We start from the raw sequence: 52,733 nt of genomic DNA, 5'->3' as shown, positions 1-52,733 counted from the left end.
TGATGCGGGTCGTGGCGTGGGTGACGGACACCGTGCAGGGATCGCAGCGCAACAGGGCTCGGCGTGTCTCTATGCGGCCGTCGTACAGCCACTCCCATGCTTGGGCTGATGCGTCCGGGTCGAATGCCGGGGAGATCGTACGGAGCGCGACCGCAACCCATCTGTCAGCCTGCGGTGCCGAGTAGGCGTCGAACGACCCCCGGAGCTCCAGCCCGCCCTCGCCGTTGAGGTCTTCGGTCCAGCACTCGCACCAGTAGCCGCGGCGGGCCTCGTCCTTCAGCACAGGCGGTCTCCCGGTCGGGTGCCGGTGAACAGTTCCGCGGTGACGGTGTAGCCGGCCTTGCTTCCGTGGACGATGACCCGGTGGGCGAGCGCGGTGACCATGTCCAGGCCCCGGCCGTGTTCGGCCTCGTCGTCCTGGTGCTTGACCTTTGGGGCCGTGCCGGTTCCTCCGCCGCCCGTCACCGACAGGGCGATCACCTGCCTGGAGACCGCCAGGGCCAGGTGGAAGCTGCCCGTCTCCAGGCCGCTGGCCGTGTGGAGGATCGCGTTCGCGCTCAGCTCGCTCACGATCAGCTCGGCGTCGTCGGCCAGAGGCGATCCGCGCAGGATGTCGCGGGTCCAGCGGCGGGCCCGGCTGACCTCTTCCGGAAATCCTGGGCAAGTGAGTCCCCAGACCCGGGCGGTGCTCGTATACTCGTGCATACAAGTTCCTTCGTGCTGGTAGGCCGCCATGTGCAGCGGGTTCGGGCTAGACGAGTTTCACGCCGTCGTGGGCGCGGATGGCCGGCGGGGATGCCGCGTCCAATGCGTCCAGGACGCGGATCGCGTACGCCTCGTCGGCAAGCTCGATGACTTCTTCACGGGTGGCCCACCGCAGTGCGCGAGTCTCGTCGCCGGTGGTCGGCGTGCCGTCGGCAGCCTCGCAGCGGAAGACCAGCGAGACGATCAGACCCGTCATGTTCTTGTAGACCCCGGTCAGTGTCGCGGGAAGCGCGATCTTGATGCCGGTCTCTTCGAGAACCTCGCGCTGGAGGGCCTCCGGAATGGTTTCCTCGCGTTCAAGGACTCCACCCGGCGGCTCCCAGTGGCCGTTGTCGCGGCGCTTGATCAAGAGGGCACGGCCCTGGTCGTCGACGATGACTCCGGCGACGCTCACGGAGTGCGGACGGTCGGTGCTCACGTTCCTCGGCCCTCTCGGCTGGCTAGGCTCTCCACCGTAGCAACAACAAACGCCCACTCGTCTAGATATCTAAAGGAGTACACGTGCCCTCTCTTCCTTCCGGCCTCCTCGGCGATCTCGACCCCACGAGCGATCGTGCGGTGTTTCGGCAGATCGCCGACCAGTTGCGCGAGGCCATCGACCGGGGGCGTTTCAAGGAGGGCGAGAAGCTGCCCTCGGAGGCTGAGCTTGTCGATCACTACGGGGTATCCCGGATGACGGTCCGAAACTCCTTCTCCGTCCTCCAGGGCGAGGGACTCGTGCACGCCGAGCACGGCAAGGGCGTCTTCGTCCGGCCCCGGCCGCCTGTGCGGCGGCTCGCCTCCGACCGGTTCGCCCGGCGTCACCGCGAGCAGGGCAAGGCCGCCTTCATCGTCGAAGCCAATGCCGTCGGCAGTCACCCCCAGGTCGACAGCCTTGAGGTCAAGGAAGAGAAGGCCAGTCAGGACGTCTCGGCCCGGCTCGGGTCCGTGCGGCGGGTGCTGGCTCGTCGGCGCCGGTATCTCCTCGACGGCCGTCCGGTCGAGTTCGCCACCTCCTATCTCCCCCTCGACATCGCGCGCGGTACACCGATCGCCGAACCCAACCCCGGCCCCGGCGGCATCTACGCCCGTCTGGAAGAGCTGGGTCACCGCCTCGACCACTTCGAGGAAGAGATCCGCGCCCGGATGCCCTCGCCCGCCGAGGTGAAGACGCTCCGACTGGCCTCCGGCGTGCCCGTCATCCACCTCATCCGCACCGCCTTCGACACCGAGGGGCGGGCCGTGGAGGTCTGCGACACCGTCATGGCGGCCGACGCGTACGTGCTGTCGTACCAGCTTCCGGCGACGTAATCGGGGGGTTTGCGGTGGTGCGCGGGGGATGCTTCTCCGACTCGTACACCCCAACAGGCATACTCGTATAGACGAGTGGCCAAGTGGTGTGGCAGAGTCGCTCATGCGAGCTCGGAGATCGGGTTTGCCAAACGCATCTTGTCTAGACGAGTAGATAGGGGAAGTTGCCTTGCGTACCATCCGTGTTGAGACCTCGGCCGCAACGATCCTGCTGACGGAGGCTCCCGAGCCCAAGGTTCGGGACCGGCAGACGGGCGAGATCGCCAAGGATGCCGTCAGTGGTGAGGCGCTGATGACGATCGGCGTCGTCTACATCGAGGACGGCGAGTCGTCGCTGATCAAGGTCACCGTCCCTGAGGGCGGTGTGGCCGAGGGGCTGGCGCTCGGGGCGCCGGTCGCGCTGCCGGGGCTGGTCGCCCGGCCGTGGGAGTCGGTGTTCAACGGGCAGCAGCGTCACGGCATCGCCTTCCGCGCCGCCGCCGTGACGCCGGCCGCCTTCCCGGCCGCCATGGGGGCCACCGCCTGATGAGCGACCTGGTGACACTTCTGGAGGTGGGTGGTCCTGTCGCCGTACTCGGCGGCGGGGCCGCCTACACCCGGGCCAAGCACCCCCGCGTGTACTGGCCCACGGTCGGCCTGCCGATATCCACCGCCCGGCTCCTCGGCTCCTACGGCTCGGTCATGGAGGCATGCGGGCTGACGGTGGCGCCGTCCCGGCTGCGGGTCCTCGCCGTCAAGGCCACCACCCGACGGGAGGTCCGCCCCGTTCCGCCGCGCCGGGGGATCATCCGGCCCACCTCGACCGGGCTGCGGCTTCGCCTCAGGCTCGCTCCGGGCCAGGAACCGGCGGACGTCGCCGCCTCGGCCGAGCGGCTGCGGCACGCGTGGGGCGTTCACGCCGTGTACGTGACGACGGTCAAGCCGGGCGTGGTCGAACTGCGGCTCGTCGGCTTCGACGTGCTGCGCAACGTGCGCATGCCTCGCAAGGTCGCAGCCGAGTTCCTCAAGGTGCCCGTGGCACTGAGGGAGGACGCGACCCCGTTCGTCCGCGACTACCGCACCATCCCGCATCAGCTCACCCTCGGCGCCACGCTGTCGGGCAAGTCCATGTACCTGCGACATCTGATCACCGGGCTCGCCCGGCAACCCGTCGCGCTGGTCGGTATCGACTGCAAGCGGGGTGTGGAGCTGGCGCCGTTCGCCTCCCGGCTCTCCGCCCTCGCCACCGACCCCGTGCAGGCGGCCGACCTGCTGCCCGTGCTCGTCAAGGAAATGGAGGACCGCTACGACCTGATCAAGGCTCGCCAGGGCATCGCCCCGGACACCCCTGACGAGGAGATCACCTCAGACATCTGGGGCCTACCCGAGGGCGAACGCCCGGTGCCGATCGTGCTGTTCGTCGACGAGGTGGCCGAACTCTTCCTCGTCGCCACGAAGAAGGACGAGGAACGGCGGGACGAGATGGTCACCCAGCTCATCCGCCTCGCCCAGCTCGGCCGCGCCGCCGGGATCTACCTGGAGGTGTGCGGGCAGCGCTTCGGCGCCGAACTGGGCAAGGGCGCCACCATGCTCCGGGCCCAACTGACCGGCCGGGTCTGCCACCGCGTCAACGACGAAGCCTCCGCGAAAATGGCGCTCGGCGACATCGCCCCCGAAGCGGTCCTCGCCGCCTGCGCCATCGCTCCCGAGCTGCCCGGCCTGGCCGTGGCCGGTGACACCTCCGGCGGCTGGTCCCGCATCCGCACGCCGTACCTCTCCCTCAGCGACGCCGCCGGGATCTGCCGGGACTCGGTCGACCTGGTGCCCGACCTGCCCGCGCTCAAGCCGTTCCAGCCCTACGTACCCATACGGCCCGTCGAGTCCCCGGCCCCGGCTGTGCAGCCGCGCCCGGTGACCGACTGAGCCTCACTCCCAATCCGGTCGGCGTGACCGTCTCGCGCCACGTCCCTACCCCTGCCATGCCTGCACCCGAAAAGGAGCCGCTCCATGCGCGCCCAACTGGCCCGTGTCGACGCGGTGCTCGTCCAGGCGCTCATCGCCGCCGCGCTGTCCTTCGCCCACCTGCACGACATCGCCCTAGCGGCCGGACAGGACGGGTGGAAAGCGTGGGCCTACCCCGTCTCGGTCGACCTGCTGCTCGTCGCCGCCTGGCGCCGACTGCGCTCGGGCGAGGCGAAAGCGGCCGGGTGGTGCTGGTTCGTGATCGCCCTCGCCGCCTCCCTCGGCGCCAACGTCGCCACCGCCGGCCTTCTCGATATGGACAACGTCCCTGCCTGGCTGCGCATCCTCGTCGCGGGCTGGCCCGCCGTCGCCTTCCTCGGCGGAACCCTCCTCGCCCACACCACACCGACCACGGTCGACGAGGACGCTGAGCACACAGACGACCCGATGGACCAGGAGGACGCCTCCGAACCAATCCCGGACCTCGACTCGGAGGAAGCGCCGGAACCGCCGCCGACACCACCGGCCATCGAGTCGCCGCCGCCCGAGCGACCCGCCGTCGCCGTCCCGGCGGCCCTCGTCGAACACGCCCGCAAGGTCGCCGCCGAGCACCACACCCGCACCGGAACACCCATCGACACCCCCACTCTCCGCGCCCGCCTCGGTGTCCCCACACCCATGGCCGAAGCCATCGCCACCCAACTCACCTGACAGACGAGGAGACCAGCACCATGCGCCCCTTTATCCAGTCGGCCCTGGAACGCTCCGCCGAGCTGACCCGCGACAACCGGCTCGTGGACGCCGTGGCCCTCGCCGAAGCCGCAATCAACCGGGCCACCCCCGACGAACACCGAGAGATCGAACAGTGGCTCACCGACCACGCCCACGACTTCACCGGAGAGGACGCCCGCTGATGTCCCGCCGCTTCCGCAACGTCACCCGCATCGGCCCCGTCCAGGTCGCCACGTCCTACGACGGCCGGGGCCGCGAGAAACACACCGCCGCCTGCACCGCCCCGCGCTGCGGCTTCTCCGCCGACTACGACAGCCGCGCCGCCGCCGAGCTGGCCGCCCGCACCCACCGCTGCCCCGTCCGCTGATCCGCCGAAAGGACCCCGCACACCGTGACCGTCAGCCTGCCGCTCGTCGTCGTCCTCGGCCTCTTCTCCTGGGGCGCGGTCAAGTTCCTCGGCGTCCGCACCTGGGTCGTCGTCCTGATCGCCCTCTTCGGCTTCTGGCTCTCGCAGACCTTCCTCGCCCCCGCCATCGAGTCCGGCACGCGTACCGGCGTGGACGTCATAAACCGCTCACATGCCTAGACGAGTAGATAAGGAGAGCCCGACCGTGTTCCTGCCCAAGTACCCCGACAGCCCCACCCCGCCGCCCGCACACACCCACGGCCCGGCCGATTCCGCGCCCGTACGGCGCACGCTCCCGGCAGTCCACATCAGCCCCGCCGTGGTGGCGGCCGTGGTCGTCGGCGGTGTCGTCCTCACCGCGCTCTTGGCCGCCGTCGCCGTCTCGGCCATCTCCGTCGCCATCGCGGCCGTGGTCCTGCGCTCCCTGCTCCGCGAGCACAACCGGCGCTGACAGCGCCAAGCACCTGGGGCGGCACACACGACCAAGCATCTGCCGCCCCAGGGCCACAACTCCTGACCGAGCCAGTCAGAAGGAGACCGCCATCTTCACCCGCACCACCCCGCCCCCGCTCCCGGAACTCACCAAGCTCGCCGAGCACGGCACCCTGCCCGGTATCCTTCGCCAGCTCTCCGGCCTCGGCGGCTGCACCCACCCGATCCGCCTCGACGGCCACCGCACCGAGTACGACATCAACACCACCACCGGCGAGATCGGCCGCGTCCTCCAGCACCTCGAATCCACCGACCTCCCGGCCGGGAACCTCCTCGTCCGCTGCAACAACCGCCGTACGACTCGGTGTGCCGCCTGCGCAGAGGTCTACCGCCGCGACACCTTCCACCTGATCACCTCGGGCCTGCGCGGCGGCAAGGGCACCCCCGAACAGGTCGGCACCCACCCGCGCGTCTTCGCCACCTTCACCGCCCCGAGCTTCGGCCCGGTCCACAACCGCCCCTCCAGCGGGCGCCCCTGCCGCTGCGGCACCCGCCACGACCAGGACGACGCCGTACTCGGTACCGCGCTCGACCCGGACACCTACGACTACGAAGCGGCCGTTCTCTGGAACGCGCACGCCGGTCCGCTCTGGCGACGCTTCTCCACCTACCTCCGCCGGGAAGTCGCCAAGCGCGCCGGCCTGTCACAACGCCGCTTCCGCGAACACGCCCGCGTCTCCTTCGCCAAGGTCGCCGAGTACCAAAAGCGCGGCGCCGTCCACTTCCACGCCGTCATCCGCCTCGACGGCCCCACCGGCGGCGACTCCTCACCTCCCGTGTGGGCAACCGCCGAGCTGCTCACGGACGCCATCAAGGCAGCGGCGGCCAAGGTCCGCGTGGACGGACCGGTCATCGACGGCCGCACCCACACCTTCGCCTTCGGCCGCCAACTCGACGTCCGCACCATCCGCTCCGCCGACTTCAACGACGGCCAGGAACTGACCGAACGGGCCGTAGCGGCGTACATCGCCAAGTACGCCACCAAGGGCGCCGAGACCGCCACGGGAGCTCTCGACCGGCCGCTGAAGTTCGCCGCCGAACTCGCCCAACTCGACATCAGCGACCACGCCCGCCGACTCATCCGAACCGCATGGAGCCTCGGCGCCCGCAAGGACCTGGAACACCTCCGCCTGCGCGCCTGGGCCCACATGCTCGGCTTCCGCGGCCACTTCTCCACCAAATCCCGCCGCTACTCCACCACCCTCGGCGCCCTCCGCGACGCCCGCGCCCAATGGCGCCGCGCCCAAGCCGCAACCGCCCTGCCCGAGCACGAGAACGCCACGACGTACGTCCTCGCGCACTGGGTCTTCGCCGGAACCGGCCTGACCGACACCGAAGCCTGGCTTGCCACATCCCTAGAACCCGCCCCCGGAACGGAAGGAGAACCGACCCATGGCTAAGCGCCATCTCGCCGTCGCAGAGGCCGCTGCCGAGCCGCGTGCTCTGCCTTCGCGGTACCTGACTCCTCTGGACGTCGCCGAGATCCTGGGCGTGCCGGTCGAGACGGTCTACCAGTGGCGGCGGAAGCGCACCGGACCACGTGGCTTCCGGGTTGGCCGGCACCTGCGCTACGACCCCGTGGACGTGCGGACCTGGGTCGAGTCCCTGATGGAAGGGGCTGCTGCCTGATGGCCGGGCACATCCAAGACCGCTGGTACAGAACGGAGACCGGGCCGGACGGCAAGGCTCGCAAGGTCAAGACGGAGCGGTACGGCACGGGGTCCCGCTACCGGGCCCGGTACATCGGGCCGGACGGTACGGAGAAGTCGAAAAGCTTCCCGGATCGGCAGAAGCGGCTCGCTGAACAGTGGCTGGCTCACACCGAGGCGGACATGGCGCGCGGGCAGTACATCGACCCGCGTGCGGCTCGAATCACCTTCGAGCAGTACGCCGAGAAGTGGGTGAAGCATGCGCCGGACCCGAACACCCAGGCGTCGATGGAGTCGCAGCTCCGGCTGCACGCCTTCCCCTACCTGGGCTCGCGTCCACTCGGCTCCTTCCAGCCTGCTCACATACGCGACTGGGTTCGGCAGCTTCAGGAGAACGGCGTCCGGGGCTCGTACGCGCGGACGATCTACTCCAACGTGCGGGCGGCGCTGAGTGCGGCGGTGGACGACGGGCACCTTCCCCGGAACCCGTGCGCTGCTCGGTCGGTCCGGCCGCCCACGGTGGACACCAAGCGGATCGTCCCCTGGACGCCCGAACGGGTCTTCGCCGTCCAGGCCGCCATGCCTGAGAGGTACCAGGCCATGGTCGACCTGGGCGGTGGCTGTGGGCTTCGTCAGGGGGAGATCCTCGGTGTCGCCGTCGACGCGATCGACTTCGAGTCGGACACGCTTCACGTTGTCCAGCAACTGAAGCTGAGTCGTAGCAAGGCGGTGTTCGCTCCGCCCAAGGGCGGCAAGCTGCGGGATGTGCCTCTTCCTGGGCCGGTCGCTGATGCGCTGTGGGAGCACATGAAGCGGTTCCCGCCGGTCGAGATCACCTTGCCGTGGAAGGTGGCGGACGGGCCTCCGGTGACCAAGCGGCTGATCTTCACCGGGCCGCGTGGCGGACACGTCTGGCGTACGTCGCTCAATGAGGAGGTGTGGAAGCGGGCCCTCGCCGCAGCTGGCGTGATCCCCGAGCGGAAGCCGGGCAGCTCGTACGCCGAGTCCCGCGAGAACGGCATGCACGCGCTACGCCACTTCTACGCCTCGGTCCTCCTGGACGCGGGCGAGAACATCAAGGCCCTCGCCGAGTACCTCGGCCACTCCGACCCTGGTCTGACGCTCCGCGTCTACGCGCACCTCATGCCCTCCAGCCAGGAGCGCACCCGCAAGGCCGTAGCGGCCGTCTTCGACACGGCCCGGCCGGGCCCGTCCCGCACCTGACGGCCCAGAGACGGCCCAGGGCCAACGAAAAGCCCCCTGCCAGCGGAGAACCCGCAGGTAGGGGGCTTATTCGTGCGGACTTACTTCTTCTTGCCCTGGTTCTTGACCGCCTCAATGGCCGCCGCAGCCGCCTCCGGGTCCAGGTACTTGCCGCCCGGCGTCACCGGGTTGAAGTCGGCGTCGAGCTCGTAGTAGAGCGGGATGCCGGTGGGGATGTTCAGGCCCGCGATGTCGGCGTCGGAGATGCCGTCGAGGTGCTTGACGAGGGCGCGGAGGGAGTTGCCGTGGGCCGCGACCAGGACCGTGCGGCCGGTCAGGAGGTCGGGGACGATGCCGTCGTACCAGTACGGGAGCATGCGCACGACGACGTCCTTCAGGCACTCCGTGCGGGGGCGGAGCTCCGGGGGGATCGTGGCGTAGCGCGGGTCGTCGGACTGGGAGAACTCCGTGCCGTCCTCGAGAGCCGGCGGCGGGGTGTCGTAGGAGCGGCGCCACAGCATGAACTGCTCCTCGCCGAACTCGGCGAGGGTCTGGGCCTTGTCCTTGCCCTGGAGGGCGCCGTAGTGGCGCTCGTTGAGGCGCCAGCTGCGGTGGACCGGGATCCAGTGGCGGTCGGCGGCCTCCAGGGCCAGCTGCGCCGTGCGGATCGCCCGCTTCTGGAGGGACGTGTGGACCACGTCGGGCAGGAGGTCGGCGTCCTTCAGGAGCTCGCCACCGCGGACCGCCTCCTTCTCGCCCTTCTCGTTGAGGTTGACGTCCACCCAGCCGGTGAACAGGTTCTTCGCGTTCCACTCGCTCTCGCCGTGGCGGAGGAGGATCAGCTTGTACGGTGCGTCGGCCATGCGTCCGAGCGTAATCCAAGGCTTCGGCCGGGTGTGCCCCGCGCCCGAGGAGCGGACGGTTGACGGGATCTGTTAATTGAGTGGCCTCGCGGAGCGGCCCGCTTGTAATTTGCGTTCGCCGCCTTGGCTTCTTACATCCGTGGCGCCATCCGCGTCCGTCTTCATCCGTGGGGGATTCCGCATGTCCGTCGCCGCCCTGAGACGTGCCACCCGGGAAACCGTCTCCGGGCTCCCCCGCGAGTTCTGGTGGCTGTGGACCAGCACGCTGGTGAACCGGCTCGGGGCCTTCGTCGCCACATTCATGGCCCTGTACCTCACCCTCGACCGCGGGTACTCCGCCACCTACGCCGGTCTCGTCGCCGCCCTCCACGGCCTCGGCGGGGTCGTCTCGTCGATCGGCGCCGGTGTCATGACCGACCGGCTCGGGCGGCGGCCCACCCTGCTCGTCGCCCAGGCGTCCACGGCCGCGTCCGTCGCGCTCCTCGGGTTCATGCACCACCCGGTCGCCATCGCCGCCGTCGCCTTCCTCGTCGGCGCGGCCTCCAACGCCTCCCGGCCCGCCGTGCAGGCGATGATGGCCGACATCGTCCGGCCCGAGGACCGGGTGCGTGCCTTCTCCCTCAACTACTGGGCGATCAACCTCGGCTTCGCCGTCTCCTCCATGGCCGCCGGGTTCATCGCCGAGGTCAGCTACCTCTCCGGGTTCCTGATCGAGGCCGGGATGACGGCCGTCTGCGCGGTCGTGGTGTTCGTGAAGCTGCCCGAGTCGCGACCGCCCCGGCAGACCGGCACGGAGAAGGACGCCGGCGAGGAGGTCCGGCTCGGGACGGTGCTGCGCGACCGGCGCTTCATGGGGGTCGTCGGGCTGTCCTTCCTCGTCGCCCTCGTCTTCCAGCAGGGGGCGGTCGGACTGCCGGTGGCGATGGGCGCGGCCGGGTTCTCGCCCGCCGACTACGGGCTCGCCATCGCCGTCAACGGGGTGCTGATCGTCGCGCTCCAGATCCCGGTCACCCGGTTCATCGAACGCCGGGACACGGGCCGCATCCTCATCGTCTCGTCCCTGCTCGCCGGCTACGGCTTCGGACTCACCGCCTTCGCCGGCTCGGTCGGCGTCTTCGCCCTGACGGTGTGCGTGTGGACGCTCGGCGAGATGCTGAACGCGCCCACCCAGACCGGGCTCGTGGTGCGCCTGTCCCCCGCCCAGGGGCGCGGCCGGTACCAGGGCATGTACACCCTGTCGTGGTCGGTGGCGGCCCTCGTCGCGCCTCTGATGTCCGGCCTCGTCATCGACCGCTTCGGCGCCGAGTGGCTGTGGGGGATGTGCGCGGTCATCGGTACGGCGGCGGCCATCGGGTACGCCGTCCTGATGCGCCGGCTGGACGCCGAGGAGCCCGCCGCCGACGAGATCCCGGCCGCCGCGGCGAAGCCCGAGGTCAGCCCCGCCTGACCAGCCCCGAGCACGTTCGCGTCCTCACGGATGCATCCGCGCCCCCTTCAGCACCTTGTCCACCGCGTTCCTCGGCCCGTGCACCGCCAGCCCCACCACGTCCAGCTCCCCCGTCGCCACGGCCCGCACCGCCGCCCGGTTGTCGCGGTCGTTGCCGGTCGTGAACAGGTCGGAGGTGAAGACCGCGCGCGGCAGTGCGCGGGACAGCACGCGCGCGTGGGCCGCCTTCAGCGTCTCCTTGGTGCCCTCGAAGACCAGGACCGGCTGGCGGAACATCGGCAGGTAGGGGACGCCGTCGGCGTCCTCGTACGGCTCCCCGATCACCTCGGGCAGGTGCGTGCCCAGGCCGCTGACCAGGAACGCGGTGACGTTCAGGCGTTGCCAGGTCTCCAGGTCGTCGCGCAGCAGAACGGCGATCTTCGTGTCGAAACGGACAGGGGCCCGGTCGGTCGTATGGCTCGTGTGGCTCGCGTCGCTCATACGACGAGACTCGCGGCCGCCGTACGCCCCCGTCTTGTACGTTCTTTGCATGGCCGCCGCACGGAACCGCCAGGAAGTCTCCGCGTGGCGCCCCTCCGTCCCGGGCGTCACCGAGGTCTTCCACGCCCACTTCACCGGGTACGCGTACCCGATGCACGTCCACGAGGCCTGGACGCTGCTGATCGTCGACGACGGCGCCGTCCGGTACGACCTCGAACGGCACGAGCACGGCACCCCGCACGACACCGTGACGCTGCTGCCGCCGCACGTCCCGCACAACGGCTCCCCCGCCACCCCGCACGGCTTCCGCAAGCGGGTGCTCTACCTGGACAGCAGCCGGCTGGGCGACGACCTGATCGGCCGTGCCGTCGACTCCCCCGACCTGCGCGACCCGGTGCTCCGGCGGCGCGTCGGCCAGTTGCACACCGCGCTCGCCCGGCCCGGCGACGAGCTGGAGGCGGACAGCAGGCTGACCCTCATCGGCGACCGGTTGCGCGCCCACCTGCGGCCCGAAGCCGTCACGGACGACATCCCGCGCCGCGACCCCGCCCTCGCCCGCCGGCTGCGCGAACTCCTCGACGAGCGCGTCGTGCGGGGCCTCGCCCTGGACGAGGCGACCGGGCTGCTGCACGCCCATCCCGCCCATCTCGTACGGTCGTTCAGCACGGCGTACGGCATCGCCCCGCACCAGTACCTGATGTCCCGCCGCGTCGACCGGGCCCGGCGACTGCTCCTGGAGGGCCGGTCGCCGGCCGAGGTGGCCACCGCGACCGGCTTCTACGACCAGTCCCATCTCACCCGGCACTTCCGGAAGCTGGTCGGCGTGCCACCAGGGCGCTATCGCGGCAGCGCGCGCTGAGCGTACGGACCTGGGTTCAGTCGGTGGAACGCTTGGTCAGATGCGCGAACGCGTCCAGGTTGCGGGTCGACTCGCCGCGCGCCACGCGCCACTCGTACTCCTTGCGGATCGCGGAGGCGAAGCCGAGTTCCAGAAGCGTGTTGAAGGCGCCGTCCGCCGCTTCCAGGACCTGGCCGAGGAGACGGTCGATCTCGTCGGGAGTGATGGCGGACAGGGGGAGCTTGGCCGTGACGTAGATGTCACCGAGCCGGTCCACGGCGTAACTCACGCCGTACAGCTTGAGGTTGCGCTCCAGGAGCCAGCGGTGGACGCCCGGTTCGTTCTCGTCGGGGTGGCGGATGACGAAGGCGTTGAGGGAGAGGGAGTGGCGGCCGACGAGGAGGGAGACCGTCGTCGACAGTTTGCGGGTGCCGGGGAGTTTGACGACGTAGTTGCCGGGGGCCGGGCTCTCCCATTCGAGGTCGGCGTCCTTCAGGGTCCCCTCGACGACCTGCGCGGCGACCTGCTCCGCCTTCTGTGCGTCAGCCATGGTGGGAGCGTACGCGACGGCGGTAGGCCTGGGTCGCGGCCGTGTAGACGTCCGCCGTGGCGGCGGCCGCGGTGTCCCAGCCGAAGGACTGGGCATGCCGGGCCGCGGCCGCGCCCATCCGCGGGGACAGGTCGGGGTTCTCGGCGAAGCCGTGCAGCACGCGCGCGTAGTCGGCCGGATCGTGGCCCTGGACCAGGTAGCCGGTACGGCCGTCCCGGACCGCCACCGGCAGACCGCCCACGGCTGCCGCGAGGACGGGGGTGCCGGCGGCCTGCGCCTCGATGGCCACCAGGCCGAAGGACTCGCTGTACGACGGCATGACCAGCACGGACGCCGCGCGGAACCAGTCCGCGAGCTGCTCCTGGCCGACGGGTGGGCGGAACCGTACGACGTCCGCGATACCCAGGCGGGCGGCGAGCTTCTGCAGGCCCTCGGGCTTGGCCATGCCGCTGCCGCTGGGGCCGCCGACGATCGGGACGAGGACGCGGGAGCGCAGGTGGGGGTGCTCGTCGAGGAGGACGGCTACGGCGCGCAGGAGGATGTCCGGTGCCTTCAGGGGCTGGATGCGGCCCGCGAACAGGGGGATCAGGGCGTCCTGCGGGAGGCCGAGGCGGGCTCGGGCGGCGGCTCGGCCGTCTGCCGGTGAGAAGCGGGTGAGGTTGACGCCGGGGTGGACGACCGCGACCTTGTCGGGAGCCGCGGCGTAGTGGCGTACCAGTTCGTCGGCCTCCTCGGAGGTGTTGGCGATCAGGCGGTCCGCGGCCGTGACGATCTGGGTCTCGCCGATGACCCGGGCGGCGGGCTCGGGGGTGTCGCCGTCGGCGAGGTTGGCGTTCTTGACCTTCGCCATGGTGTGCATGGCGTGCACCAGGGGGGCGCCCCAGCGCTGGGCGGCGAGCCAGCCGACGTGGCCGGAGAGCCAGTAGTGGGAGTGGACCAGGTCGTAGTAGCCGGGGCGGTGGCCGGCCCAGGCCTGCATCACGCCGTGGGTGAAGGCGCAGAGCTGGGCGGGGAGGTCTTCCTTGTTGAGGCCCTCGTAGGGGCCCGCGTCCACGTGGCGTACGAGTACGCCCGGGGCCAGCTCGACGGTGGGGGGGAGGTCGGTCGCCGTGGTGCGGGTGAAGATCTCGACCTCGATGTTGATCGCGGCGAGGCGTTGGGCGAGCTCCACGATGTAGACGTTCATGCCGCCGGCGTCGCCTGTGCCGGGCTGGTGGAGCGGTGAGGTGTGCACGCTGAGCATGGCTACGCGGCGGGGGCGGCGGTGGAGCCACCCGAGCCGGTTGACGTAGTGGCTCACGTGGTGGTCCTCCTTGGCTGCGGGCATGCCTGGGTGAGGGTGCGGCCCTCCACGGGGGTGCAACAGCGGAGCGCGGGGTTCCCATTCCTGGTGGGGTGGTTTTTGCCTAGGAATTACCGGATGTCGCTCAACTGTTCGGGGGGCTGTGGCGTAGGTGGGTGCGACTGATGGGGCGGGGGATGTCTGCGGCGGCCTGTTGCGGTGAGTGGGGGTTCGCGTTGCGCCGGCGGTTGGAGGTGGGTCGGGGCCGCGCCGGGGGGGTGTCCGTCCTCGGTCGGGCGGCTCGGTTGGTTTTGGATGTGCTCTGCGTTGACGCCCACCGCTGCGGGCGGACACCTCCCGGCACGTCCCCTGCTCGCCGTTGCGCCGGTGCGGGTCGTCCCCACTTGCGGCCGGCCACTTACCCTCGTAGGCATGACTGCCCGCGCCTCCCGCCCCGTGGGAACGGTGACTCGCGGGACCACCAATCCCAATCGGTTGCGCCGTATGGATCGGTGGATCGCACATGTGCATGGCGGTGCGTTGCGGCGGGCCGGTGAGGCTGTGGCTGTCGATCTCGGGTACGGGGCCGCTCCCTGGACCGCCGTGGAGCTGCTCGGGCGGTTGCGGGCCGTTGCTCCTGGGGTGCGGGTGGTCGGGCTGGAGATCGAGCCGGCTCGGGTGGCCGCCGCCAGGCCGTATGAGCGGGACGGGCTTGCCTTTCGGCACGGGGGGTTCGAGATTCCGGTGGCGGAGCGGCCGATGCTCGTGCGGGCCGCCAATGTGCTGCGGCAGTACGAGGAGGGGGAGGTCGCGGCGGTCTGGGAGCGGCTGTGTGCCCGGCTCGCGCCGGCCCGGGACGGGGTCGGTGGCGGGTTGTTGGTGGAAGGGACCTGTGACGAGGTCGGGCGGCGGCATGTGTGGGTGGCGCTGGGGCCGGAGGGACCTCGTACGGTGACCTTCGCGGCTCGGTTGGGGTCGTTGGAGCGGCCTTCGGATCTTGCCGAGCGGCTGCCGAAGGCGCTGATTCATCGCAATGTGAGCGGTGAGCCCGTGCATGCGTTCCTACGGGACTTCGACCGGACCTGGGCCGCCGCGGCGCCCTATGCCTCGTACGGCGCCCGGCAGCGGTGGATCCGGGCGGTGCGGGACCTTGCCGTGGACTGGCCGGTGGTGGACGGGCCGGGGCGGTGGCGGCAGGGGGAAGTGACGGTGCGGTGGGAGGCGTTGGCGCCGCGGGGGTGAGGGCGGGGAACGATCTCCGGGAGTCGTTCGTCACAAAGGCGGGGAGATCGTCATGACGGGGAGGGAAAGGGGGGAAGCAGACCTCTGTCACTTTGCGCGTCGGCATGGCACGATCCCCCGTAAGTTACTGACGGGACATCAGTTTGGGGGCACTGGTATGGGTTCGGGCAAGCGCGGCCTGGTCACTGCGGCCGTGACCGTTGTCTGCGCGGTCACCGTTCTGGGGGCACCAGGGGCGGCGTTCGCGGCACCCACACCGACCCCGAGCGCCTCACCGTCCCCGAGCGCCGCGTCGAACAGCGACCTCGAGGCCGTCCGCAAGAAGCTGGAGAAGCTCTACCACTCGGCCGCCGTCGCCACCGACGCGTACAACGCCGCCGAGGAGGCTGCCGATGAGCAGTCCGCCCAGATCGTCGCGCTGGCCAAGAAGATCGTCGAAGGCCAGGAGAAGCTCGCCGACTTGAAGAAGCGCGCGGGCGCCGCGGCCGCCGCGCAGTACCGCTCGGGCGGGCTGCCCGACGAGGCGCATCTACTGCTCAGCGACGACCCCGAGGCGTTCCTCGACGGCACGGGCCGGGTGCTGCAGGGGCAGCGCGCGACCAAGGGGCTGCTCGCGGAAATGACCCGCACCCAGCAGGACTTGGAGCAGTACGCCAAGGACGCCTCCGCGCAGTGGCGGAAACTGGAGGACGGCCGCAAGGCCAAGGCCGCCGCCAAGAAGAAGATCCAGAAGGAGATCGCGGCGGCCGAGAAGCTGGAGTCCCAGCTGGAGGAGGAGGAGAAGGAGCGCCTCGCCAAGCTGGAGGCGGAGGCCGCGCACAAGGCGCAGACCGCCTGGCTGGACTCCGGCATCCTGAAGGACATCAAGGGCGAGGCCTCCGAAAAGGGGCGCAAGGCCATCGAATACGCCACCGCCCAGCTGGGCAAACCGTATGAATGGGGCGCCGAGGGGCCCAAGACGTACGACTGTTCGGGCCTCACCTCGGAGGCCTGGGCGAGCGCCGGCAGCGGCATTCCGCGGACCTCGCAGGAGCAGTGGAAGCAGCTCAAGCGCATCGACATCGAGGACATGCGCCCCGGCGACCTCATCATCTACAACGACGACGCCAGTCATGTCGCCCTGTACGTCGGCGACGGCGCGATCATCCACGCCCCGCGGCCGGGGCGGACGGTGACGGTGGCGGGGGCCGGATCGATGCCGATCCTCGGGGTGGTTCGACCCGATGCGTAAGCATTGAGGGTGACTTGCGGGGTGAGGAGTGGGGAGATTTCGGGGCCGCGGGCCGTGATCCCCGCCACGTGACCCAACCCACGCCGCCCGGTTTCCCGTCTGTCTGTTGACGTGACGTTCGTCATCCCCGAGCGTCCCCCGGGCTGTCCAACTGCGGTAGGGAACGCGGCATATGACAGCGGCCTGCGCCCAGCCGGCGTGCGCCACACCATTCCGTTGCGACGCCGACAACCGCTATGGTCCCCGTCGGTGGATCGAGACCCCTCGTTCCCACCATGCCCTCGGGGGGAGGGAAGGAACTCAAGAGATGCCCGTACCCATACCGCGGCAGAGAGCGATCCCGGCCGTGGAGAGTGGTCAGGCGCAGGCCGCATCCCCAGGCGGCACCTCCACGGAAGAGGCCCCGCGTAAGGAAACAACGGTCGAGAACACCAGCCACACCAACCTGACGCTGCTGCTGATCGAGGACGATCCCGGCGGCTCCGCGATCGTGCCCGAGCTGCTCGACTCGGCCGGCAAGCCGATCCGGGTGCGCACCGCCCGCAACCTCACCGAGGCCGAGCGGCTGCTCACCGACGACGTCCACTGCATCCTGCTGGACCTCGCGCTGCCCGGCCGCCCCGACGACGAGGACGAGCTCGGCGTGCTCAAGCACGTCCTGGAGCTCGCGCCCCGTCATGCCGTCCTCGCCCTCACCGCCTCCGGTGACGCCGAGCGCGGCGCCGAGGCCGTGCGCGTCGGCGCGCAGGACTACCTCTTCCGGGACGAGCTGGACGGGCGGCTGCTGAGCCGGGCGATCCGGTACGCCGTCGAGCGGAAACGTTCGGACACGGCCGAGCGCCGGCTCGCCGAGGGCCGGATGCGGGCCCAGGAGAACCGTCGCCTTGAGCGCGGTCTGCTCCCGACGCCGCTGCTGGAGGGCTCGTCCCTGCGGTTCGCCGCGCGATACCGGCCGGGGCGCTCGCGTGCGCTGCTGGGCGGCGACTTCTACGACGTCGTCCGTACGGCGGACGGCACCGTGCACGCCATGATCGGCGACGTCTGCGGCCATGGGCCCGACGAGGCCGCGCTCGGTGTGGAGCTGCGGATCGCCTGGCGGGCACTGACGCTGGCTGGGCTGTGCGGCGACGAGCTGCTGGGCACGCTGCAGCAGGTCCTGGAGCACGAGCGGGCCGACGACGAGATCTTCGCGACGCTGTGCACGGTGGACATCGCGCCGGACGGCCGGCGCGCCGGGCTGTGCCTGGCCGGGCACCCGTCGCCGCTGCTCGCCCGGCCGGGGCGGGCGGCACGGCTGCTGCCGTACGACAACAACGGGCCCGCGCTCGGGCTGCTGCCCGGGGCTCGCTGGCCCCGGATGCAGGTGGAGCTCGGGGCGGAGTGGTCCCTGATGCTCTACACCGACGGCCTGATCGAGGGGCGCGTCGGTGAGGGACGGGAGCGGCTCGGACAGGACGGCATGGTGTCCATGGTCCGTCGGCAGCTGTCCGAGGGGCTGCGCGGTGAGGCGCTGCTGCGGGCCGCGGTCAATGAGGTTCGGGACCTCAACGGGGGCGAGTTGGCGGACGACGTGGCGGTGTTGCTGCTGGACCGGGGGGTCTGAACCGGGGGGTCTGAACCGGGGAGGTTGAACCGGGGAGGTTGAACGGCTCGCCGGGCGTCGCCCCCCTGGCGTCACCCCTGAAGGGCGTTGATCAGCGGCCGCCGTTCCACGGGCCGTACGGGCCGTCGCTGCTCGAGCCCCTTCTGCTGCGGCCGCCGCCGGGCAGGCCCTTGATCGCGGGGCGTACGTCGACCATGTACACGATCGTCGCGATGAGGCCGATGATCGGCAGGAACGACAGGATGTTGAAGATCAGGTTCACCACGAAGGCGAGCCCGAGGATGATCATCCAGAACGGCTTGGTCTGCTTGTCGGCCGCGCGGTAGGCGTCCTCGCGGCGGATGGCCGCGTCGACCAACGCGAAGCCGGTGAAAAGGATCAGGGCCACACTCAGCAGCCACATGAACCCCGCGAAGCCCTGCATCAGCACTACGTCCACCACCCGACTCGGCTCGTCTTTACGCGGTCACCGTACCCGCAACCGCAGGCCGGCTACCCGAACAACGGGCCGAGCACCTGTTAAGTGCCCGGCCCGTGCGGGTCGGCCCCATTTCACCCGCCCGTGTGACCTGGAGGTACCTGGGGCGGGCCGGTCGCGAGCGGGCCAGGGGCTTACTTGGCGGGCGGGGTCGTCTTCTTGGCGGTCGTCTTGCGCGCGGCCGGGGCCTTCTTGGCCGGGGCCTTCTTCGCCGGGGCGGCCTCGGCGGCGGGGGCGGTCCCGGCCGGCTTGGCCGTCTCGCTCTTCCCCGCGTTGTCCGTCTTGTTCGCGGTGTCCGACTTGACCTCGACCGGCTCGGCCTTCGGCTCGACGGCCACGGCGAGCTCCTCGATCCCCTCGGCCGCCTCGCCGCGCCAGGTCTTCACGGCCTGCTCGCCGTGCTCGGCGACCTTCTCGTAGGTCTCGCGGGCCTTCACGGCGTACTCGGCGGCGACACCGATGGTGCGCAGCGCGATGTCCTGGGCGCTCTCGCCGAACTTCTTCAGGTCGGCGTCGAGGTTGCTGCCGAGCTTCTTGAAGTCCGCGTCCAGGTTGGTGCCGAACTTCTTGATGTCGGCGTCCAGGCCGCTGACGAACTCGTTGACCTTGGTCTGGAAGCTCTCCTGAGCCTCCTTCGCCTTGGCACCCGCCTCCTTGGCGCGGGCGGCGGCCTTCTCCTGGACGGCCTTCGGGTCGGTGTTGCGCACGGCCTCGAACCGCGCCGGCGCCTCGGCGCGCAGCTGCTCCACCAGGCCGGGCACCTTCCTGGCCTGCTGAAGGGCCAGGTCGGCGGTGCCGGCGGCGAAGTAGAGCGGGGTCGGGTCGCTGAGGGTCTTACGCAGGTCGTCGGTGATGGCCATGGTGATGGTCCTCCCGGTTTGCTCTGAGGTGAGGGTTTTGGGTCCCCACGATCGGCCGGGCCGATGCAGGCCGACGCGGACGGGGTCGCGCGTACGGCGGCTTGCGGTCAGCCCGCCGACTGCTGGGGGTCGATCGGGTCCTCCAAAGCGGCGGCGTTGCCGTCGGAGGTGGGGGTGGTGCGGGTGGTGCCGGTGCTGGCGGCCTTACGGGTGCGGCGCGCGGCGGGCTTGCGGTCGGTGTCGGCCGCCGTGCCGTTCGACCCGTACGGGCCGTTCGCGGCGCCGGTGCGGTCCGTGTCGGCCGTGCCACCCTGCCCGGGGTGCGCCGCGCCCTGATCGGCCGAGACGGCTTCGGCCGCCGCTCGCCGCACTGCCTCGGCGGCCTCGTCGGCCTCCCCCGCCTCGGGGGATATCCCGAACCCGTTCTCCTTGCGGAAGGATTCGTAGATCTGGAGCAGCACCTGCTTCTGCCGCTCGTTCAGGGTGGGATCGGCGAGTATGACGGCGCGCGTCTCCACCTCGTCCCGGTCCCGCTCGGCGTCGAGGATGCCGGCCCGCACGTACAGCGTCTCGGCGGAGATCCGCAGCGCCTTGGCGACCTGCTGCAACACCTCCGCGCTCGGCTTGCGCAGCCCGCGCTCGATCTGGCTCAGATACGGATTGGACACCCCGGCGGCATCGGCGAGTTGCCGCAACGACAGCTGCGCGGTGCGCCGCTGCTCGCGCAGATACTCACCGAGATTGCCGACGTTGAGCGATGCCATGGCTCCACCTTGCCTCACTGTCGCTAACTATTGCAAGCACCCGCTTGCAAAAGTGCGCCATGACACTTCGAACGGGGGGTGTTGGGGATCTCCGTGGCCACTGTCAGTGGCTCCTGACAAGCTGCCCTCGCCACAGACCGACATGATCAGGAGCCGAGCATGGGCACATGGGGAACCGGCCCCTTCGACAGTGATCTCGCCGCGGACTTTGTCGATGAGCTGGAGGGGCTCTCGCCCGAGCAGGTCATCGATCTGCTGCGGGAGGCCCTGCGACGGGTTGCGGATTCCGGCACGCGAGTGGACGGCGGAGACGGGGTGGAAGCCGTCGTCGCCGCCGCTCTGGTCGCCGCTCAGGTGCCTGGCAGCAGCATGGTGATCGACCCGGATGACGGGCCGCGGGAGCCGCTCCCCCAACTGCCCGTCTCCTTGCGTGCGCTGGCCCGCAAGGCGCTTCGCCGTGTCACGGAAGACGGGTCCGAGCTGACGCAGGGCTGGGTGGACAGCAACGACGCCATCGCCTGGCGCCAAGGGGTGCAGCGGATCCATGATTCGTTGGCCACGAGTGGCTGAGCGCCTGTAGGTGCCTTGGAAAACAGGGGGCTCAATCGGACGGCGTGGCCGAGGGCCGCGTGCCGAACCACTGCTCGGCGCCGTAGGCCTCGAAGCGCTCGACCTCGATGAACCCCAGCTTCGCCGCGAGGCGCATCGAGCGGAGGTTGGCGGTCTGGGTGGCGAGGACCACTGGTTCGCCGAGAAACGCGTCGGCGAACCAGTCGAGTACCGCCGCGCACGCCTCGGCGGCGTAACCGTGCCCCCATGACCACGGCAGGAACAGGTAGCCGAGTTCGGCCTTTCCGGCAGCCTGACGAAGGTGCCCGCTTTCTCTGGTGAGCGTGATCTGGCCGATCACCGCCCCGTCGAGGTCGACGATGAAACGGCCGGGGCGACCGCTGGGCGTCTTGGGCAGCTCGCGCTCGAGTTCGTGACGCGGTCGGGGGCCACCGAGGTACGCACCCACCTCCGGCGAGGCCAGCAGCTCGATGACCGCCGCACGGTCCCGGGCCTCGGGCTCACGGAGTACGAGCCTCTCGGTTCTGATCGGGGCAGGCGGCCAGGCGACGGGTCCGAGGTCAGTCATGACGGCCAGCCAATCAGCCCCGAAGCCAGGCGTCGAAGCCCGTCGGCCATCGCCCCGACCCGCCCCACCCCGACCCGACCCGACCCGACCGCTGCAAGGCCTCGCACCCCCTCTGCGCCGCAGCGCTCCCTCTCCCCTCCCCGTCCCCTGCGACATCGCGACCGCGACGACCGCGTCGCCGCCCCACCCCCTCCCGCCGCCCACAACAGACGCCCCACCCCCCACTTGACCAAAACCCACCACCCCTACCGCCAACCCCCTCACCCCCACCCACCCCATCGGGAATGCTGCCCCCATGCGCCCAGACGACTGGCACCTCGCCCAAGACGTAAACGACTTCCTCGCCCGAGCCGGAGGCTTTCTGCGGGGGCGGCCCGGGATGCATGTCATGGCGTTGACGTGGGCCGAGAGGGTGCGGACGCGGGGGGCGGAGGCGTTCGGGTGCGGGGCGCCGGTCTACGGCGTGCTGGAGCGGGCCGGTGAGGTGCGTGCCGCCTTTCACCGCCTCCCGCCCCGCGCGCTGTGCCTCACCCCGCTCACGCCCGAGGAGGCCGACGCACTCGCCGCCCGGCTCTCCGGACTCGGGCACTCCCTCCCCGCCGTCAGCGCGGACGACAGCACCGCCACCGCCTTCGCCGAGGCCTGGCAGCGGCACACCGGAGCCACGCCGACACTCCGTGACACCCGGCTCCGGCTGTACCGCCTCGACGCGCTCACCCCGCCCGATCCGATGCCGGCCGGTCGGGGGCGGGTCCTGGGCGAGGAGGACCTCGATCAGGTCATGTTCTGGTGCGGCGAGTTCGCCAAGGCCGTCGGGGAAGACATCACCATCGACGCCGAGTCGTGGGCCGGTACGCGTTACGCCGACAAGCGCTACACCCTCTGGGAGACCCCGGACGGCACCCCCGTCTCCATCGCCGGGATGAATCCGCTGATCGGCGGTCAGATCCAGGTGGACATCGTCTACACCCCGGCCCACCTGCGCGGTCGCGGCTACGCGGCGGCCGTGACGACGGAGGTGAGCCGGGCCGCGCTGGCCGCCGGCGCCAAGGACGTCGTCCTCTTCGCGGACCTGGCCAACCCCGCCAGCAACGCTCTCTACCAGCGCCTCGGCTACCGCAAGCTCACCGACTGGGCGGCGTACGACTTCTCCTGACCTCAGCTGCTCCCGGTCCTCGCCCCCGCCCCCTCCCGCAGCCACCACCGCTACCGCCACCGCTACCGCCACCGAGCGGCTGAACCCGGCCGCCGTGCGGCGTGTCCGCGTGGGCGGGCGCGGTGGCCCGGCGCAGTGTGGTCGGTACGGGCGTCGTCGAGGAGGAAACGTGAAGCGTGGAGTCGCCGCCGTTCTGGCCGCCGTTCTCGCCGGGCTGACGCTGGTCGCCGCGCCCGCGGTCGCCCGGGACGACCACGGGAACATCGAGCGGAACGAGTGGAACATCCCGATCGCCAACCTCCGCGTCCTCTAGGACCTGTCCGCGGACCATGCCGGTGTCGCGGGGTCCGGCTCGCGCATCAGACCCCGCTCACCCGCGCTATGAGGCGCCGTTCCTTGCGCCGGCCTGATCCCCCGGATCCACCGGGCAGGCCCTGGTCGAGGAACTGACCTTGGCGTAGCCGGAGCTGGTCGGCATGGTGCTCACGTCCTTCCGCGAATGCCTCGTACCGAGGAGACCGGCTCCGCGCAGGGGAACTCATCGGCAGCGGCCGACCCGCGAGGGGCCGGCCATACCCACTTTTTTGTGGGTACTTGGCAGCGCGCCCGCGCCGTCCGACCCTTGATGTGGGTGATCGACGAGGCGCCGGACGCGCCCGGTCACCTGGGGAGTCCTACGGCGGCGGCGTGTGGTGGACGGAGGTGGCGTTTCGGTTCAGGAGACCGGCTGGGCCCCGGTCAGTCGCTCCACGCGGCGGTGGCCCCAGTCGGAGAGCGGGCCGAGAGCCTCGGCCAGGTCGCGGCCGAACTCGGTCAGTGAGTAGACGGTCTTCAACGGCAGTACGTCGTACACCTCACGGTCCACCAGACCGTCCGTCTCCATCTCGCGCAGCGCCTGGGTCAGCACCTTCTCGCTGAGGCCGGGCAGCCGGCGGCGCAGTTCCGCCGGGCGCAGAGGGCCGGACTCCAGCTGCCAGAGCAGCGACGTCTTCCACTTGCCGTCGACCACCGCGAGCGCGGCGGTCACCCCGCAGACGTTCGGATCATGGCGCCGACGCGACATGTCACCACCCCTTTTGTCATCAATTATCGTCACCCTACAGGGAGTTGAGTCATGCCCACCTTCGACCACGAGTCCGCCGTCACCGTCATCGGTCTCGGCCCGATGGGCCGGGCGCTGGCCGGTGCGTTCCTGGACGCGGGGCTGCGGGTCACCGTCTGGAACCGCACGCCGGGCCGGGACCGGGAGCTCGTCGACCGCGGTGTCACGTCGGCCGCGTCCGCCGCCGAGGCGGTCGCCGCCAGTCCGCTGACCGTCGTCTGCGTGGTGAACTACGACGCCGCCGACGCCGTCCTGCGGCAGGACGCGGTCACCGACGCGCTCAAGGGCCGTACGGTCGTCAACCTGACCGCCGACACCCCGGACCGGTCCCGGGACGCGGCCGACTGGGCCGACGCGCACGGCATCCGGTACCTGGACGGCGCGATCATGACGCCGACCACGACCATCGGCAGGCCGGAGGGGGTGTTCATCTACAGCGGCTCCGCGGAGCTCTACGGCGAACACCGGCAGGTCCTCGACGCGCTCGGCGGCACCCACACCCACCTCGGCGAGGACATCGGCCGGGCCGCGGCCTACGACGTCGCCCTGCTCGACATCTTCTGGACCTCCATGGCGGGCTTCGCGCACGCGCTGGCCGTGGCCCGGGCCGAGGGCGTCACCGCGCGGGAGCTCACGCCCTTCGCGCAGGGCATCGCGACGATCCTGCCGCCGCTGTTCGAGGAGTTCGCGGGCGACGTCGACGACGCCACCTACTCCGGTGAGCTCAACCCGATCACCTCCGGTGTCTCCAGCATGTCCCACATCGTCCACGCCTCCGAGGCCCACGGCATCGACGCCTCCGTCATGCGCGCGATCGAGGGCCAGGCCCGCCGTGTCATCGCCCTCGGCCACGGCACGGACGGCTACCTGCGGGTCAGCGAACTGCTCGGCCGCCACCTGCGCTGACCCACTCCTCCAGCACGGCGAAGTCCCGCCCGGTCAGGCCGTGGCGGTGGTCGACGCGGTGCAGCAGGGCGGGCGCGCGGTGGTGGCCGGCCACCCAGGCCCGGTCGGCGTCGGTGATCTCGTCGTCGACCCAGACGAACGGGCGCCCCGCGGCCCACGTCACCAGCGGCCGCGTCTTCCAGTGCGGGCCGCGCGTCCCGAGCCGCGGCTCATCGGCCTCGTCCGGCCACTCCACCACCGGCAGCGGGGGCAGTCCGAGCCAGGGCGCGAGGCAGGTGTTCGCGTCGTCCAGCCAGGTCGTCGCCCACACCAACTCACAGCCGAGCGCGGCGAGCTCGCCCAGGCGGTCACCGAGGGCGGGGTCGACGCGGGAGAGCAGGGGGTGGGTGGCCGTCTCGGGCAGCGGGTGGGCCGCCTCGTACACGGGGTACGGGCGGTCCGCCCCGAAGGGGAGCAGCGTTCCGTCGACGTCCAGGAACACCAGCACCGAGGACGGCACCGGAGGTGACGAGGGGCCCGGTGTCGGTGGGCTCACCCCTCGAACCCGCCCTCCGCCAGGATCTTGTCGATCCGGGCCCGGTGTGCCGTCTCCCAGTCGTCGAGGGACTCGCCCGCCTCCCTGGCCAGTCTGGCGCGGGCGCCCGCGAGGATCTCCTCCCGGCGGGCCGCGGGGACGACCACGACGCCCTCCTCGTCGGCGACCACGACATCCCCGGCGTCGACCGCCACGCCCCCGCAGACCACCCGCTCGTTCAACGGTCGTACGGCCGCCTTGGTGCCCGGGATCGGGAGGACGCCCCGCGCGAAGACGGGGAAGCGGGCGTCCCGTACCTCCGCGAGGTCCCGGATCACGCCGTCGGCGACGAACGCGGCGATTCCGCGGCGCTGGGCGACGGCACAGACGTTTCCGCCGGCCAGGGCGTGGTCGAGGTCGCCCGACTCCACGACCACGACGGAGCCGGCCGGGGCGCGGTGGATGGCGGCGTGCAGCATCAGGTTGTCGCCGGGCGGGCAGGACACCGTGTACGCCGGGCCGGCGACGCGCGGGACGGGGCCCCACAGCGGACGGATGCCGAGGCCCATGACCTGCGCTCGGCCCAGCAGGTCGGCGAGCGTCGTCGTGGGGATGTCCTGGAATCGCGTGGCGTTCGTCATGGGACGGAAGGTACCGTCCTGATCCATGACTGCCGGGTCGGCCATGTGCCGTGAGCGAGTTGGGTGTTGCCCGGCCTCTGAGTGAGGCTGTGGCGGCGGGCCAGGAGCCCGCCTCTTTCTCTTCGCCTTTCCCTCCGTGCCCTCCGCACGGACATCCAGCGACAGAGAAAGAGAAAGAGAGAGAATTGCCCCACGTTTTCAACCAGCAGGTCATCGAGGAGTTCCGCGCCAACAAGGGCCGCGTCGGCGGCTACTTCGAAGGCGCCCGGCTCCTTCTGCTCACCACCACCGGCGCCCGCACCGGCCGCCCGCACACCACCCCCGTCGGCTACCTCCCCGACGGCGGCGACCGCGTCCTGGTCATCGCCTCGGCCGCCGGCGCCCCCAGGCATCCGGCGTGGTTCCACAACCTCCGGGCGAACCCGCGAGTGACCGTCGAGAGCGGCGCGTTCACCTACGAGGCGCGGGCCGTCGTCCTCGACGGCGAGGACCGTGACCGGGCCTTCGGGCGGGCCGTGGAGGCGGATCCGGGCTGGGCGGCGTACCAGGAGAAGACGGAGCGGGTGATTCCCGTGGTCGCCCTGTACGAGATCGCCCAGGGCGGGCCGCCGAACATCAACGCCTCCTCCATGGGCGAGGCCATCAAGGTCGTCCATGACGCCTTCCGCCGCGAACTCGCCCTGATCCGCGAGGAGATGACCACGGTGGGCGGTTCGGCCCTCGGCGCCCAGCTGCGCGTCAACTGCCTGACCTTCTGCGCGGGCCTGCACAACCACCACACCGGCGAGGACATCGGCATGTTCCCGGTCCTGGCCGACCGCCACCCCGAGTTCGCGCCCGCGCTGGCCCGGCTCGGCGAGGAGCACGAGCGGATCGCCGAGCTCGTCGAGGACCTGCGGCGCGTGGTGTCCGCCGAGGACACGGACCCGGCGGCCGCCCGCGCCGAGGTGGAACGGCTCACGGCGGCACTGGAGGCGCATCTGACGTACGAGGAGGAGCAGCTGATCCCGCTTCTCGACGCGGCGTGAGAGCGCGCGGGAGGCCGTCGCCGTTCGGAGCCGTGGCCCTTCGCGGCCGTCGACGTTCGGGGCCATTGCCCTTCGCGGCCGTCGACGTTCGGGGCCATTGCCCTTCGCGGCCGTCGACGTTCGGGCCATTGCCCTTCGCGGCCGTCGCCCTTCACGGCCGTCGCAGCCGGCCCGCTCACCACGGCAACGGCCTCCCGTGCACCACCTCCAGACCCGCCACCGCCCGCGTCACCACCACATACAGCCGGTGCAGCCCCCGCTCCTCCGCCTCCACGATCGCCGCCGGCTCCACGGCGACGACATGGTCGTACTCCAGCCCCTTCACCACGCTCGCCGGTACGACGGCCACCCGCGCCCCCAGCTCGTCCGCGCCGCCCGCCTCGATCCCGGCCGCCCGCAGCGCCTCCCGCACCCGGTCCACGTCCCCGTCCGCGGCGACGACCCCGACGGACCCCTCCCGGCCCAGCGCGTCCCGTACGGCACCCACGACAGCCCCCGGCAGATCCCCGTCGGCCGCCCGGACGCGCAGCTCCCCGTCGCCCCGCAGCGAACGGGCCGCCGGCACCGCCACGTCCAGCCGCTCCAGCAGCCGGTTGGCCAGCGCCAGCACCGCCCGGGGCACCCGGAAGCCGGTGGTGAGCGGCACGACCACGGCGTCCGGCTTGCCCAGGTGGGCCAGCACCGTCTCCCACGACCGCGCCGCCCACGCGGTCGTCCCCTGCGCCAGGTCCCCGAGCACGGTCACCGACCCGAAGGCGGCCCGGCGCGCGATCGCCCGGCACTCCATCGGCGACAGGTCCTGTGCCTCGTCGACGACGACATGGCCGTACTGCCGCGGATGCTCGATGAGCCCGGCGACCTCGTCGAGCAGCACGAGGTCGGCGGCCGACCAGCGTGCCGACTTCCATGACCGCGGCGGCCTCGCCCACAGCAGCGCCTTCTGCTCGTCGGCGTCCAGCAGCCCGTCGGCGGCCCGCGCCAGAGCGTCCGGATCCATGAGCAGCCCGGACACGACCTCCTCCGGCCGCACCCGGGGCCACACGGCGTCGAGGTACTCCCCCACCGCCCGCGCCCGCGAGATCTTCTGCAGCCACGCGGCACCCGGCGGCCCGCCCCGCCGCTCGGCCTGCTCCAGGATTCGCCGCACGACCCGGGTCCGCACCCGCTCCCGCCCCACGGCGTACGGCGGCTCCTCGGCCCGCACGCCGGCCACGATCCGCAGCAGCTCGCCCTCCGACACCCGCCACCGGTACGACCCGTCGGGCACGGCCAGCGGACCGATCCCCTCGCCCCCGCCCACGCGCGCGTACAGGGCGCGCCGCAGCACCTCGGCCATCCGGGCGTCGTGCTTGACGGCGGCGGCCCTCTCGTCGTCGGCCCCCTTGACCGGATGCCGGGCGATCTCGTCCCGCAGCGTGGACTGGCGTACGCCGGTCTCGCCGAGGGCGGGCAGCACCTCGGAGATGTAGGCGAGGAAGGTCGGGTTCGGCCCGAGGATCAGCAGGCCGCCGCGGCGGATGCGCTGCGGGTGGGTGTAGAGCAGGTAGGCGGCGCGGTGCAGGCCGACGGCGGTCTTGCCGGTGCCGGGGGCGCCCTGGACGCACACGGAGAGGGTGAGGTCGCCTCGTACGAGATCGTCCTGCTCGGGCTGGATGGTGGCCGCGATGTCCCGCATGGGTCCGACGCGGGGCCGTTCGATCTCCCGCGCGACGATCTCGCTCGCCCCGGACCCGTCCGTCCCCGGCCCGCCCGCCTCGGCGAGGTGCTCGTCCTCCAGGCCGGTGAGGTCGGCGGAGTCCCCGCGGCTGCCCGGCGCCCAGCCGAAGCGCCGGCGCACGGCGACGCCCTGCGGGTCGCGGGCGCCGGCCTGGTAGAAGGCGCGGGAGACCGGCGCGCGCCAGTCGACGACGAGGGGCGGTTCGGCGGGGTGCTCGCTGATCCGCAGCCGCCCGATGTGCAGCGCCTGCTGCCGCTCCAGGCCGGCGAAGTCCAGCCGCCCGAAGAACAACGGCCCCTCGGGCAGCTCGTGCATCGCCTTCGCCTGGCTGCGCAGCTGGTAGCCGAGGACCTCGGCGTCGGCTCCGGAGGCGGAGGCGTTCTCGCCGACGACGACCTGTTCGTCGGCGCCGTCGACCATGGCGGCGAGGGCGGTCTTGCAGCGGTCGTGGTGGGCGCGTTCCTGGTCGAGGGCCTGGCGGAGGCCGCGGTGGGGGTCCTGGGCCTTCTGGTGGAGGGCAGGGTCGGGTGACGTCATTCCATGGAGCGTACCGAAATAACGTAACCGAGTTAAATCTTTTACTCAGCCTCAGTCAAGAAGGCCTCAGCAGTGGGCCCCAGTTCAGCGAGCCCCAGTTCCGTGGGCGACCAGCCCCGGCAGCCCGGCCTCCAGCACCCCGAACGCCCGCTCGGCCGCCGCCACGGCATCCCCCCGCACGTCGGCCGCCCGCTCCCCCGCCGCGATCCGCCGCCAGTTCTCCTGCGCGAGGATCCGCTGCACCGCCACGATCTGCCCCGCGGCCAGCCGCGCCTCCAGCCCTCCCCCGAGCGCCTCGGCGAGCGCGGCCTCCGAACGCTCCAGATAGCCGTACATACGAGCGACCAGCGCGGGCGTCCCGTACAGCAGCGACTGGTAGGCGAGCACCTCGGGATGGTCGTTGAGCCCGGTGATCGGGTCGCACCGCTCCAGCCCGTCGAGGAAGTGCCGCCGCAACGCCTCGACCGGCGACGGCCCCTCCCGCACCACCCGCGCGGCCTCGTCCTCGTGATCGGCGAACCGGTACAGGACGAGATCCTCCTTCGTCGGGAAGTACCGGAACAGCGTCGGCTTGGAGATCTCCGCCGCTGCGGCGACATCGGCGACGGAGACGGCGTCGAAGCCCTTCTCCAGGAAGAGGCGGACGGCGGTGTCCGAGACGGTCTGGTACATCCGCTGCTTCTTGCGTGCGCGAAGGCCGGTCCCGGCGGTGCCTGGCTTGCTCATGCGGTCGAGCCTACGGTCCTGCGGCGCCCGCGCTTCGAGCCGCTCCTCGCGCCGCTGTTCCTTCAGCCGCCCCCCAAGACCTCGCGACCAACGGCAGATACGACGTGATCACCACGGAGGCCCCCGCGTCCCGCAGCCCCTTCACCTTGCGGGCGTTGCGGCCGTAGCCGATGAAGCGGACACCGGCCCGCTCGGCCGCCCGCACGTCCGCCTCCGTGTCGCCGATCATGACGGCGTCGTCGGGCGCGAGGCCCAGGCCGTCCAGGGCGCGGAGCACGACATGGGGGTCCGGTTTCATCAGGCCCGGGTCGGTGCGGCCGTGGACGGCGGCGAAGCGGCCCCGCAGCCCCCGGAGTCCGAGCTGGCACCAGGCCGCCTCGGGTGCGTTGTTGGTGACCACGGCCATGCGCACCTGCCGTTCTGCCAGCCTTTCGATGAGGACGTCGGCGTACGGGGTGGGCCAGGCCCGCCGTGCCGCGTCCACCTCGCCCGCCGTCAGGCGCTCCTCCATCAGGTCCAGGAGTTCGGCCACGTCCCTGACCGACCGGGCCCGGTGCACGGCGCGCAGCACCACATGGGGGTCGATGGCCCGCTGTTCCCCTGCGGTCAGCAGGTCCTCCGCGCCGAACTTGGCCACGACGGCGCGCAGTTCGTCGGCCACGGACGCCGACGCGCCCCTCGGGAAGAGCCGGCAGATCGGGCCGTCGAAGTCGAAGAGCACACACCGCGTGGCCGTCAGCAGGTCCCGTACGTCCGTGGCGTCGGCGAGGTCAGCCGGCATGCGTCTCCATCCGGGGGGCCGCCTCCGGGTGCGCGACGACGTCCGACGCGAGGCCGGGGACGTCCGGCCCGGCGAGGCCCTCCGCGGCACCGTCCGTCTCCTGCCGCCGGACCGCTTCGGCCGCCTGCCACCGCCGCAGCGCGTCCACGGTGCACCGCTCGTCGGGCACGTCCACGAGCGCCAGCGGCTCCCTGGCCCGGTGCAGCGCCCTGCGGATGTGCTCCGCCGCCCCGGCGAGTTCCTGCTCAGCCGGCCGGTCCGCGAGGGCGAGGGCCGCGCGCATCACGTCGGGGAAGACCGACTGCGCGTACTCGAAGCGCAGGTAGACGGGCAGGTCGTGGTCGAGGCCGACGGTCATGTCCGCGTGGCCCGCGTCGCACATGGCGTCCCGCCACATACGGACCATCAACTCGTGCTCCGTCTTGTCGTACGCCATCCGGACCAGATGTGTCGCGAGGTCGTGCAGGGGGTCGCCGTACATCGCGAGTTCCCAGTCGATGACCGCCAGGCGGGCCCCGTCCGGGTCTTCGACCACCAGCACATTGGACCGGTGGACGTCGGTGTGGAGGAGGGCGAACGGGCGGCGGCTCAGCTCGGGGACCGAGGTCATGAACCGTTCCACCACCTCGCGCGTGACCCCCACGGCGTCGAAGAGCTCGCCGAAACGCGGCCGGTTGGCCTCGTGCACCTCCCGGTCCGTGAACCGGTGGAGCCAGGCCAGGAAGGACCGGCTGTCCCCCTCGTCGGGCCAATCGGCGGGCAGTGGCGGCAAGTCGGCCGAGGGTACGTCGGCCAGACGGGCGAAGAAGTCCGCCAGGGCCGCGAGCCGCTCGCTGCCGACGGGGCCGTGGGGAACCTCGTCGACCAGCGCGAAGCCGGCCAGATAGGTGTGCAGCGACCATTCGCCGAAGTCCGCCAGACAGCGGGGTACGCCGCCCACGTGCCGGCCCACCGCCCGCAGTACGTCGCCCTCGCGGGGCCAGATCCGCGGCACCACCTCGACGCTGGGCAGCGGCGTGCGGAACTTGGCGAGGTCCCGCCCGGACCGCAGGCCCAGCAGGAACGCCAGTGGCTGTCCCACTGCCGCGATGCGATTGGTGTTGTGATGGCCGGATACCACCGTCCCGAACGGACGCTGGCGCCGCGCCTCCGCGAGGTATCGCACCAGTGACTGGTGCGCTCTGCGGGGCAGAGGGTGAGACATGAGCGCGAAGGATAGTACGGAGCGTGATCGTCCTCACTTCGTGTCACTATTTGGACAGCCTCCGATCACTCTCGGTATGGACCGGGTCCGGTCGGCGCTCAGTCGGAAGCGCTGTCCGGTTCACTCAGGAACGTCCAGTAGGACTCGAACGAGTTCACCAGGCCGTCGAACTGCTTGCGTTCCTGATCCCGACGGGAGTCCGCGGTGGCCTTCGAGAGCTCCAGACGGTCACCGCGCACGTCGTACGCGGGAACCAGGGATCCGTCGTCCAGTTCGATATCGGTTTCGGCCACCACGTAGGAGGCGAACAGCACCTGCGAGCCGTTGACGATGTAGAGCTTCTGGGTGGGGGTGAGCGGCACGCGCCGGACCTCCACGGCGGCGTCCACACCGGCCGCGGAGAGGTCCCGTACGAGCCCGCCGACCTGCTTGCCGAAGCGCCGGGCCATCCCCCGCCAGCGCTGCCACACCCGCGCGTCCTGCGGGTCAACGGCGCGGGGGTAGGCGGGGCGCCTGACCTCGTCCTCGGTCGGCAGCAGCATCCTTATGCGCACCTCCCGGGGCGCGCTCGCGTTGCCGCCGCAGATCAGGTCCACCGGGTGGGTGAGGTTGTGGACCAGGTTCTCCGAGGTCAGCGTGAGGGTGTCCAGGGTGACCCGGGGCTGCCGGAAGGCCTCGTCGATCACGGCGGAGAGCACGGGGGTGGCCTCCGCACCACCCTGACCGGAGGACGATCCCGCCCGCAGTACGCGGCTGCCGCTGCCCGGCCGGGTCTCGATCCACCCTTCCGCAGCCAGTCTCCGGAGAACCTTCCGCAAGGTGTCCCTGCCCACGCCGAGCTCTTCGATCAGCTTCCGCTCGGGCGGCAGGGACGTGTCCACCTGGTACTTGCCCTTCTCCAGGCGGGTCCGCAGTTCACCTTCCACCCACTGCGACTTGTTCCTGCCGCCCTGCCCACGCCCTGAGGTAGCCACCTCCAGAACGTACCTCTCCTCGGCCGCCGTCACACCACTTCCAGTCAACTGCGGCCCGCGAACAGCCGATCAATTGGGCGAATGATTAGCAATCTAGTGGGCCGGGAAAAGTCCAATTCAGAGGAAGTCGTCCAATTGGACGACTAAAAGCAGACCGGAGGGGGGACCATGGCAGCGGACTCGCCGGGTGTCGCCCCAGCGTCACAGCTCACGCACGACCTCCAGCAGCGGCTGCAGCGAGGGGATGACGCAGAGCGGGTCGACGCCGGCGTCCGTCAGCGCGCCCAGCTTGGCCGGCCGCGGCGCGTAGCCCAGGAACCGGACACCGGCTTTCCTCGCCGCGCCGTAGTCCGACGGCATGTCGCCGATCATCAGCGTCGCGGCCGGCTCGGCCCCGAGCGATCTCAAGGCGTGGTTCAGCGTCTTGGGATGCGGTTTGATGAAGCGCAGGTCCGATGTGCGGCCGTAGATGTGGGGGGCGAAGCAGCCGAGGGTGCCCCGGGTGAGCAGGTACTCCTCCACGGAACGGGCCGAGTTGTTGCTCGCGATGGCCAGCCGGGTGCCGCGCGCCGCCAGGGTGCGGATCAGGGGATCGGCGTACGCCGTCGGCATCGCCTTGGGAACGGCCTTCAGCTCGCCCTGGGTGAGCAGTGCCTCGAGCGCCACCACCAGGTCGCTCCGCTGCGGCTGCCGTGCCGCCACGGCGTACAACACCCCGTGCGGGTCCGGCCGTTCGCGCTCCTCTTCGGTGAGCACGTCCAACCGCCCCTGCTTCTCCAGCCATTCGACCTGGTCCCGGGCCACGCGCTCGGCGGGGTGGCCGGCGAACAGCCGGCAGATCGGGCCGTCGAAGTCGAAGATGACGTACTTCGCCGTGCCGATCAGCTCCCGCAGGACCTCGGCCTGGCCCGGCGACGGCTGCGTCTGTCGTGTATCAGAGGTCATTCAGAGAGTGTCAGATCAGTTGCGATCGTTTCCCAGAGCGCGTTGAACCATTTCTGCGACTCCTCCACGAAGGCGCCGTCGCGGCCGACCCTGCTGCTGCTGAACGGGAAGAGCATCGCCTTATGACCGCTCACGTCGTACGTCTGGATCTCACCGCCCGCCGTGTCCCGCGGCCGCTCACCGACCTGGTAGTAGCCGAACACCGCCTCCTCCCCGTTGAGCAGGTACAGCTTCACCGGGGTCGTGAAGGGCAGCTCCTTGTAGGTCACGCGCACGTCGCCGACCCTGTTCTCGCCCTCCCTCGTCAGCCTCTTCAGCGTGCTGCGCAGGACCTTCAGCTGGCTGTCGCGCTGGTCCATCAGCTCCTCGTGGATGGCCCGCGCCCGCGAGGCGTCGCCCTCCTCGACCGGCACGGGAAAGGCGAGGTCGAGGCCACGGGCGGGCACCAGGCAGCGCAGCTGGATCGACTCGGGACGCAACCGGCCCTGGTGGATCAGCCGGAGCGGTTCGGAGAGCGCAAGGATCAGGGTCTCGGCCGTGAAGCAGATGACGTCGACCAGCACCTCCCGGGCCTCGAACGCCCGCTCGAGGCAGGTGTGGAGGATCGCGGTCGTCTGTTGGGGCGCGTCGGGCTCCGGAGCCGCCTCGGCGACCCGGGGCGGGCTGCCCTTGCCCGTGTTGCTGAGCAGTCCGTCCTGCTGGAGGATGCTCAGCGCCTGCCGCACGGTGCCGCGTTCGACACCGAACTCGGCCGCGAGCCGTGCCTGGGTCGGCAGCTTGTCGCCCTTCTTGAGCTCGCCGGTGCGGATACGGCCCCGCAGGGTGTCCGCGATGTCCTGAGGCGACCCCTTGCCGCTGCCGGTCACTACGTCGTTCTCCTGGGTCAGATGCATGGCTGTGCGGTGTACGCGGACCGGTGGGGCATGTCGAGTCCTCCTTCAACTCAGGATCAGGTCTGTGGTGATGGTTTCCCACAGGGCGTCGAACCACTTCTGGGACTCCGTCACGAACGCGACATCCCGCCGGCCGGCCGCCTCCTCGAACGAGAAGAGCATCGACTCGGTGCCCAGCACGTCGTACACGTCCGTGGGGCCCGACTCCAAGGGTCCCTCACGCCGACCGATCATGTAGTAGGAGAACAGCGCCTCGACGCCGTTGAGGAGGTACAGCTTCACCGGCGGGGTGAAGGGCAGGGCGCGGAAGGCGACGTGGACGTCGATGCCGTGCGAGTAGCGCAGCGCCTGGAGGTTGTGCCGCAGGACCTGCCCCTGGGCGTTGCGCCGGGCCAGCCAGTCCTGGTGGACGGGGTCGTCGTCGCTGTGGCCCTCGACCGAGATCGGGAAGGCGAGGTTGATCTCCCGGGAAGGCAGCAGGATCCGGGCCTCGATCGACTCGGGCTTCACCCGGCCCTCGTGGATCAGGCGCAGGGGTTCGCTCAGCGCCAGCATCAGGGTCTCGGCCGTGAGACAGACCGCGTCGATCCGCACCCGCGGCGCGGCGAACGCCTCCGCCAGCCTCGGGGTCAGCGCCACCATCGTCGGCTGCGGCTCCTCCCAGGCGGGCGCCGCCTCGGCGATACGCGGCGGGCTGCCCTTGCTCACGTTGCTGAGGAGCCCGTCGTCCTGGAGCGCCCGCAGGGCCTGGCGCACGGCACCGCGCTCCACACCGAACTCCTCGGCGAGCTCGGCCTGGGTGGGCAGCCGGTCCCCGGCCCTGAGCTCGCCGCTGCGGATGCGTTCCCGCAGGGTGTCGGCGATCTCCTGGGGCGAGGGTCTCCTGCTGCCGTTCACGGCCACGTTCTCCTGGGTCACGACCAAACGCTACAACTTCCATCCATCTACGGGGAGTTGTCCGGAGGTTGTTTATGACTAGGGACCAAGTGGGGACAACATTATTAGAGTTGGCAACCAACTCGATCAAGTTGGCAGAATCTTTGCCTTCTTGTCGCCCAACCCCCGACGCTCCACGCACGTCCCGTCCGGCAGCCAGAAGGGGGAACGACCGTGCCTGCCATCACCTTCGTCTTCGCCGTCTTCATCCTCGGCTTCGAACAGCTCGTCCAGTGGAAGTACGGCCCGATGGGCATCATCGGCCTACTGCTGCTCACCGTCGGCCTCAAGGCCAGAAGCCCGGCCCTCAGCTCCATCGGGGCCGTGGTGCTGGCCGCCCTGGTCACCCGCCCGGCGCTGTGACCGGCGCGTACTCAGGGAGTGAGCAGCAGCTCCGAGCTGATCGTCTCCCACAGCGCGTCGAACCAGACGTACGACTGCTCCACGAACGTCGAGTCCCGCAGCCCGGCACCCTGCTCGAAGGCGAACAGCATCGACCGGGTGCCCTCGGCGTCGTACATCTCCAGCTGCTCGTGGTCGACCTCCTCCTCGCGGCGCGTGACCGTGTAGTACGCGAAGAGGGCCTCCACGCCGTTGAGGAGGTAGAGCTTCACCGGCGGCGTGAAGGGCAGGGCGCGGAACGTCACGTGCACGTCGATGCCGTGCGAGGAGCGCAGGGCCAGCAGGTTGTGCCGCAGCACCTGGCCCTGCGCGTTGCGATGGGCCAGCCAGTGGCGCTGCAGCCGGCCCTGCTCGTCCGGGGCGTCCACCGGGGTCGGGAAGGCCAGGTCGATGTCCCGCGACGGCAGCAGGACGCGGACGTCGACCTTGGCCGGTTTCAGCTCCCCGGCGTGGATCCGGCGCAGCGGTTCGCCGATGGCGAGGGTCAGCGACACCGAGGTGAGGCACAGGGCGTCGACCTCGACATGGGGCGACGCGAACGCGGCCGCGATGCGCGGGGCCAGGGCCGCGGTGGTCGGCATCGGCGGGGCGCCGGGCCCGGCCGGGACCAGACCGGCCGCCGCGGCCTGCAGCGGGGCCACGGTGGCGGGGCTGCCCTTGGAGACGTTGGTGAGCAGACGCTCCGACTGCAGGATGCGCAGCGCCTGCCGTACGGCACCGCGCTCGACGCCGAACTCGTTGGCCAGCTTGGCCTGCGTGGGCATGCGCTGGCCCGCCCGCAGCACACCGGACCTGATCCGCGTGCGCAGCTCGTCGGCCACCTCGAGGTGTGTTTTCTGTGGCCGCTGTGTCCTCTTCCGTCCATTGACGGAGGCGTGTTCCGGGTCCACGACCAAAACACTACAACTTCCCGCCATCTTGCGGCAGTTCAAAGGTAGATGGTTATGAGACGCTTCCAAGTGGACATAAGTACAGTGAAGTTGGTCGCCAACTTAGGCAACATGGTCAAACTTCCTGAGGGGTTGGCCACCAGAGTCGCTTCTGTCGACCATCGTCCCCGAAGGAGGACGGCATGCCGCTGATTTATCTCGCCGTCGCCGCACTCGCCATCGGATTCGAGCAGCTCGTCCAGTGGAAGTACGGGCCGATGGGCATCATCGCCTTCCTCGCCCTGTCCATCGGTCTCAAGGCGAAGAACACCATGATCAGCGGCATCGGCGCGGTCATCCTCGTCATGCTGCTGGCCCAGTAGGGACCAGGTTCGGCTGACCGGGCTCCCTTCCGGAGGGGAGCCGGGAGCCCGGTCGGTCAGCACAGCCACAACTTCACATCGACAACCGAACATCGACGCGCACAGCCACAACTGAAGAAGAGCAGACAGAACAACAAGCAGAGCAGCAAGCAGCACAACAACCACAACCGAACAGCTCGCTACGGATGAGCAGTCCTGTCCCCGGCGAAACGGAGGTTCAGAAGACGTCCGGGCACCAAGGCCGCCTGGACGTACGCAGCAGGGCGTCGGCCGTCAGGGCGGCGCCCGCTCGCTCTTCCCGGACCCGGCCGAGCGCCGCGAGCCGCACCGCGGACTCGTCGCCGAGCCAGAGCCGGCCCAGGTCGGCGATGTCGAGGGTGAGTTCGGCGGTGGCCCTGGTCGGGGTGCACGAGGCGCCGTCCGCGGACGCCTCCAGCCGGAACCGCCCGCCCGCGAACCCGCGCCCGCTCCCGTGGCCGTCGTCCCCGTCCACGACGTCGAGCACCAGCGCCCCCCGACCCTCGTACGTCCGCGCCTCCAGGGCCCGTACGACGTCCAGGATCCGCACCCACAGCCAGTCCGCATGGGTCGTGACCCTGGCCGCCCGCGGATCGGGCAGGTGGAAGGGCAGGAGGTCGTCGGGGGCCCGCCAGCCGCTCTTCACCGTGGTGATCCAGTCGATCGAGCACAGGTAGCGCCACAGCGCGCGCTCCGCGTCCGGGGTCGCCGCGACCAGCCAGTTCACGGACGCGGTGTTCAGCGGCTGCTTGCCGTCGCCCCAGTGGTCGTCCGCCTGGTACGACACCAGTCCCTGGACCTCACCCCCGGCCGAGCGGTACACGGCGAAGAACGGCTCGGTCCACGGGGACCTGTCCAGGCGCAGCGCCCCGGTGCCGACCTGCCACCACCGCTCGTCCCGGTCGACGGCGCCCGGCTGCGCCCCGCGCACCCTCTCGTACAGCTCCGGGCCGAGTTTGCGTACGTCCGCCCCGTCCACGAGGTCGATACGGCCGCCGTCCTCGGGGCCGGACCACCTCGGGTCCAGGCCGGTGCGGGGGACGTCGACCGTCCACTGGGTGGTCCAGGTGGCGGGGCCGAAGCCGTAGCGGCCGTAGATCGGGTACTCGGCGGCGATGAGGATGGCCACGACGTCGCCGCGGTCCTTCGCGGCGGTGAGGTCGTGGGCCATCATGCGGGTGAGGAGGCCTCGGCGGCGGTGGGTGGGGGTGACGGTGACGTTCGATATCGCGTTGGCGGGGACGGGGGTGCCGCCCACCGCGGTGATCTGCTGGGCGAAGGATCGGAAGGTGGCGACGCAGCGGCCGTTGTCGAAGGCGCCGAGGGTGCGGGACGGGACGATGTACGAGCTGCGGTCGGCGATCTCCGTCTCGGCGACGTCCGGGGTGCGGAGGAAGCCGGTGTTCAGCGCCCTGATCCAGTCCGGGATGTCGGCCTCGGTGATCGGCCGGACCTCTGGGTCGGTACGTGTGCCTGTGTCGGGTTCGGGACGGCTCATGGGGTCACGGTAGGTGCCCGCCCACCGGCAGCGCCCCCAGTTTTCCCGCCCCCGCCGCCCCTACCCGTCCCATCCCCTGGGGCTCCGCCCCTTCAACACCACTGGGGCTGCCGCCCCAGACCCCACCATCGGCCCTGAAGGGGCCCCGTCCTCAAACGCCGGACGGGCTGAAAATGCCCCTGCGGGTGGGCGGGGCTCGGGACGGCAATGGCTCGTCCTCGAACGCCGGACGGGCTGGAGGTGCCCCGCCGAGCGGAGTCCCGTCGGTGGGTGGGGGCTCGGGAGGGCAACGGCTCGTGCTCGGACGCCGGGCGGGTTGAAAGGGCCCGGGGTGGGTGGGCTTGTCTTCCGGCGCCGGGCGGGCTGGGAGGCCTAGGGCCCTTCTGATGGATCTCCGTGGGAGAAGGAGCGGCGTTCGGTGCGTGCTCTCGGCGTGCCGGGCGGAAGCCCTCGTAGCGGAGCTACGTGGGCTTTTGTCCGGTGCGGCGAGAGTGCGTGCCGGGCGTCGCGACGCCGCGGAGATCCATCAGAAGGGCCCTAGGGGCGCGGGGAACTGCGCGACCAGCCCCCACCGGGCCGCGGCCGCGCGGCCGTCGTCAGGCGTCACGGCGCGGGCGGAGCCCGGCAGGGGCTTGTCGAGGTCGGCCTCCGGACCTAGGTCAGCAGGTCGTCCACCACGGCCTCGCCCTCCCGGTACCGCCGCGTGATCTCCGCCCCGCACTCGTCCGCCGTCCCCTGCAGCCGCTGCCGGCGCCGGGACACCTGTTGCTCGTACCCCACGAGCCTCGCCATCGCGGCGTCCAGTTCGACGTCCGTCCGGGCCTCGAGGTCCGACAGTTCCACCTCGGCCAGCATTTCCGCGGCCAGCAGCCGGTATTCCTCGCTCTGGGGAGTACCCAGCGTGACGTGCCGGGCGGAGGAGCGGTGGCGGGCCGGGGCGTCGGTGAGGATCTCCGACAGGCGCTCCACGACGGACGCGGCCCCCGCGGGAGAGCGCCGCGCGATTTCCGCGCGCAGGATGTCGATCCGCCCCTGCAGCAGCCGACGTACATAACTCAGGTCCGCCTCGTCCCGCTGCGCGTCCCGCCGCAGGGTGCGCAGCTCGGGCAGACTGAGCACGGTCAGATCGGGCTCGGGCGGATCGGCGGGCAGCCGTGGATCCGCCCCCGGTCCCGGATCGTCGGCGGTGCGCTGCGTGGGCGGCCTCAGCCCGGTCGGCTGGCCCGCCTGACTCAACACGACAGCCCCAGGGGGCTGCCCGGTACTCGGTGTGCTCATATGCCTCTACCGTCCCCTCGACCGGCGTGTGGAAGCATGGTGCCATCCCAAGTGGCCCCTATGTGACCGAGTGCCCACGAACAGCCCCAGATGGGGGCTTAAGGATCAAAAAAGAGTCCCCAAAGAAGCCTCGCGCAGGCCCCTTTACCAGGCGCTTCCCCCGCACCCGGCATGATGGCCGTATGCGAGCTGTGGTGCAGAGGGTGGACGGCGCGAGTGTCGTCGTGGATGACGAGACCGTCGGCGAGATCGTGGGTGAAGGGCTCTGCGTGCTGGTCGGTGTCACGCACGAGGACACCAAGGACAAGGCCGCCCAACTCGCCCGCAAACTCTGGTCGATCCGCATGCTGAACGACGAGAAGTCGTGCAGCGACATCGACGCCCCGCTCCTCGTCATCAGCCAGTTCACCCTCTACGGCGACGCCCGCAAGGGACGCCGGCCCACCTGGAACGCCGCCGCGCCCGGCGATGTCGCCGAGCCGCTCGTCGACGAGGTCGTCGCCCAACTCCGCGCCCTGGGCGCGACGGTGGCGACGGGCCGGTTCGGCGCCAAGATGCGGGTGGGTCTGACGAACGACGGCCCGTTCACCGTGCTCCTGGAGATCTAGGGCGAGATCCAGTCGGCCCGGACGCCGTCTGCCGGGCACGATCGTGCCCGGCCACCATGGAGGCCGGCGACGGAACCCCCGTCACACGGCTACGGCTCGGCTAGGGCTCGACGACCACTTCCTGCGCCGCCGCCGTCTCTCCGGCCAGGAGCCTCGCGTCCACCGGCACGTTCCGCTTGACCAGCGCCAGCGCGACCGGGCCCAGCTCGTGGTGACGTACCGACGTCGTGATGAAACCGATCTTGCGGCCGTCCGGCCCCTCGTCGGCAGGCCGGAGCTCCGTACCGTGCGGAGGCAGGTGGACCTCGCTGCCGTCCAGGTGCAGGAAGACCAGGCGTCGCGGCGGCTTGCCGAGGTTCTGGACCCGGGCGACCGTCTCCTGGCCGCGGTAGCAGCCCTTCTGCAGGTGCACCGCGGTACCGATCCAGCCCAGCTCGTGCGGGATGGTGCGGTGGTCGGTCTCGAAGCCGAGGCGCGGGCGGTGGTGCTCGACGCGCAGCGCCTCGTAGGCGAGGATGCCGACCGCCGGGCCCGCCTTCCCGGCGTACGACTCCAGGTCGGCGCGCGGGACGAACAGGTCGCGGCCGTACGCCGTCTCGCGTACGACGGCGCCCTCGGGGACCTCGGCGATGGAGCCGGCGGGCAGGTGGACGACCGCGAACTCGGCGGTTCGGTCGGCGACTTCGACCTGGTAGAAGAATTTCATCGACTCCAGGTACGCGATCAGCGCGTCCTGGGTGCCGGGCTCGACATGGGCCCAGACCGTGGTGCCGTCGTCGACGAGATACAGCGCGTGCTCGATGTGGCCGTTCGCGGAGAGGATCAGCGCCTCGGTGGCCTGGCCCACCGGGAGGTCGCTGACGTGCTGGGTGAGCAGCAGATGCAGCCAGCTCAGCCGGTCCTGGCCGGTGACGGCGACGACCCCGCGGTGCGAGAGGTCGACGAAACCGGAGCCGTCGGCGAGCGCGCGCTGCTCGCGGAACAGATCGCCGTAGTGCGCGGCGACGCCTTCGTCCACACCCTCGGCGGGCACGGCGCCGGGCAGGGTCAGCAGGGGGCTCTTCATATGCCTAAGCCTACGACTCGGTAGTTGAACTCTTCAGGGAGCAGTCCTTGCAGCGGCCGAAGATCGCGAAGTGCTTCATGTCGGTCTCGAAACCGAAGGTCCGGCTCAGCTTGGCGGTGAACTCGGCGGCCACCTGGACGTCCGCCTCGATGACGTTCTCGCAGTCCCGGCAGACCAGGTGGAGGTGGTGGTGGCGGTCGGCGAGGTGGTACGTCGGCGCACCGTGCCCGAGGTGGGCGTGGCTGACCAGCCCGAGTTCCTCCAGGAGCTCCAGGGTCCGGTACACGGTGGAAATGTTGACCCCCGACGCCGTCTTCCTCACTTCCACGAGGATGTCGTCGGGGGTCGCGTGCTCAAGGGTGTCCACGGCTTCGAGGACAAGCTGACGCTGCGGCGTCAGCCGGTAGCCGCGCTGCCTGAGGTCGCTCTTCCAGTCGGTGCTCACCACACCGGAAAGTCTAGAGCCACTCGGCCGGCTTCCTACTTGAAGAAGGCGATGCCGTCGTCCGGCATATCGTCCGGCAGGGCCTTGGCCCAGCGCTCGACCTCCTCCGGGGTGACGACCTTCTTCAGGTGCGCCGACATGTAGGGGCGCAGCTCGACCTCGGGGGTCTGCTTCTCGCCGACCCACATCAGGTCGCTCTTGACGTAGCCGTACAGGCGCTTGCCGCCGGTGTAGGGGCCGGAGGCGGCCGTGCGGGCCACCGCGTCCGTGACCAGGTCGATCTGGGGCTTCTTGTCGGCGAGCTCGCCGTACCAGACCTCGACGACGCCGTCGTGGCGGACCATCGTGACCTCGACCTTGCGGTCGGCGTCGATGCGCCAGAAGCCGTGCTCGGACTCCAGCGGCTTCACCTTGTTGCCGTCGTTGTCCAGCACCCAGGTGTGCGAGCGGTACTCCAGGAAGTCCCGGCCGTCGTGTGTGAAGGCGACCTCCTGCCCGAAGTTGCACTTCTCGGAGCCGGGGAAGTCGTGCACGCCCGCGCCCGCCCAGTTGCCGAGCAGGAAGGCGAGGGGGACGAGGTCCTTGTGGAGGTCGGACGGGATCTCGATCATGAGGGGAAGTTCCTAGGTGTGGGTCAGCGCTGGCCCTGGTACAGCTTCTTCACGGTCAGACCGGCGAAGGCGAGAACGCCGACGCAGACCAGGACCAGCAGGGCTTCGAAGAAGATCTCCACGGGGTGCTCCTCGATTGAGCGCGGGGAATGCTTGCGTACACAGGACCGGGCCCCAGCTTACGCGGCCGGGGCCGGGCCCTCCGTGTGAGGTACGCCCTCGCGGGCTCAGCCGAGCAGCTGGCTCTGGAGCACGACCGTCTGCTGGAAGGGGACGGCCGCGGCAGCGCCCTTGCGGGACTGCACGACCAGCCCCAGTACGTCGCCCGAGACCAGGTACGCCTGCCGGACCTGCTCGGCGCCGTACGGCTTGGCCTCGACGTAGGCGTAGTGCCGTACCTCGACGACCTCGGCGTCGGTGGGGAAGTCGTCGTCCGTCTGCGCCTGCTCGGCACCGCGCAGCGCGTAGGTGGGCGAGTCGTAGTCGGTGAGGTGGTCCTGCTGGAGCACGTCGGCCACCTGGCCGGTCTCGAACTGCAGCAGGTAGATCCGGGTGTGCGTGCCGTCCGGCGTGGTCCAGCCGCGGGCCGCGACGTGCCGCAGGGCGTGGTCGGTGAGCAGCTGGCGGAGGTCGTCCCGGTCCTCCTCCTTTTCGTACGCCGCCAGGAAGTCCTTCGTCGCCAGCCAGCCGTCGCGCCCGCTCAGCGCCTTGTCCGCCTGGGCGCCCGTGGGCGCCGGCAGCAGCAGCTCGCGCAGGTCCGCGTGGTGGAGGGAGGCCGGGTTCTCCTCGGCGAACGGCTCCGGGCTGCCGGCCGGCAGCGGCGGCTTGGTGATCTCCGGGTACGTCCAGCGCCCGTCCGTCTCGGTCGCGAGACCGGGCACCTCCGTGCGGTCCAGGCGCGTGATGCCGTACGCGGTGGAGGCGCCGACGGCGGCGAAGACGACGACGGCCGCGGTCCAGCGCAGGACGGCGCGCAGGACACGGCGGTCCTTCTTGGCAGCGGGAGCTGGGGGCACTGGTGGAACAGGGGGGACGGCCTGCTCGACGTCCGGTTGCGGCCGTATGTCGGCGTCGGTCACGGGCGCCGTCGTCCCGGGCGCCGTCGTCATGGGCTGCTGGTGCTCGGTCATACGGCCTTCCCCGGTTCGTCGATACGGTCGAGCTGTCGGGTGACGAACACCCCGATGCCGGCCATGTCGACCGGTCGGCTGCCCTCAGCCGTGAAGGTGATCAGCACGTCTCCCGAGTAGGCCGCGCAGAACACCCGGTCGAGCTGCTGGTCCTCGCCCTTGGGTGACAGGAAGCACTTGGCGTTCTTGTGGCCGTCGATCTTCGGCCCCTTGCGGAAGACGCCGAGGGCGGAGAAGAACTCGTTCTGGGACGTCACGATGTCCCGTGCGGCGGCGCGGCTCTCCATCCGCGCGACGGCGACGCTCACGGTGAACGCCTCGCCGAAGTTGATCGCACGGCGGGTCGCGTAGACGTAGCTGCGCATCACCATGCTCTTGACGCCCTGCCTGTCGATCTCCTTCTCCAGCTGCCGGCGCTGGGTGCGGGGCAGGTCCTTGAGCGCCTCCTTGCGCAGGGCGGTGGCCTGACGGCCGCTGAGCTCGGCGTCGGGCCCGAACTCTCCGAGGTCGGGGCCACGGGTGTAGCTGTTCTCCCCGTACGGCAGCAGCAGCCCGCGCAGTCCCGGCACCGCCTTCGCCGTCTCCTCCGCCTTGCCTGCGGCCGCTGACGGCTCGGAGAACTTCCAGGTCGGCCGGCCCGGGGCGCGGTCGGCGTCCTGGACGGTGACCACGGTGTAGCCGGCACCGGCGACGACGGCACCGACCAGCAGGACGGCCCCGGCGAGCGCGGCCAGACGCGACCGCTTCGGCCTGGAGGGCTGGGGGCTCGCGGGGCTCTCGGCCGTCTCAGCGCTCTGCCGGTTCTCGGAACCCTCGGCGTTCTCGGCGTTCTCGGCGTTCTGAGGGCTCTCAGGTGTCTCGGTCACAGCCGCTCCATCTGCCGCTCGGCGAGATCCATGATCTTCTCCTTGGAGATCGGCTTGGTGTCGAAGACCCAGACGTGCATCACGATGTCGCCGCGCCAGGCGTGGGCCTCGGCCGAGTACACCGGGAGATAGCCGGCGTTCTGCTCCGGGGTGTCGTGCACGTACGCCATGCCGTCGCCCGTGCCGGGGATGGGCCAGCTGCGGGTGTCGGACTTCTCCTCGGCCCAGTAGTACGCGGTCTCGGCGTGGGTGCCGGCCGCCAGGGCCTCCTCCTGGCGGAACTGCGCCAGCTCGATCTCGACGTTGTGGGTCGTGCCCACGCGCCAGCTCGCGACGGCGGCACGACGGAACTCGTCGTCGACGAGGTCACTGAACATCTCGCCCGGCTCCTCGTAGCCATCCGCATAGCCGGCGAGGTCCAGCCAGCCGTCGCTGCCTGCCGGGATCAGGGGATCCCGCGCACCCTTGGGCCGCTTGAGCAGCAGCTCGCGCAGATCACCGTCGGTCCTGACCCGGCGGTCCTCGGCGGCGGACAGCGGCTCGGCCACGCCCTCGGCCCGCTCGACCACGGGCTGGGAGAGGGGCGGCAGCTTCGTGGGCCGGCGCTCGGCCTGCACGAGGTAACCGGCACAGGTCCCGGCGACGAGCCCGAGCACGACGGCCCCGGCGATCAGCAGCGCCGTACGCCCACGGGGCCGAGGCCGAGGCTCGGCCTCCGGCAGCGGGCCGGGCGCGGCGTCCCCCGCCCCTTCGGGCACATCCATTTCTTCAGGTACGTCCAAGACGTCTCCCCCACGGAACGTGAAGTGCGCATTCCGTATGCGCGCGCACAGGAGACCCATGGCCAACGCATCGGGTTGTAAGGGAGTTGATTACGATTCGGCCATGGCGAAGAAGCTGGTGATCAAGGTGACGGCGGGGGCCGATGCCCCTGAACGCTGCTCACAGGCGTTCACGGTCGCGGCGGTGGCCGTGGCCAGCGGAGTCGACGTCTCCGTATGGCTGACCGGCGAGTCCGCGTGGTTCGCCCTGCCGGGCCGCGCCGCGGAGTTCGAGCTCCCGCACGCGGCCCCGCTCCCCGACCTGATCGACGCGATCCTCGCGAGCGGCCGCCTCACCCTGTGCACCCAGTGCGCGGCCCGCCGGGACATCACGGAGAAGGACGTCCTCGAGGGCGTACGGATCGCGGGAGCGCAGGTGTTCGTGCAGGAGGCACTCGGCGACGAGACGCAGGCGCTCGTCTACTGAGACGAGCCGAGGCGCACAGGGCCCGTACCTATCGGGGCCGCTTCTTGCCGTCCAGCTCGTCCCACCACTCGTCGGACTGCGGGTCCCCGGAGGGGTCGTCCCACCAGCGGTCCTCCGGCCCCCGCCGGTTGGCGACCATCGCGGCCAGCGGCGGGATGACCATGGCCACCACACACATGCCCACCGCCACCGGCACCGACCAGAGGCGCACGACGCCCCAGGCCAGGACGAAGAGCGTGATGCACGTCCCCATCATGGCGAAGTAGACGTGACGTCGCCGTGCGTACATAGGTCCAGAGTAGGTCCGCACAGACCGAAGGGCCGTACCCCAGGCGTCCAACCCACGGGGTACGGCCCTTCGACCGATCAGGGTGTCGCTCAGACCGCGATGGCCACCTCGGCCAGGCCGCCCTGCTGGGCGACGACCGTGCGGTCGGCGGTGGCGCCGGGGACCAGCGCGCGTACGGTCCAGGTGCCCTCGGCCGCGTAGAAGCGGAACTGGCCCGTGGCGGAGGTGGGGACCTCCGCGGTGAACTCGCCGGTCGAGTCCAGCAGTCGGACGTAACCGACCACGGGCTCGCCGTCCTTCGTCACCTGGCCCTGGATCGTGGTCTCACCGGGCTTGATCGTCGAGGCGTCGGGGCCGCCGGCCTTCGCTCCACACATGTCTTTCTCCAAGAGGGGTCTGACCGGAAACGAAGGCCGGTCGGGATGGAAGAGGTTGCTTACTTGTTGGCGCCGAGCTCGATCGGAACGCCGACGAGCGAGCCGTACTCGGTCCAGGAGCCGTCGTAGTTCTTGACGTTCTCCACACCGAGCAGCTCGTGCAGCACGAACCACGTCAGCGCGGAGCGCTCACCGATACGGCAGTAGGCGATGGTGTCCTTCGCCAGGTCGACCTGCTCCTCGGCGTAGAGCTCCTTGAGCTCGTCGTCCGACTTGAAGGTGCCGTCGTCGTTGGCGTTCTTCGACCACGGGATGTTGCGCGCGGACGGGACGTGGCCCGGGCGCTGCGACTGCTCCTGCGGGAGGTGCGCCGGGGCGAGCAGCTTGCCGCTGAACTCGTCGGGCGAACGGACGTCGACCAGGTTCTGCGAGCCGATCGCGGCGACGACGTCGTCACGGAAGGCACGGATGGCCGTGTTCTGCGGCTTGGCCTTGTAGACGGTCTCGGCGCGCTCCGGGACCTCCTCGACCAGCTCGCGGGCGTCCAGTTCCCACTTCTTGCGGCCGCCGTCGAGAAGCTTGACGTTCTCGTGGCCGTAGAGCTTGAAGTACCAGTAGGCGTACGACGCGAACCAGTTGTTGTTGCCGCCGTAGAGGATCACCAGCGTGTCGTTGGCGATGCCCTTGGCCGACAGGAGCTTCTCGAAGCCCTCCTGGTCGACGAAGTCGCGGCGGACCGGGTCCTGGAGGTCCTTGGTCCAGTCGATGCGGATCGCGTTCCTGATGTGGTTCTTCTCGTAGGCGGACGTGTCTTCGTCCACCTCCACGATCGCGATGCCGGGGTTGTCCAGGTTCTCCTGGACCCAGTCGGCGTCGACGAGGACGTCGCTGCGGCTCATGCTCTTCTCTCCTCCGGGGCAGTTGCGGCGGGGCGTGCGAGTGCGAGGGGGTGCGTGCTCGGGCGAGACGACGCACCTGTGCCCTGGTCAGGGCAGCGGGGAAACGCAGAAGTCGGAGCTTCCGCTCAGAAGGGGCGACAGAGCATGGCGGCAACGCGGCAGAGGTCTACTGCCCGCCGCTTCGTGAGATCCGCCTGTCGCTTCATGGGCTCGATCGTAGGGACGGACATGCGGGCGTGTCACCGGTGTGTCGTATTCTGAGACGAGATTGTCCGCGATGCGGGATGGAGAAGTCCTCAGGCCCGGTGCCGCACGGCTTGCGGGCGGATGTATCGGCGGTCACAGCTGCGGCACGGACGGCGCCGTCTCGCCCATTGGACAGGGAGGCCCAGGAGGCCCCTGGCCCCCGGCCCCTCGCGGTCGCTGTCGTACTACCCCGCGAGCCGGACGTTCGAACCCCGCACCGTGATCTCGACGCCGTTCTTCGCCGCCTGGACCTTGTCGAGCTGGATGCCGCCGGGCAGACCGTCGATCTTCTGCTCGAAGTCGGTGATCGCGCGGGCGCGGTTCTCGGCGATGTCGGTGCCGCCGAAGCTGGGCAGGGTGTCGGCGTGCACCTTCACGGTGTCGCCCTCGGTGGTGACCGAGCTCAGGACGTAGACGGGGTTCGGCAGCTTGGTGCCGAGGACGGTGGCCTCCACGGCGACCTTGATCTTGCCGTTGCCGCCGTCCGACAGGCCGATGACGTTGGCGGTGACGCCGGGCGCTACCTCGGTGGGCTCGGACTTGGCGGCCTTCAACAGCTCGGCGTAGGTGATGGACGCGGTGCCGGTGGCGGTGGCCGCGGTGGCGGAGCTGTAGTCGCCGGAGAACTCGACGCCCTTCATGTTCGCCGTGAGGTCGTCGATCCGGATCGTCTTGCCGTCGGTGCCGGTGGCGGCCTCGTAGTCCTTGATCCCGACCTCGACGTCGTCCAGCGAACCGCTCGCGACCTGGGTGAGGAAGGGGAAGCCCTTGATGGACACGTCCGGCGCGGCGGCGAGGTTCTCGGAGTTCTGCAGCTTTCCGGCCGCCTCGTCCTCGGCGAACCCCACGGCGAGCCGGTCGGCCAGCACGAAGAGGCCACCCAGGATCACGACGGTTATCAGCAGTATCCGCAGGGCTCGCATGTTGTGGTGTTCCCCCACCTCAGAGTCGTCAACGAGGACGAGCGTAACTCCGCGGAAGGCGTGACCCGGCGAATTGTCGATCACCTGTGACAGCAGGGCATCTTCCTCGCCCTCGCCGCCCCTACCCGTCCCGTCCCTGGGGGCTGCGCCCCCAGACCCCCCGCTGTCGGCCCTGCGGGCCTCGTCCTCAAACGCCGGACGGGCTGAAAGATCCAGCCCCTCCGGCGTTTGAGGAGCGGGGTCTGGGGCGGAGCCCCAGAAGGATGGGACGGGTAGGGGCGGCGGGGGCGAGGCAAAGGCGGTCAGGCCAGCGCGCGGCCCAGTACGTACACCGCCGGCGCCGCGGCCGCCAACGGCAGCGCGACCCCCGCGGTGAAGTGCACGAACCTCGACGGATAGTCGTAGCTGGCCACCCGGTGCCCGACCAGCGCGCACACCGCGGCCCCGGCCCCGAGCAGCACCCCACCGGACACCCCGGCCATGGCACCGGCCACACCCCCCGCACCGGCCCCCGCGAGCAGAGCCGCCGCCACGGAGGCCACGGTCGGCAACGGCAGCGCGCGCACCAGTACCGCGACGGCGACCGCCACCGCCCCCACGGTCACCGCGTCCGCGTCGGCCGCGAGATAGCCACCCGCGACGATCGCCAGCGCCGCCGAGACCACCGTCGCCATCAGCCCGTACATCCGCTCGTCCGGGTCGGCGTGCGAGCGCAGCTGCAGGACCAGCGTCAGCAGCACCCAGACCCCCAGCGTGCCGAGGATCGCCGCCGGAGCACGGTCGGCCACCAGCAACGCCACGTCCGCGGTCAGCGCCCCCGCGAAGGCCAGCGCGATGCCCTGCCGGGCGGGCCACATGCCGTTCAGCCGGAACCAGCCCGCCGCCGTCACGGCCTGGAGGACGACGAGCGGGACGAGAAGGGCGTACGACCCGATGGCCGCCGCGCCCGAGAGCAGCAGCCCCAGCAGCGCCGTGAGCCCGGCCGGCTGGATCCCCGGCTCGATGATCGGCGAACGGCCCTCCAGCCGGGCCCGCTGGGCGTCCGTGACGCGGGAGTTCCCGGCGACGGTCGCGGGACCGTACCCGGACTCCTCCCCCGACTCGGGCTCCCTTTCCGGGTGGGAGCGCTGAGCAGGGGCGGCCGGGGCAGAGGCAGGGGCCTGCTGGGCGTAGGCCTGCGGCTGAGGGTGACCGGGCTGGGCCCGGACGTAGGCCTGGGCCTGGGCGTGCGGGTGGCCTTGGGCGTGCGGGTGAGCCTGGCCCTGTGGGTGAGCCTGGCCATGCGGGTGGCCCTGGGCCTGGCCCTGCGGTGCGCCACCCCACCCCTGCCCGGTCTCGCCGTACCCCGCGTACGCGCCCGTGGTCGGCACACCCGCGCCCTGCGACGGCAGATAGGCCGTCTCCGCGGCGGAGGCCGGCGGCTGCACCTGGGTCTCCCAGGTCTGCCCCTGCCACTGCTGGGTGTGCTGCTGGGCGGCCTGCTGGTCGTCGTACGCCTGCTGCCCGGGCCACCCCTGCTGCGGCGCGGGCTGCTGGTACGGGTCGTACCCGTCGTACCCCTGATACGGCTGGTCGGTCATCGTCACCCTCCTGCGAACGGCGGGAGCACCTCGACCGTGCCGCCGTCGGCCAGCCGTACCGTCTCATGTCCGCGGGTGCCCACGGGGTCACCGTCGACGAGGAAGGAGCATCGCTGCAGGACGCGCACGAGTTCACCGGGGTGTCGCTCGCGGGCGGCGTCGAGCGCCTCGGCGAGCGTGGCCGCGTCGAACGGCTCCTCGGCGATCCCGGCCGCGGCCTTCGCGGCGGCCCAGTAGCGCACCGTGACCTTTGGCATGCGGTTCCTCTGTCGTTCGGCTGTGTACCCCGTCAGGCTAGCCGCCCTGTGCGCCGGCCCAGTCCCCGATGCGGGCCAGCAGTTTGTCGTCGGCCGCGTGCTCGGCGTGGCCCATGCCGGGCTCCAGCCAGAGTTCCCCGTGGTCACCGGCCGCCTCGGCCAGCATGCGGGGGTGGTCGAGGGGGAAGTAGCCGTCGCGGTCGCCGTGGACGATGAGCAAGGGGGTGGGTGCGATCCTCGGGACCGCCTCCACCGGGGAGAGCGGCACCGGGTTCCACTCCCGGTGGTGAATGCGCGTACGGAATCCGTAGCGCCCCACCAGCCGGCCCTCGGGCCGGGTCACCAGCCAGTGGAGTTTCCGCATGGGAGCCGTGCCCCGGTAGTACCAGCGAGCCGGCGCACTCACGGAGACCACCGCGTCCGTATGCGCCCCCGCGCTCCCCTCACGCTCCTCCCCGTCAGCCCGGTACAGCGCCGCGTGCCGCAGCACCACCGAGCCGCCCATGGAGAAGCCGACGGTCACCACGCGCGTGTGCCCGAGCTCGCGGGCCCAGCGCACCGCGGCCGCCAGGTCGAGCACCTCGCGGTCCCCGACCGTCGAACGGCCACCGGAGGCGCCGTGCCCGCGGAAGGAGAAGGTGACGACGGCCCCGTACCGCGTGAAGGCCTCCACCACCCGTCGTACATGCGGCCGATCCACATCGCCCGTGAAGCCATGGGCGACGACGAACACCAGTTCACCGGCAGATGGACGCGAGGAGTCGTATACAACCGTGGCCGGGTCGTATACGGAATCGACGCTCACGCCGTCGTCGGTGTGCAGAAACGTCCGCAAAGGTGTAGGTCTGGTTGTCTCAGAGTGCGGACGAACCGTGGATCGTGCCACATGACCTGCCGGACTGTCGCTCATGTCGGCTATTCTGCTGGGCAGAGGACTCGGGCAGCGTAGCCCCCGGGTCCTTTTGTGCTTTCGGAAGCGTTGTATACGGCGCGGGAAACCGCAGGTGTACGGGGCCTTCGGGATCGCAGAGCAGTTCCGTACCGCACACGTCCTCGCAGGGACCGAGGAGGAACCAGACGTATGAGTTCTCTGCTGCTCCTGACCAATGCCCTCCAGCCGTCGACGGAGGTGCTCCCGGCACTCGGCCTGCTGCTGCACAACGTGCGCGTGGCTCCGGCGGAAGGCCCGGCACTCGTCGACACCCCAGGTGCCGACGTCATCCTGATCGACGGCCGCCGCGACCTCCCGCAGGTGCGCAGCCTGTGCCAGCTGCTGCGCTCGACCGGACCTGGCTGTCCGCTCGTCCTCGTCGTCACCGAGGGCGGCCTCGCCGCCGTCACCGCCGACTGGGGCATCGACGACGTGCTCCTCGACACCGCCGGTCCGGCCGAGGTCGAGGCGCGGCTGCGGCTGGCCATGGGCCGGCAGCAGATCGTCAGCGACGACTCCCCCATGGAGATCCGCAACGGCGACCTGTCGGTGGACGAGGCGACGTACAGCGCCAAGCTCAAGGGGCGCGTCCTCGACCTGACCTTCAAGGAGTTCGAGCTCCTCAAGTACCTCGCCCAGCACCCGGGCCGCGTCTTCACGCGCGCGCAGCTGCTCCAGGAGGTCTGGGGCTACGACTACTTCGGCGGCACCCGGACGGTCGACGTCCACGTACGACGGCTGCGCGCCAAGCTCGGCCCCGAGCACGAGTCGCTCATCGGAACCGTCCGGAACGTCGGTTATCGATTCGTTACTCCCGAGAAGGTCGAGCGCGCCGCCGACGAAGCCAAGGCCAATGCTGACCGGGCAAAATCGGCGGATGCGGACGAGACGGCCGCCCTGGACGGCGCCGAGGTCCGTGCCGACGCCTAGCCGGCGCCCGGGCAGGGCGCGCGGGGCGTCGCGTGCGTACGGGAGAGTGACGGCCCGGCGCCAGGCAAGCGCCTTCACGCCCTGCCCAGAGCAGGTCCATCCGCGTAGACTCCGCGCGTGGCCAAGGTGACTCGGGATGACGTGGCGCGGCTGGCAGGGACATCCACTGCCGTCGTCAGTTACGTCATCAACAACGGACCCCGGCCGGTCGCCCCGGCCACGCGCGAGCGTGTCCTCGCCGCGATCAAGGAACTGGGGTACCGGCCCGACCGGGTCGCCCAGGCCATGGCCTCGCGGCGCACGGATCTCATAGGCCTGATCGTGCCGGACGCCCGCCAGCCCTTCTTCGGCGAGATGGCACACGCGGTCGAGTGGGCCGCCGCCGAGCGCGGAAAGATGGTCCTCGTCGGCAACTCCGACTACGTCGGCGAGCGCGAGGTCCACTACCTGCGGGCGTTCCTCGGCATGCGCGTCTCCGGACTCATCCTCGTCTCGCACGCCCTGAACGACCTGGCCGCCGCCGAGATCGAGGCCTGGGACGCCCGGGTCGTCCTGCTGCACGAGC

66 protein-coding genes (2 of these 66 only partly in view) are annotated in these 52,733 nt (G+C 70.8%); 27 read left to right on the top strand and 39 right to left on the bottom strand.

Translation table 11 applies throughout. The features are described from left to right. The 3 genes in view from ACFZBP_RS21850 to ACFZBP_RS21840 are tightly spaced (at most 46 nt apart) and all read right to left on the bottom strand, a layout consistent with a single transcriptional unit that may run on beyond the window. Positions 1–283, bottom strand: the 5' portion of a protein-coding gene (locus tag ACFZBP_RS21850) for a hypothetical protein (protein WP_391415331.1). Its footprint begins 110 nt before the window's first position; only the first 283 of its 393 coding nucleotides appear in the window; the start codon lies at positions 281–283; the stop codon falls past the left edge of the window. Continuing rightward, positions 277–705, bottom strand: a complete 429-nt coding sequence (locus tag ACFZBP_RS21845) for an ATP-binding protein (RefSeq protein ID WP_391415329.1) — start codon at positions 703–705, stop codon at positions 277–279. The genes ACFZBP_RS21850 and ACFZBP_RS21845 overlap by 7 nt, the downstream gene beginning before the upstream one ends. A gap of 46 nt (positions 706–751) precedes the next feature. Further along, a complete protein-coding gene (locus ACFZBP_RS21840; protein WP_391416073.1) occupies positions 752–1,159 on the bottom strand; it encodes an NUDIX domain-containing protein in 408 nt (135 codons plus the stop codon). A gap of 107 nt (positions 1,160–1,266) precedes the next feature. Between ACFZBP_RS21840 and ACFZBP_RS21835 the strand changes: the two genes are divergently transcribed. The 11 genes from ACFZBP_RS21835 to ACFZBP_RS21785 all read left to right on the top strand — a co-directional run bounded on the left by ACFZBP_RS21835 (position 1,267) and on the right by ACFZBP_RS21785 (position 8,499). Continuing rightward, positions 1,267–2,055, top strand: a complete 789-nt coding sequence (locus ACFZBP_RS21835) for a UTRA domain-containing protein (protein ID WP_391415327.1) — start codon at positions 1,267–1,269, stop codon at positions 2,053–2,055. Positions 2,056–2,224: 169 nt separating this feature from the next. Continuing rightward, positions 2,225–2,581, top strand: a complete 357-nt coding sequence (locus ACFZBP_RS21830; RefSeq protein WP_055711324.1) for a hypothetical protein — start codon at positions 2,225–2,227, stop codon at positions 2,579–2,581. Next, positions 2,581–3,957 (top strand): FtsK/SpoIIIE domain-containing protein, encoded by a 1,377-nt coding sequence (locus ACFZBP_RS21825; RefSeq protein WP_391415324.1) that lies wholly within the window; start codon positions 2,581–2,583, stop codon positions 3,955–3,957. Before ACFZBP_RS21830 ends, ACFZBP_RS21825 begins: the two co-directional genes overlap by 1 nt. Before the next feature lie 84 nt (positions 3,958–4,041). Further along, a complete protein-coding gene (locus ACFZBP_RS21820; RefSeq protein ID WP_391415322.1) occupies positions 4,042–4,707 on the top strand; it encodes a DUF2637 domain-containing protein in 666 nt (221 codons plus the stop codon). Positions 4,708–4,727: 20 nt separating this feature from the next. Then, positions 4,728–4,910 (top strand): hypothetical protein, encoded by a 183-nt coding sequence (locus ACFZBP_RS21815; protein WP_391415320.1) that lies wholly within the window; start codon positions 4,728–4,730, stop codon positions 4,908–4,910. Further along, positions 4,910–5,095 carry a mobile element transfer protein gene (locus tag ACFZBP_RS21810; protein WP_013002340.1) on the top strand — a complete coding sequence of 62 codons (186 nt, stop codon included), beginning with the start codon at positions 4,910–4,912 and terminating at the stop codon, positions 5,093–5,095. The genes ACFZBP_RS21815 and ACFZBP_RS21810 overlap by 1 nt, the downstream gene beginning before the upstream one ends. Positions 5,096–5,119: 24 nt before the next feature. Beyond that, entirely contained in the window at positions 5,120–5,314 is a 195-nt protein-coding gene (locus ACFZBP_RS21805; RefSeq protein ID WP_391415318.1) for a hypothetical protein, read from the top strand. A 25-nt stretch (positions 5,315–5,339) separates the two neighbouring features. Next, a complete protein-coding gene (locus tag ACFZBP_RS21800; protein ID WP_391415316.1) occupies positions 5,340–5,585 on the top strand; it encodes a SpdD protein in 246 nt (81 codons plus the stop codon). 154 nt (positions 5,586–5,739) lie between these two features. Next, positions 5,740–7,026 (top strand): replication initiator, encoded by a 1,287-nt coding sequence (locus tag ACFZBP_RS21795; RefSeq protein WP_391416071.1) that lies wholly within the window; start codon positions 5,740–5,742, stop codon positions 7,024–7,026. Next, positions 7,019–7,255 (top strand): helix-turn-helix domain-containing protein, encoded by a 237-nt coding sequence (locus ACFZBP_RS21790; RefSeq protein ID WP_391415314.1) that lies wholly within the window; start codon positions 7,019–7,021, stop codon positions 7,253–7,255. Before ACFZBP_RS21795 ends, ACFZBP_RS21790 begins: the two co-directional genes overlap by 8 nt. Further along, on the top strand, positions 7,255–8,499 hold the full coding sequence (locus ACFZBP_RS21785; protein ID WP_391415313.1) for a tyrosine-type recombinase/integrase: 1,245 nt from the start codon (positions 7,255–7,257) through the stop codon (positions 8,497–8,499). The genes ACFZBP_RS21790 and ACFZBP_RS21785 overlap by 1 nt, the downstream gene beginning before the upstream one ends. Positions 8,500–8,579: 80 nt before the next feature. Here the strand turns inward: ACFZBP_RS21785 and ACFZBP_RS21780 are convergent, their stop codons facing one another. After that, positions 8,580–9,341 carry a phosphoglyceromutase gene (locus ACFZBP_RS21780; protein WP_383457497.1) on the bottom strand — a complete coding sequence of 254 codons (762 nt, stop codon included), beginning with the start codon at positions 9,339–9,341 and terminating at the stop codon, positions 8,580–8,582. Positions 9,342–9,522: 181 nt separating this feature from the next. Between ACFZBP_RS21780 and ACFZBP_RS21775 the strand changes: the two genes are divergently transcribed. Beyond that, a complete protein-coding gene (locus ACFZBP_RS21775; RefSeq protein ID WP_391415310.1) occupies positions 9,523–10,788 on the top strand; it encodes an MFS transporter in 1,266 nt (421 codons plus the stop codon). 24 nt (positions 10,789–10,812) lie between these two features. Here the strand turns inward: ACFZBP_RS21775 and ACFZBP_RS21770 are convergent, their stop codons facing one another. Next, the gene (locus ACFZBP_RS21770) at positions 10,813–11,268 is read right to left on the bottom strand and encodes a DUF2000 family protein (protein WP_391415308.1); all 456 of its coding nucleotides are present in this window, start codon (positions 11,266–11,268) and stop codon (positions 10,813–10,815) included. 49 nt (positions 11,269–11,317) lie between these two features. Between ACFZBP_RS21770 and ACFZBP_RS21765 the strand changes: the two genes are divergently transcribed. Further along, a complete protein-coding gene (locus ACFZBP_RS21765; RefSeq protein WP_391415306.1) occupies positions 11,318–12,127 on the top strand; it encodes an AraC family ligand binding domain-containing protein in 810 nt (269 codons plus the stop codon). A gap of 16 nt (positions 12,128–12,143) precedes the next feature. Here the strand turns inward: ACFZBP_RS21765 and ACFZBP_RS21760 are convergent, their stop codons facing one another. Together ACFZBP_RS21760 and mshA are read right to left on the bottom strand one after the other, a co-directional pair. After that, complete coding sequence (locus ACFZBP_RS21760) at positions 12,144–12,656, bottom strand: YbjN domain-containing protein (RefSeq protein WP_391415304.1); 513 nt, start codon at positions 12,654–12,656, stop codon at positions 12,144–12,146. Further along, the gene (gene mshA, locus ACFZBP_RS21755; protein WP_383457651.1) at positions 12,649–13,956 is read right to left on the bottom strand and encodes a D-inositol-3-phosphate glycosyltransferase; all 1,308 of its coding nucleotides are present in this window, start codon (positions 13,954–13,956) and stop codon (positions 12,649–12,651) included. Before mshA ends, ACFZBP_RS21760 begins: the two co-directional genes overlap by 8 nt. A 414-nt stretch (positions 13,957–14,370) precedes the next feature. Here mshA and ACFZBP_RS21750 point away from each other — a divergent pair, with 414 nt between their 5' ends. From ACFZBP_RS21750 to ACFZBP_RS21740, 3 genes are all read left to right on the top strand, one after another. After that, positions 14,371–15,180 (top strand): class I SAM-dependent methyltransferase, encoded by an 810-nt coding sequence (locus ACFZBP_RS21750; protein WP_383457480.1) that lies wholly within the window; start codon positions 14,371–14,373, stop codon positions 15,178–15,180. Positions 15,181–15,337: 157 nt separating this feature from the next. Continuing rightward, positions 15,338–16,411: an NlpC/P60 family protein gene (locus tag ACFZBP_RS21745; RefSeq protein WP_391415302.1), complete on the top strand. Its 1,074-nt coding sequence runs from the start codon at positions 15,338–15,340 to the stop codon at positions 16,409–16,411. A 307-nt stretch (positions 16,412–16,718) separates the two neighbouring features. Further along, positions 16,719–18,014 (top strand): SpoIIE family protein phosphatase, encoded by a 1,296-nt coding sequence (locus tag ACFZBP_RS21740; RefSeq protein ID WP_391415300.1) that lies wholly within the window; start codon positions 16,719–16,721, stop codon positions 18,012–18,014. 91 nt (positions 18,015–18,105) lie between these two features. Here the strand turns inward: ACFZBP_RS21740 and ACFZBP_RS21735 are convergent, their stop codons facing one another. The 3 genes from ACFZBP_RS21735 to ACFZBP_RS21725 all read right to left on the bottom strand — a co-directional run bounded on the left by ACFZBP_RS21735 (position 18,106) and on the right by ACFZBP_RS21725 (position 20,116). Beyond that, positions 18,106–18,438, bottom strand: a complete 333-nt coding sequence (locus tag ACFZBP_RS21735; RefSeq protein WP_383457648.1) for a DUF2516 family protein — start codon at positions 18,436–18,438, stop codon at positions 18,106–18,108. Positions 18,439–18,626: 188 nt separating this feature from the next. Next, positions 18,627–19,352 carry a hypothetical protein gene (locus tag ACFZBP_RS21730; protein WP_383457470.1) on the bottom strand — a complete coding sequence of 242 codons (726 nt, stop codon included), beginning with the start codon at positions 19,350–19,352 and terminating at the stop codon, positions 18,627–18,629. 107 nt (positions 19,353–19,459) lie between these two features. Then, entirely contained in the window at positions 19,460–20,116 is a 657-nt protein-coding gene (locus ACFZBP_RS21725; RefSeq protein ID WP_391415298.1) for a helix-turn-helix domain-containing protein, read from the bottom strand. 159 nt (positions 20,117–20,275) lie between these two features. On the opposite strand from ACFZBP_RS21725, the gene ACFZBP_RS21720 reads away from it, so the two are divergent. Continuing rightward, the gene (locus ACFZBP_RS21720) at positions 20,276–20,686 is read left to right on the top strand and encodes a DUF4259 domain-containing protein (protein ID WP_391415296.1); all 411 of its coding nucleotides are present in this window, start codon (positions 20,276–20,278) and stop codon (positions 20,684–20,686) included. A gap of 31 nt (positions 20,687–20,717) precedes the next feature. Here ACFZBP_RS21720 and ACFZBP_RS21715 read toward each other — a convergent pair whose 3' ends face one another. Then, positions 20,718–21,254, bottom strand: coding sequence for a GNAT family N-acetyltransferase (locus ACFZBP_RS21715; protein ID WP_391415294.1), 537 nt, complete (start codon positions 21,252–21,254; stop codon positions 20,718–20,720). Between the two features lie 295 nt (positions 21,255–21,549). Between ACFZBP_RS21715 and ACFZBP_RS21710 the strand changes: the two genes are divergently transcribed. Further along, positions 21,550–22,410, top strand: coding sequence for a GNAT family N-acetyltransferase (locus ACFZBP_RS21710; protein ID WP_391415292.1), 861 nt, complete (start codon positions 21,550–21,552; stop codon positions 22,408–22,410). 169 nt (positions 22,411–22,579) lie between these two features. Beyond that, a complete protein-coding gene (locus tag ACFZBP_RS21705) occupies positions 22,580–22,723 on the top strand; it encodes a hypothetical protein (RefSeq protein WP_391415290.1) in 144 nt (47 codons plus the stop codon). A gap of 402 nt (positions 22,724–23,125) precedes the next feature. On the opposite strand, the gene ACFZBP_RS21700 is transcribed toward ACFZBP_RS21705, so the two are convergent. After that, the gene (locus ACFZBP_RS21700) at positions 23,126–23,473 is read right to left on the bottom strand and encodes a winged helix-turn-helix transcriptional regulator (RefSeq protein WP_391415288.1); all 348 of its coding nucleotides are present in this window, start codon (positions 23,471–23,473) and stop codon (positions 23,126–23,128) included. A 51-nt stretch (positions 23,474–23,524) separates the two neighbouring features. On the opposite strand from ACFZBP_RS21700, the gene ACFZBP_RS21695 reads away from it, so the two are divergent. Further along, a complete protein-coding gene (locus ACFZBP_RS21695) occupies positions 23,525–24,418 on the top strand; it encodes an NAD(P)-binding domain-containing protein (protein WP_391415286.1) in 894 nt (297 codons plus the stop codon). Here ACFZBP_RS21695 and ACFZBP_RS21690 read toward each other — a convergent pair. Both ACFZBP_RS21690 and ACFZBP_RS21685 read right to left on the bottom strand, forming a co-directional pair. Further along, positions 24,387–24,905 carry an HAD domain-containing protein gene (locus ACFZBP_RS21690; RefSeq protein ID WP_391416068.1) on the bottom strand — a complete coding sequence of 173 codons (519 nt, stop codon included), beginning with the start codon at positions 24,903–24,905 and terminating at the stop codon, positions 24,387–24,389. The two genes, ACFZBP_RS21695 and ACFZBP_RS21690, sit on opposite strands and share 32 nt — an antisense overlap. Positions 24,906–24,949: 44 nt before the next feature. After that, entirely contained in the window at positions 24,950–25,573 is a 624-nt protein-coding gene (locus tag ACFZBP_RS21685) for an RraA family protein (protein ID WP_391415284.1), read from the bottom strand. A gap of 185 nt (positions 25,574–25,758) precedes the next feature. Here ACFZBP_RS21685 and ACFZBP_RS21680 point away from each other — a divergent pair, with 185 nt between their 5' ends. Beyond that, entirely contained in the window at positions 25,759–26,601 is an 843-nt protein-coding gene (locus ACFZBP_RS21680; protein ID WP_391415282.1) for a nitroreductase/quinone reductase family protein, read from the top strand. Between the two features lie 175 nt (positions 26,602–26,776). Here the strand turns inward: ACFZBP_RS21680 and ACFZBP_RS21675 are convergent, their stop codons facing one another. The 8 genes from ACFZBP_RS21675 to ACFZBP_RS21640 all read right to left on the bottom strand — a co-directional run bounded on the left by ACFZBP_RS21675 (position 26,777) and on the right by ACFZBP_RS21640 (position 35,302). Next, a complete protein-coding gene (locus ACFZBP_RS21675; RefSeq protein WP_391415280.1) occupies positions 26,777–28,855 on the bottom strand; it encodes a HelD family protein in 2,079 nt (692 codons plus the stop codon). A gap of 84 nt (positions 28,856–28,939) precedes the next feature. After that, a complete protein-coding gene (locus tag ACFZBP_RS21670) occupies positions 28,940–29,581 on the bottom strand; it encodes a TetR/AcrR family transcriptional regulator (protein ID WP_383457423.1) in 642 nt (213 codons plus the stop codon). Positions 29,582–29,591: 10 nt separating this feature from the next. Further along, on the bottom strand, positions 29,592–30,362 hold the full coding sequence (locus ACFZBP_RS21665; RefSeq protein WP_391415278.1) for an HAD-IA family hydrolase: 771 nt from the start codon (positions 30,360–30,362) through the stop codon (positions 29,592–29,594). Further along, positions 30,352–31,443, bottom strand: coding sequence for a phosphotransferase (locus tag ACFZBP_RS21660; RefSeq protein WP_391415276.1), 1,092 nt, complete (start codon positions 31,441–31,443; stop codon positions 30,352–30,354). Before ACFZBP_RS21660 ends, ACFZBP_RS21665 begins: the two co-directional genes overlap by 11 nt. Positions 31,444–31,664: 221 nt before the next feature. After that, positions 31,665–32,540 carry a GntR family transcriptional regulator gene (locus tag ACFZBP_RS21655; RefSeq protein ID WP_391415274.1) on the bottom strand — a complete coding sequence of 292 codons (876 nt, stop codon included), beginning with the start codon at positions 32,538–32,540 and terminating at the stop codon, positions 31,665–31,667. Positions 32,541–32,741: 201 nt separating this feature from the next. Then, positions 32,742–33,485, bottom strand: a complete 744-nt coding sequence (locus tag ACFZBP_RS21650) for an HAD family hydrolase (RefSeq protein WP_383457413.1) — start codon at positions 33,483–33,485, stop codon at positions 32,742–32,744. Next, positions 33,482–34,378 carry a GntR family transcriptional regulator gene (locus ACFZBP_RS21645; protein WP_391415271.1) on the bottom strand — a complete coding sequence of 299 codons (897 nt, stop codon included), beginning with the start codon at positions 34,376–34,378 and terminating at the stop codon, positions 33,482–33,484. The genes ACFZBP_RS21650 and ACFZBP_RS21645 overlap by 4 nt, the downstream gene beginning before the upstream one ends. 45 nt (positions 34,379–34,423) lie before the next feature. After that, positions 34,424–35,302, bottom strand: coding sequence for a GntR family transcriptional regulator (locus ACFZBP_RS21640; protein WP_391415269.1), 879 nt, complete (start codon positions 35,300–35,302; stop codon positions 34,424–34,426). 186 nt (positions 35,303–35,488) lie between these two features. On the opposite strand from ACFZBP_RS21640, the gene ACFZBP_RS21635 reads away from it, so the two are divergent. After that, positions 35,489–35,677, top strand: a complete 189-nt coding sequence (locus tag ACFZBP_RS21635; RefSeq protein WP_383457404.1) for a hypothetical protein — start codon at positions 35,489–35,491, stop codon at positions 35,675–35,677. An 11-nt stretch (positions 35,678–35,688) separates the two neighbouring features. Here the strand turns inward: ACFZBP_RS21635 and ACFZBP_RS21630 are convergent, their stop codons facing one another. Then, positions 35,689–36,612 carry a GntR family transcriptional regulator gene (locus tag ACFZBP_RS21630; RefSeq protein ID WP_391416065.1) on the bottom strand — a complete coding sequence of 308 codons (924 nt, stop codon included), beginning with the start codon at positions 36,610–36,612 and terminating at the stop codon, positions 35,689–35,691. Positions 36,613–36,788: 176 nt separating this feature from the next. Here ACFZBP_RS21630 and ACFZBP_RS21625 point away from each other — a divergent pair, with 176 nt between their 5' ends. Then, the gene (locus tag ACFZBP_RS21625) at positions 36,789–36,968 is read left to right on the top strand and encodes a hypothetical protein (protein ID WP_383457399.1); all 180 of its coding nucleotides are present in this window, start codon (positions 36,789–36,791) and stop codon (positions 36,966–36,968) included. Positions 36,969–37,185: 217 nt separating this feature from the next. Here the strand turns inward: ACFZBP_RS21625 and ACFZBP_RS21620 are convergent, their stop codons facing one another. Next, a complete protein-coding gene (locus ACFZBP_RS21620) occupies positions 37,186–38,484 on the bottom strand; it encodes a GNAT family N-acetyltransferase (protein WP_391415266.1) in 1,299 nt (432 codons plus the stop codon). Between the two features lie 654 nt (positions 38,485–39,138). Then, the gene (locus ACFZBP_RS21615) at positions 39,139–39,762 is read right to left on the bottom strand and encodes an aerial mycelium formation protein (RefSeq protein WP_391415263.1); all 624 of its coding nucleotides are present in this window, start codon (positions 39,760–39,762) and stop codon (positions 39,139–39,141) included. A gap of 182 nt (positions 39,763–39,944) precedes the next feature. On the opposite strand from ACFZBP_RS21615, the gene dtd reads away from it, so the two are divergent. Beyond that, positions 39,945–40,370 (top strand): D-aminoacyl-tRNA deacylase, encoded by a 426-nt coding sequence (dtd, locus tag ACFZBP_RS21610; protein WP_383457391.1) that lies wholly within the window; start codon positions 39,945–39,947, stop codon positions 40,368–40,370. A gap of 100 nt (positions 40,371–40,470) precedes the next feature. Here dtd and ACFZBP_RS21605 read toward each other — a convergent pair whose 3' ends face one another. From ACFZBP_RS21605 to ACFZBP_RS21580, 6 genes are all read right to left on the bottom strand, one after another. Further along, on the bottom strand, positions 40,471–41,436 hold the full coding sequence (locus ACFZBP_RS21605; RefSeq protein ID WP_383457388.1) for a YgfZ/GcvT domain-containing protein: 966 nt from the start codon (positions 41,434–41,436) through the stop codon (positions 40,471–40,473). Between the two features lie 10 nt (positions 41,437–41,446). Then, positions 41,447–41,884, bottom strand: a complete 438-nt coding sequence (locus ACFZBP_RS21600; protein WP_217205547.1) for a Fur family transcriptional regulator — start codon at positions 41,882–41,884, stop codon at positions 41,447–41,449. Positions 41,885–41,916: 32 nt separating this feature from the next. Beyond that, entirely contained in the window at positions 41,917–42,492 is a 576-nt protein-coding gene (locus ACFZBP_RS21595; protein ID WP_383457383.1) for an FABP family protein, read from the bottom strand. 227 nt (positions 42,493–42,719) lie between these two features. Next, positions 42,720–43,622, bottom strand: a complete 903-nt coding sequence (locus ACFZBP_RS21590; protein ID WP_391415258.1) for a hypothetical protein — start codon at positions 43,620–43,622, stop codon at positions 42,720–42,722. Beyond that, positions 43,619–44,488, bottom strand: a complete 870-nt coding sequence (locus ACFZBP_RS21585) for a hypothetical protein (protein ID WP_391415256.1) — start codon at positions 44,486–44,488, stop codon at positions 43,619–43,621. The genes ACFZBP_RS21590 and ACFZBP_RS21585 overlap by 4 nt, the downstream gene beginning before the upstream one ends. Continuing rightward, a complete protein-coding gene (locus ACFZBP_RS21580; RefSeq protein ID WP_383457370.1) occupies positions 44,485–45,270 on the bottom strand; it encodes a hypothetical protein in 786 nt (261 codons plus the stop codon). The genes ACFZBP_RS21585 and ACFZBP_RS21580 overlap by 4 nt, the downstream gene beginning before the upstream one ends. A gap of 103 nt (positions 45,271–45,373) precedes the next feature. Between ACFZBP_RS21580 and ACFZBP_RS21575 the strand changes: the two genes are divergently transcribed. Further along, on the top strand, positions 45,374–45,736 hold the full coding sequence (locus ACFZBP_RS21575; RefSeq protein ID WP_383457367.1) for a DsrE family protein: 363 nt from the start codon (positions 45,374–45,376) through the stop codon (positions 45,734–45,736). 28 nt (positions 45,737–45,764) lie between these two features. Here the strand turns inward: ACFZBP_RS21575 and ACFZBP_RS21570 are convergent, their stop codons facing one another. From ACFZBP_RS21570 to ACFZBP_RS21535, 8 genes are all read right to left on the bottom strand, one after another. Further along, the gene (locus ACFZBP_RS21570; protein ID WP_383457364.1) at positions 45,765–46,025 is read right to left on the bottom strand and encodes a DUF3099 domain-containing protein; all 261 of its coding nucleotides are present in this window, start codon (positions 46,023–46,025) and stop codon (positions 45,765–45,767) included. 89 nt (positions 46,026–46,114) lie between these two features. Further along, positions 46,115–46,402: a DUF1416 domain-containing protein gene (locus ACFZBP_RS21565; protein ID WP_003991226.1), complete on the bottom strand. Its 288-nt coding sequence runs from the start codon at positions 46,400–46,402 to the stop codon at positions 46,115–46,117. A 59-nt stretch (positions 46,403–46,461) separates the two neighbouring features. After that, positions 46,462–47,301 carry a sulfurtransferase gene (locus tag ACFZBP_RS21560; protein ID WP_383457361.1) on the bottom strand — a complete coding sequence of 280 codons (840 nt, stop codon included), beginning with the start codon at positions 47,299–47,301 and terminating at the stop codon, positions 46,462–46,464. Between the two features lie 125 nt (positions 47,302–47,426). Next, positions 47,427–47,507, bottom strand: a complete 81-nt coding sequence (locus ACFZBP_RS21555; RefSeq protein ID WP_350751515.1) for an Ms5788A family Cys-rich leader peptide — start codon at positions 47,505–47,507, stop codon at positions 47,427–47,429. Positions 47,508–47,732: 225 nt separating this feature from the next. Next, positions 47,733–48,470 carry an LmeA family phospholipid-binding protein gene (locus ACFZBP_RS21550; RefSeq protein ID WP_391415253.1) on the bottom strand — a complete coding sequence of 246 codons (738 nt, stop codon included), beginning with the start codon at positions 48,468–48,470 and terminating at the stop codon, positions 47,733–47,735. A 302-nt stretch (positions 48,471–48,772) separates the two neighbouring features. Then, complete coding sequence (locus ACFZBP_RS21545) at positions 48,773–50,050, bottom strand: hypothetical protein (RefSeq protein ID WP_391415251.1); 1,278 nt, start codon at positions 50,048–50,050, stop codon at positions 48,773–48,775. Between the two features lie 2 nt (positions 50,051–50,052). After that, positions 50,053–50,307 (bottom strand): MoaD/ThiS family protein, encoded by a 255-nt coding sequence (locus ACFZBP_RS21540; RefSeq protein ID WP_123990158.1) that lies wholly within the window; start codon positions 50,305–50,307, stop codon positions 50,053–50,055. A 37-nt stretch (positions 50,308–50,344) separates the two neighbouring features. Continuing rightward, positions 50,345–51,217, bottom strand: a complete 873-nt coding sequence (locus tag ACFZBP_RS21535; protein WP_391415249.1) for an alpha/beta fold hydrolase — start codon at positions 51,215–51,217, stop codon at positions 50,345–50,347. A gap of 171 nt (positions 51,218–51,388) precedes the next feature. Here ACFZBP_RS21535 and ACFZBP_RS21530 point away from each other — a divergent pair, with 171 nt between their 5' ends. Both ACFZBP_RS21530 and ACFZBP_RS21525 read left to right on the top strand, forming a co-directional pair. Beyond that, positions 51,389–52,168, top strand: coding sequence for a winged helix-turn-helix domain-containing protein (locus ACFZBP_RS21530; RefSeq protein WP_391415247.1), 780 nt, complete (start codon positions 51,389–51,391; stop codon positions 52,166–52,168). A gap of 117 nt (positions 52,169–52,285) precedes the next feature. Further along, positions 52,286–52,733, top strand: partial view of a LacI family DNA-binding transcriptional regulator gene (locus tag ACFZBP_RS21525; RefSeq protein ID WP_383457346.1) — the 5' end (the start) only. It continues 575 nt past the right edge of the window; only the first 448 of its 1,023 coding nucleotides appear in the window; it begins with the start codon at positions 52,286–52,288; its stop codon lies off the right edge, out of view.

This window comes from Streptomyces sp. NPDC008086 (assembly GCF_042957325.1).
In the GTDB taxonomy this organism is placed as follows: domain Bacteria; phylum Actinomycetota; class Actinomycetes; order Streptomycetales; family Streptomycetaceae; genus Streptomyces.
The sequence above is the reverse complement of the archived record's forward strand: the minus strand, read 5'-3'. Positions and strand labels throughout refer to the sequence as shown.

Bases quoted from the DNA above. Each gene is read 5' to 3' on its own strand.
- ACFZBP_RS21845 (WP_391415329.1), bottom strand. From the start codon at position 705: ATGCACGAGTATACGAGCACCGCCCGGGTCTGGGGACTCACTTGCCCA.
- ACFZBP_RS21825 (WP_391415324.1), top strand. From the start codon at position 2,581: ATGAGCGACCTGGTGACACTTCTGGAGGTGGGTGGTCCTGTCGCCGTA.
- ACFZBP_RS21820 (WP_391415322.1), top strand. From the start codon at position 4,042: ATGCGCGCCCAACTGGCCCGTGTCGACGCGGTGCTCGTCCAGGCGCTC.
- ACFZBP_RS21815 (WP_391415320.1), top strand. From the start codon at position 4,728: ATGCGCCCCTTTATCCAGTCGGCCCTGGAACGCTCCGCCGAGCTGACC.
- ACFZBP_RS21810 (WP_013002340.1), top strand. From the start codon at position 4,910: ATGTCCCGCCGCTTCCGCAACGTCACCCGCATCGGCCCCGTCCAGGTC.
- ACFZBP_RS21790 (WP_391415314.1), top strand. From the start codon at position 7,019: ATGGCTAAGCGCCATCTCGCCGTCGCAGAGGCCGCTGCCGAGCCGCGT.
- ACFZBP_RS21785 (WP_391415313.1), top strand. From the start codon at position 7,255: ATGGCCGGGCACATCCAAGACCGCTGGTACAGAACGGAGACCGGGCCG.
- ACFZBP_RS21780 (WP_383457497.1), bottom strand. From the start codon at position 9,341: ATGGCCGACGCACCGTACAAGCTGATCCTCCTCCGCCACGGCGAGAGC.
- ACFZBP_RS21775 (WP_391415310.1), top strand. From the start codon at position 9,523: ATGTCCGTCGCCGCCCTGAGACGTGCCACCCGGGAAACCGTCTCCGGG.
- ACFZBP_RS21770 (WP_391415308.1), bottom strand. From the start codon at position 11,268: ATGAGCGACGCGAGCCACACGAGCCATACGACCGACCGGGCCCCTGTC.
- ACFZBP_RS21765 (WP_391415306.1), top strand. From the start codon at position 11,318: ATGGCCGCCGCACGGAACCGCCAGGAAGTCTCCGCGTGGCGCCCCTCC.
- ACFZBP_RS21760 (WP_391415304.1), bottom strand. From the start codon at position 12,656: ATGGCTGACGCACAGAAGGCGGAGCAGGTCGCCGCGCAGGTCGTCGAG.
- ACFZBP_RS21750 (WP_383457480.1), top strand. From the start codon at position 14,371: ATGACTGCCCGCGCCTCCCGCCCCGTGGGAACGGTGACTCGCGGGACC.
- ACFZBP_RS21745 (WP_391415302.1), top strand. From the start codon at position 15,338: ATGGGTTCGGGCAAGCGCGGCCTGGTCACTGCGGCCGTGACCGTTGTC.
- ACFZBP_RS21740 (WP_391415300.1), top strand. From the start codon at position 16,719: ATGCCCGTACCCATACCGCGGCAGAGAGCGATCCCGGCCGTGGAGAGT.
- ACFZBP_RS21735 (WP_383457648.1), bottom strand. From the start codon at position 18,438: ATGCAGGGCTTCGCGGGGTTCATGTGGCTGCTGAGTGTGGCCCTGATC.
- ACFZBP_RS21730 (WP_383457470.1), bottom strand. From the start codon at position 19,352: ATGGCCATCACCGACGACCTGCGTAAGACCCTCAGCGACCCGACCCCG.
- ACFZBP_RS21725 (WP_391415298.1), bottom strand. From the start codon at position 20,116: ATGGCATCGCTCAACGTCGGCAATCTCGGTGAGTATCTGCGCGAGCAG.
- ACFZBP_RS21720 (WP_391415296.1), top strand. From the start codon at position 20,276: ATGGGCACATGGGGAACCGGCCCCTTCGACAGTGATCTCGCCGCGGAC.
- ACFZBP_RS21715 (WP_391415294.1), bottom strand. From the start codon at position 21,254: ATGACTGACCTCGGACCCGTCGCCTGGCCGCCTGCCCCGATCAGAACC.
- ACFZBP_RS21710 (WP_391415292.1), top strand. From the start codon at position 21,550: ATGCGCCCAGACGACTGGCACCTCGCCCAAGACGTAAACGACTTCCTC.
- ACFZBP_RS21700 (WP_391415288.1), bottom strand. From the start codon at position 23,473: ATGTCGCGTCGGCGCCATGATCCGAACGTCTGCGGGGTGACCGCCGCG.
- ACFZBP_RS21695 (WP_391415286.1), top strand. From the start codon at position 23,525: ATGCCCACCTTCGACCACGAGTCCGCCGTCACCGTCATCGGTCTCGGC.
- ACFZBP_RS21685 (WP_391415284.1), bottom strand. From the start codon at position 25,573: ATGACGAACGCCACGCGATTCCAGGACATCCCCACGACGACGCTCGCC.
- ACFZBP_RS21675 (WP_391415280.1), bottom strand. From the start codon at position 28,855: ATGACGTCACCCGACCCTGCCCTCCACCAGAAGGCCCAGGACCCCCAC.
- ACFZBP_RS21670 (WP_383457423.1), bottom strand. From the start codon at position 29,581: ATGAGCAAGCCAGGCACCGCCGGGACCGGCCTTCGCGCACGCAAGAAG.
- ACFZBP_RS21665 (WP_391415278.1), bottom strand. From the start codon at position 30,362: ATGCCGGCTGACCTCGCCGACGCCACGGACGTACGGGACCTGCTGACG.
- ACFZBP_RS21650 (WP_383457413.1), bottom strand. From the start codon at position 33,485: ATGACCTCTGATACACGACAGACGCAGCCGTCGCCGGGCCAGGCCGAG.
- ACFZBP_RS21645 (WP_391415271.1), bottom strand. From the start codon at position 34,378: ATGCATCTGACCCAGGAGAACGACGTAGTGACCGGCAGCGGCAAGGGG.
- ACFZBP_RS21625 (WP_383457399.1), top strand. From the start codon at position 36,789: ATGCCGCTGATTTATCTCGCCGTCGCCGCACTCGCCATCGGATTCGAG.
- ACFZBP_RS21620 (WP_391415266.1), bottom strand. From the start codon at position 38,484: ATGAGCCGTCCCGAACCCGACACAGGCACACGTACCGACCCAGAGGTC.
- ACFZBP_RS21615 (WP_391415263.1), bottom strand. From the start codon at position 39,762: ATGAGCACACCGAGTACCGGGCAGCCCCCTGGGGCTGTCGTGTTGAGT.
- dtd (WP_383457391.1), top strand. From the start codon at position 39,945: ATGCGAGCTGTGGTGCAGAGGGTGGACGGCGCGAGTGTCGTCGTGGAT.
- ACFZBP_RS21605 (WP_383457388.1), bottom strand. From the start codon at position 41,436: ATGAAGAGCCCCCTGCTGACCCTGCCCGGCGCCGTGCCCGCCGAGGGT.
- ACFZBP_RS21595 (WP_383457383.1), bottom strand. From the start codon at position 42,492: ATGATCGAGATCCCGTCCGACCTCCACAAGGACCTCGTCCCCCTCGCC.
- ACFZBP_RS21590 (WP_391415258.1), bottom strand. From the start codon at position 43,622: ATGACCGAGCACCAGCAGCCCATGACGACGGCGCCCGGGACGACGGCG.
- ACFZBP_RS21575 (WP_383457367.1), top strand. From the start codon at position 45,374: ATGGCGAAGAAGCTGGTGATCAAGGTGACGGCGGGGGCCGATGCCCCT.
- ACFZBP_RS21570 (WP_383457364.1), bottom strand. From the start codon at position 46,025: ATGTACGCACGGCGACGTCACGTCTACTTCGCCATGATGGGGACGTGC.
- ACFZBP_RS21565 (WP_003991226.1), bottom strand. From the start codon at position 46,402: ATGTGTGGAGCGAAGGCCGGCGGCCCCGACGCCTCGACGATCAAGCCC.
- ACFZBP_RS21560 (WP_383457361.1), bottom strand. From the start codon at position 47,301: ATGAGCCGCAGCGACGTCCTCGTCGACGCCGACTGGGTCCAGGAGAAC.
- ACFZBP_RS21555 (WP_350751515.1), bottom strand. From the start codon at position 47,507: ATGAAGCGACAGGCGGATCTCACGAAGCGGCGGGCAGTAGACCTCTGC.
- ACFZBP_RS21550 (WP_391415253.1), bottom strand. From the start codon at position 48,470: ATGCGAGCCCTGCGGATACTGCTGATAACCGTCGTGATCCTGGGTGGC.
- ACFZBP_RS21545 (WP_391415251.1), bottom strand. From the start codon at position 50,050: ATGACCGACCAGCCGTATCAGGGGTACGACGGGTACGACCCGTACCAG.
- ACFZBP_RS21540 (WP_123990158.1), bottom strand. From the start codon at position 50,307: ATGCCAAAGGTCACGGTGCGCTACTGGGCCGCCGCGAAGGCCGCGGCC.
- ACFZBP_RS21535 (WP_391415249.1), bottom strand. From the start codon at position 51,217: ATGAGCGACAGTCCGGCAGGTCATGTGGCACGATCCACGGTTCGTCCG.
- ACFZBP_RS21530 (WP_391415247.1), top strand. From the start codon at position 51,389: ATGAGTTCTCTGCTGCTCCTGACCAATGCCCTCCAGCCGTCGACGGAG.